Below are 55,165 nucleotides of genomic sequence, written 5' to 3' on the forward strand. Positions count from 1 at the left end.
CTGGAACTGGAAACGATTCTTCACGGCAGCCTCCTCGGATGGAATGTGCCGTGATTATATGAACCACCTACGACGTAATATGTCGCGCTTGTCTTCCAGCGGAAGATTGGCGCTAATCAGGTTCCTTTTTGACAAAGAGTAAAAGGTGGGGCTATAATGCGCCCCAACGTTTGTTTGTCCAGAGGGGGTAGGATGTTCCGTTCGATACTGTTTTCCCTGTTGCTGATGATTACCCTGGCCGGATGCGGAGTCGACTGGTTCCCCGACACCACCAAGACCACCACCACGGGCTCTTCGAGCACGGTGCAGCCCTTCTCCTTCACCAACGCGACCAACGTGGCGCTCAATACCGTCACGGTCTCCGACCCGGTCACCGTCGCCTTCTCCAACGGCTCCACTGCCGCCATCAGCGTCTCCAACGGCCAGTACTCGATCAACTCGACCACCTCCTTCACCTCAGTGACCGGCAAGGTGCACAAGAACGACCAGGTCCGTGTCCAGCACACCTCCTCCAGTACCGCCGGCGGCACGGTGACCACCACCCTGACCATCGGGAACCAGAGCGCCACCTTCTCCAGCACCACCTCCACGGCCACCGTGTCTCCCTTCTTTTTCACCCCGGCCGGGTACGCGGGGGTGACGACTTCTGGTACCACAAAGACCTCCAACCTGATCACGGTCAACCTCACCTCGGGTACCGTGGCTCCCATCACCATCACCGGGGGGGAATATGTATCCACTTCGTCGGGAGGGTATACCTCCAGTCCGGGGACCGTCCAAAACGGCGACCAGGTGGTGGTCCAGAACACCTCCTCGAACGCGGCGGTGACCACGGTCCTTACCATCGGCGACCAGAGCGCGACCTTCTCCACCACCCCCGGCAACGTGGCTCCCCAGACGGTGTATCTTACCGGGACGGCGGGTGGGGTCATCACCGGGTCGGCCGTGCTGGCCCTCGTCCCCGGGAGCTATACGGTCCATTTCGTCAGCAGTTCCACCGGTTCCGGCGGCTACGCCCTGACCGCAGCGGACGTCTCCAGCGGCACCTATACCGGTGCCGGCTCCGCCGACGAAACCCATACCTTCGCCAACGGTGACTCCCTCTTCTTCACCGATCTGGTACCGGACACCGCCGGGCAGGTGGCGACCACCATCGTCAACATCGACGGGGTGCCGATAACGTTCAAGGTGACCGCCCAGTAATTCGCGGAGATTTATACCAATCCTCACCCGCTCCCTCCCCTTGACGGGGAGGGAGAGCAGGGGGCCGGGCGCGCGCGGGCAAATTTTTGTTGCGGCGTGTAGTGTCATGTCATGGAGATCCTTGTAATGCCAGCTATGGCAAGCCCGCGCCATTCCTCTTCCGCTGAAGGAGCCCCCGCCCGGCCGCGCCGCTGGTCGCTCACCCGCAGGCTCGCCTTCAGCAACGCCATTTCCTTCTTCGTCCTGATGGCCCTCGTTTCAGCCCTTCTGTACGCGGGGCTCGCTTCCCAGCTCGCCAAGCAAAACCACACCTACCTCCACGACGAGGTCACCTCGCTGGGCAACATGATCCAGGCCCAGAAGGAGACCTCGGTCATCTTCAGGGAACTGAACTTCGAGCACTCCGGGGACGAGTACGTCAAGCACTACATCCGGGTGATGGACGGCAACGGGGCGCTCCTCATGGAGTCGCCGGGGATGGAGCGGTTCCTCCCGAAAAGCCTCTTCCGGATCCCCTACCGTGACCGGCCTGCCAGCGACATCTCGCTCGTGGGGCCCGACGGCAGGGATTACCTCACCACTATGGTCTGGGTCGACGTAGATTCCCGCTTCAACCGCCGGGCCGTCCTGCAGGTTGCCCTCGACGTGACCAACGTCCGGGAGATCCTGGTGGGGTACCGCACCAAGATCGGTCTGGCCCTCGCCCTGGGCTTCGCGCTCTGCTGCGGGGTGAGCCTCATGATCGCCCGCCAGGGGACCCGCTCACTGGTCGCCCTGACCGATACCGTCCGCCGGATCACGGTTACCAACCTCGAGGAAAGGGTAGGGGGGGAGGGGTGGCCTGCCGAGATCGGCGTGGTCGCCGACGCCATCAATCACATGCTCGACCGCCTGGAGGAGTCCTTCGCCCGGCTCTACCGCTCCGCGTCCAACCTCTCCCACAAGATGCGCACCCCGCTCACCATTCTGAAGGGGGAGGCCGAGGTGGCGCTCTCCCGCCCGAGGAGCGCGGAGGAGCTGGAAGCGGTCATCGCCTCAAGCCTCGACGAGGTGACCAGGCTCACCCGGCTGGCCGACAACATCCTCTTCCTGGGCAACGCCGAGCTCGGGAAGTTCAGCCTGACCCTCAGCGACCTGACGGCGCGCGAGGAGGCGGAGGAGGTGATCGACTTCTACTCTCCGGTGGCCGAGGAGAAGGGGATCACCCTGGAGTGCCGGGGGGACGCCAGGCTGGTGGCCGACCGGGTGCTGTTCAGAAAGTCGCTGGCGGCACTCATCTCCAACGCGATCACCTACAACAGCTCCCGGGGAAGCGTGCTGCTCTCGGTGCGCCAGGGGGCGGGGCGCGCCTGCGAGATCTCGGTCGCCGACGCCGGCTGCGGCATGGCCGCCGACCAGCTCGGCAAGATCTTCGACCGTTTCTACCGGATCTACGCCACCAGGCACATGGATCCCCACGGCACCGGGCTGGGGCTTCCCATCGCCAAGGCGATCATGGACCTGCACCAGGGGGACATCACCGTCCGCAGCGAACCGGGCAAGGGGACCACCGTCACCCTGAGCTATCCCGATCCTGAGTCGCTTCCCGCCGAGACGGCGCCCCAGGGATAGGGGAGGGGGCGCCGGACGGGTAGGGGGAATTCGCTATCCTCCTCCGGCAACCGCCATAATTTTCTTGCCTTGGATGGTCTGCTACGGATAGTATGCCGTTTTAATGTGAGAGGGAGACCGGTCGGTCCCCCGTAAAAGAAACTTCAAGAAGGGGTTGGGCGCCGATGCATATCCTGATCGTAGAGGACGAGAAGAAGACCGCAGCATTCATCAGCCGTGGGCTCACCGAGGACAACTTTACGACCGACGTGGTGGACAACGGACAGGACGGCCTGGATCTGGCCCTCAAGAGGGAGTACGACCTGATCATCCTCGACGTGATGCTCCCCGCCATGGAAGGTTGGGAGGTCCTGAAGAGGCTTAGGGAGCGCGGGAGTCACACACCGGTGCTGATCCTCACCGCCCTGGACGGGGTTGAGGACCGGGTGAAGGGGCTGCAGCTGGGCGCCGACGACTACCTGACCAAGCCGTTCGCCTTCTCGGAGCTTTTGGCCCGGGTCCAGACCATCCTCAGGCGCGGCCCGATCCGGGTCCCCGAGGTGCTGACGGTGGGCGATCTGGAGATCGACTTCCCGGCCCATCGCGTATCGCGGCAGGGGAAGAGGATCGACCTCACCCCCAAGGAATTCTCGCTCTTATCGCTTCTGGCCAGGCGCCGGGGGGAGGTGCTCTCCCGGACCAGGATCGCCGAGCAGATCTGGTCCATCGACTTCGAGAGCGACACCAACGTGGTGGACGTGCACATGCGGAGGCTGCGGATGAAGGTGGACGACCCCTTCGAGGCCAAGCTGATCAGGACCGTGCGCGGGGTAGGGTACGTCCTCGACGAGGTGTGAAAGGGGGGAACCGCCCGGTTGGCGAAGATAACCGATGAAACGGAAATAGAAAAGGGCCGGGGAGGCGATTCCCCGGCCCTTTCTTTATGCGGCTGGCGGTCGGGCTACTTGGAGACCGGCCCGTTGGAGAAGATGATCTTTTCGAAGGTGCGGTTGAGCCCCTTGCTGACGAAGTTGCTCATCACCATCCCCGGGGCAAGGGCTACTTCCTCGCCGACCGCGATCTTGGCCTGGGGAATGGCCACCCACTTCTTCACCCCGTCCTTCTCGACGTTCAGGTAGGTGTACCCGCCGGCGTCGAGGGACTCGACCACCTTGCCGGTGAGCGGGGTGACGGCCGGGGCCGGTTCCGGGGCGCGCGGGGGCTCGGCGGGAGCCTTGGCTGCGTCGATCTTCGGGTGGCCGGAGGGGAGGCCGGCAGGAGCCGCCGCAGGGGCCGCTTCCTTGGCGGCCTCGGGGGCGGAGCCCGGGGTCTTGATCCCGCTGGAGAAGTAGATCGCGTTGAAGGTCCGCTTCAGCATCTTGCTGGTGAACTTGCCCATCGGGGTGCCGGGGAGGACCTCGATCTCGTCACCGACCTTGACCGGGGTGGCGGGTACGGCGATCCAGCTGTGCTTGCCGTCCTTCTCGACGTTGATGTAGGTGTACTGGGCGGCGTCCATGGTCTCGATGACCTTGCCGGCCAGGATCGGGGTAGCCGACTCGTTGGGGTCGACCGCCTCTTTGCCCGGTTCGGCCGGAGCCGGAGCGGCGGCGGCTGCGGCTGCGGGGGCCGCGGGGGCGGTGGCTATCCCGCCGGAGAACACGATCGATTCGAAGGTGCGGTTGAGGGACTTGCTGGTGAAGTTGCTCATGGTGGCACCGGGGAGCAGGTTGAGCTCGTCTCCCACCTTGACCTGGGATACCGGGATGGCCACCCAGCTCTTCTTGCCGTCCTTTTCGATGTTGAGGTAGGTGTAGCCACCGGCGTCCATGGTCTCGACGACCTTCCCGGACAGCCCGGCGGGTGCGGCGGCGGTCGCGGATGCCGGCGCCGCGGTGGTTTTGGCGGTCTGGCCGGGGCCGGCGCAGCCGGCCATCGCAACGGCACCCAGGGCCAGGGTAATCCCTGCCAGAGGCAGTTTCCTGTGTTTCATCATGTTGGTCTCCTCATGTTGTTATTAAGGAACGGCCCTTAGGGGTCGGTCCGCTGCATCAATCGGTCAGTGGGGGGGCGGCGTGGCGTCTTTACGCTGGACCACCAGGGTCAGGATCTCGGCCCTGCGGTTCGCCTGCCTCCCCTTGGCGCTGCGGTTGCTCGCCTTGGGTTTGTTGAAGCCGAAGCCCTTGGTGGAGATGCGGTCGGCGCTGACGCCGCGGGCCACCAGTTCCCGGGCTACGACCTGGGCCCTCGCCTCGGAGAGCCTGAGGTTGGGCTCGTTGCGGCCGACGCTGTCGGTATGCCCCTCGATCCGCACTGTGACGTCAGGCGAATTCTTGAGCATGGCGGCCAGCGCGTTGATCTTGGCGGTGTACTCGGCCCGCACCACGGTCTTGTTGAAGTCGAACTCCACGGTCAGGTAACCGAGCGTGCGCCGCACGACCCCGGTCTCGTCCCGCTCGGCGACCGCCGCCTGTTCCGGCTCCACCGGCTCGAGCACGAGCTCCTCCTGGGGAGCCTGGGCGGGGTGGCGTACCGCCTGGGCGGAGGCGGCGGGACGGGCGGGTACTCCCGCGACCGGTACCCCTGCCGCCGCCGGCTGGCCCGGCTGACTCGGCTGCCCCGCAGGGGGAGCGGCACCCTTGGCCGCAGCCCGGGGGGCGGGCACCGCCGGCATCTGCGGGGGAACCTCGGAAAGCACCACCGGTCCCAGCACGATTTCCGGCGCGCTCCCCTGTTCGGCGGCCGGGCTTCCCGCCATGCCGGCCGGGGCACCCTTGATGGCCGGGGCTGGCGAGGGCGCAGTACCGGGGGCGGTTGCCGGTGCTGCCGGTGCCGGCGCCCCCGGTGTTGCGGGCGACGTTGCGGCGGGGGGGTGCGCTTCGCCGGTGGTGGCGGTACCCGGTTCCGGTTCCGGCACGTAGGCGGCCGGTTCCTGCTCCTCCGACTTCCCTTCGTCCTTGAGCTCCGGGACGGCCAGGGCGGGGAGCGCCTTCTTCGGCTTGGGAGGCGCCGGCGGGATGATACGCATCAGGTCGGTGAAGGTGTAGGACACCCCGGCGAGGATCTCGTAGTTGGTCCTGGTGGAAACGTTGTCGTATACAAAGAGCTGGTGGGCGTCGAACCTGAGGGCCAGGTGGTTGGTCAGGAAGTGTTTGACACCCAGCCCCCAGTTGAAGATGAAGTTGCCGGTGGTGCGGGGGCCCTTGTCGACGGACATGCCGCCGATGCCGACCGAGAAGAAGGGGACGGTCACCTTCCTCGGGGTCAGCGAGTAGACCGCGTCGGCTCCGTAGAGGTAGCCGGTGGCCTTGGAGCCTGAGCTGGTGCTGGTAGAGAAGTAGTTGACGTTCGCCTCGACCCCGATTGAGTCGGCGACGTTGGCTCCCACTATATGGTAGCCGGCCCTGACACCGTACAGCGGGGTCGGATCCAGTGCCTGGCCGGAGGCAAAGAAGTAACCTCCGATGATGGGAGCCACTTCGAACTCTGTCACGGGCTTTACAACCTTGGGGATCTCGGTGAGAGCCAGACCCGGGAGGGAAAGCGCGAGGGTAAAGAGAACGACCAGTGATAATATGCGAACGATGCGCGGCAAATTCCTCTCCAGATACTGCTGGCTTCGCGCATCTTATACTAAACCGCTCCCCACTTCAAGGATAAACGTTTGTTAATGACAGTACGGGGGCAACCATACTCTATACGCTCTTTTTTTATTTACATCTGGACAAACGTGAACCTGCTGTCGTAGTATGATTCGCCTCTCTCTTCGAGAGGTTAGCGCTCATTAGAAGAGCGCAGGGGCGTCCGCTGGCCCGTCCTTTCGGCACCGGCCACCCCTCCCGGAATGCTCCTCGCAGGCGCCGGACCCGGTCCGTTTTCGCCTCCCGGGGTGCCTCTCCGTCAAAACACGGCACGGCCAAGGTTATTTGCCGTACCTCTCCAGGGATCGGCGGTAAAAATTAGCGAAATATAAAGCTTTTTCTGCTCCGGGTAGGCGAGATTTCCCGGCCGCCGTCGATCGGTGCCGCGATCTCGCAATCTGGGAGCGCTTGTTGCAGGTGTGGATCTCCGACCCCCGTCGCCTTACGCGAGGCGCCGGCTGGCAAGACAAGTACCCCGAAGGACCGACCGGCCTGCGGCGACCATCGCCACCAGGCGGGCAAAAAAGGAGGGAGAATGTTGAAAGAGTTTGTCAGGCAATTCTTCAGACAAGGCACGCGGCTTGCCACAGTGGCTGCCGGGCTGCTGGCCTTGATGGGGTTCTTCGGCGGTTCCGCACTGGCCGCTACCGGGACACCGTCGGTCACCACCACCCACTGGAAAAGCGGTAGCACCCAAGGGTACTCTCTCACCGGCAAGGTGGTGATCCCCGACACCGTCGGCCTCGCCACCGTCACCATGACCGGCCCCGGGATCTCTTCCACCAGCCTGGTCGGCGACGTGGCGGGCACCACCTACACGGCCACCGTCGATCTCACCGCCCGCCCGACGGCCGGGACCACCTACAGCTTCGCGGTCGTCTACGCCGATAATACCTCTCTCAACGAGACCATTACCGCGCAGATCACCGCCGTGGCTGACAATTTCCCGGTCCCGACCGCCCCGCTTGGTGCAGTCGGCTCCAGCGCCAACCCGGCCTTCACCTGGACGGCGCCCAGCACCGCGCCGGCGGGAGGCTACGACATCGCCATCAACGGCAGCGACATCGTCTGGACCGACGACATCGCCCCCGGCGTCACCACCTACACCTACAACAACCCCACCCAGGTCGGCGGGTACGCCGCCGCTGCCACCCCGGGGGTCCTGTACAGCTGGAACGTCGCCTCGGTCGACGGCAACGGGAACCGGGCCGAGGTCCGCAACAACTCCTTCATGGTGGGGGCCAACTTCACCGGTAAGGTCACCGACCTGAGCGGCACGCCGATTGCCGGTGTCACCGTGACGGCCGTCGACTCCCAGGGGACGACCCAGGGGGTGCCGACCACCACCCTGGCTGATGGTACCTATACCTACGGGGGGCTCGCCACCGGGAACTACAACGTCCTCTTCAACAACAGCAACACCGACTTCGTCTACTACAACAACCAGTTGACGGCCCCGACTCAGCCCGCCCTCGCGGTGACCGCAGGAGCGGTGACGTCCAACGTCAACGCCAAGTTCGGTTCTTGGGGGATCATCAACGGGTTCTTCTACCTTTCCGGCAGCGGCCCCGCGCCGGTGGAGGTCACCGTCGGCCTCTACACCTCCGCGAAGGTAGCCGTCTCCGGCATCTCGCCGGTGAAGGTCACCCCCGCTTCCCGTTACGCGTCCTACCAGTTCACCCTGGTTCCCCCGGGGACCTACTACCTGAAGTTCAGCGCCCCGGGTTATTCAGATGTCTGGAGTGCGGCCACCGTGTCGGTCACCAGCGGGTTCGTGACCGACGACACGGTCAACCCCAACGTCGACGCGACTCTCGTTCCCGTCCCCGACACCACGGCGCCGACGGTGAATGCTTTCACCATCGCCTCCACCTCCACGACCCTGAACATCCCGATCAGCACCTTTACCGCGAGCGATAATGCTGGTGGTACCGGCGTGACCGGCTACCTGGTTACCGAGACCGCAACCGCCCCGACTTCCGGTTGGCTCGGCAGCGCGCCGTCGAACTACACCGTGACCCAGTCGGTGCCGGAAGGTGTCGCCACCAACGTCACCCTTTACGCCTGGGCCAAGGATGGCGCCGGCAACGTTTCCGCATACAAGAGCGCCGTCGTCAGGATCACCCTGAGCGGCCCGGCCCTGACCATCTCGGCGGCGACCCTCCCCGACGGCTCCGCCACCAAGGACCCGAACTTCACCCTGTCCGGCACCGCCACTCCGAACGCATCCGCCGTTACCGGCGTGAGCGTCGCGGTCAACGGCGGCACCGCCAAGGCCATCGCCTTCGATGCGACCACCGGCGCCTTCAGCACCGGCCTCGTGCTGGCGGTCGGCTCCAACACCATCGTCACCACCGCTGCCGATGCCCACGGCTCCACCACCGACCAGCGGGTGATCACCTACAACCCGGCACTGACCGATCTCACCATCTCGTCGCCGGCCGACGGCAGCTTCACCAAGAGCAACAACGTCACCCTGAACGGCACCTTCGCTGCCCAGGGGACCGCCACCATCACGGTGAAGGTCAACGGCGCCGCGGTCACCCCGGTGGTTTCCGGCTCCAGCTTCTCCGCTACCATCTTCCTCAGCCAGGGCGCCAACGCCATCGTGGTCAGCGCCACCGACAGCGCGACCGGCACCTACACCAAGGCCCTGAGCGTCACCTACGACGGTTCGGTACCCGACCTCACCGTCACCTCGCCGGCGGCGACCCAGGCGGTGCTGGCCGACCCGAGCACCCAGAACAGCAGCGTCACCCTGGCCGGCGTGATCGGCGACATGACCAACAACCCGACCCTGGCCTACACGGTCAACGGTGGGGCCTCCACCGCGGTCACCGTGGCCGGCAACGGAACCTTCAGCACCACCCTGACGCTGGCCAACGGCGGGAGCTACGTGATCAAGGTCACCGCGACCGATCCCAACTCCGGCAACACCACCACCGTCCAGCGTAACGTGGTCGTTACCTACCCGACCGGCTGCCTGACCAACGGCATCTCGCCGCCGTCCCTGGCCGATGCCCAGCAGATGGTCAAGTTCGCCCTCGGTGTCTCCAACGCGAGCACCCAGGACAAAGGGTACGCCGACGTGGCTCCGCTGGTAGGCGGCAAGCCGCAGCCCAACGGGACCATCGACGTGGGCGACGTCGTCCTGATCCTCGAGAGGATGGTCGGGCTCAAAACCTGGTAACGGCACTTCCAACATCACGGAGATGAAACGATGAAAATGATACGACTGATACTGGTTCTGGGAGCATTCCTTGCGTTAGCCGCCTGCGGCGGGGGAGGGGGGGGCGGCGGCGGTCCGGCGGCGCCCACCACCGCCTCGGTGAACGTCGCCCTTACCGGGACCGGCGTGCGTGGAGTACTGGGCGTTATTACCCTCCCCGCCGGGGTGACCCTTACCGCCGACTCCTCCGGAAAGGTTCCCGACTCAAGCTTCACCAGCACTGTGAGCGGTCTCAGTGCCACCGGATACTACACTGCTGCATCGGGTAACACCCCGGCCAAGCTCAGCTTTCTGATGACACGCCCGACGGCGGATATGCCGAACGGGGACTTGGTTAAGGTTACCTTCGACCTCGCATCAGGAACAGCGGTACCCGCTGCGAGCGCCTACGCACTGTCGAATACTGCCTTGTCCGACCAAAACGGCGCGGCAGTCAACGGGTCTCTCTCGCTCGACTGATACCCGCTTCCCGCTTAAAGAAAAACCCGCCCCCAAAAGGGCGGGTTTTTTTTTGCCCGCTCCCGTCCCTCCGCCCCGCCTCGCGACCCGTCCACGCTCCCGTCCACGCTTTTCAATTTGGTCACCCGCAGGATAGCTCGCTGTTTGATGTGCAAACAATGAACAGCGTCTAAGTGAAATGTAAAATCAATATCCGCAGAGATGGTAGCAAAAGGTATCTGTAAAAACAGCTTGTTGTAACTTTTATGCCCCCCCCCTTCAAAAGGGGTATCCCGTTTGTAATGCATAAGGCAAAGGCAAACGGGAGGTCGCCATGAAAACTCACAATTCGATCAAGGCTCTGGCGTTCACGGTGGCCGGCATATCCCTGATAGCGGCGGTGGGTGTATTCGGCCATCCCGAGCGGGTATCCGCCTTCGCTTCCCCCAATGGCGTTTCGCAGGCGACCGGGACCTGCCTTTTCTCCCAACAGTTGCAGAAATCGGTCAGCGCCCGCCGGCAGTACATGGTTCAGCTCGATAACGCCCTCGGCCGCGTGCAGGTGGCGAGCAATTCCGTCGAGGACATGTACGGCAGCATCCAGAAGGCCTCCTACTCTCCGCAGGAGAGCGATGGGGACGGCGAGGTCGAAGTGAGCTTTCTCGGCTACCGCAAATACAAGGGGCCCCGCGCCGAGGTCGACGCCTTCTCCGCCGACTGCCTCAGCTGCCACGACGGGGTCGGGGCGATGGGGATCACCGTGGTGCTCAAGAACAGCCCGTACGAACGCGGGCAGCATGTCGATTCCTTTACCAGCGATCACCCGATCGGGATGGTATACAACAGCTACGTGAACGCCCGCAAAGGCGGGTACAAGCCGATCTTCGCCACCAGCAAGATCACCCTCATCAACGGCCGCGTGGGATGCCTCTCCTGTCACGATCCGCTGAACCCTGAGAAGGGGCACCTGGTTATGAGCGACCGGGAGAGCGCCCTCTGCCAGAGCTGTCACGACAAATAAGGAAGTCCCGGCCACCGTTCAGGTAAGGACGGCGCGGCAATGGCGGAAAAGAAACGGCCCCACCGGTAATGGTTGGGGCCGTTTTTGTTTCCTGATGAGCGATAAGGAGAGGGGGAAGCCGTCTGCAGAGGAAGATAGTGGCTAATCTGGATTGTATGGGGGGAGGGGGCTCCGGCGGTTTGTGCGAGCGATTACTTGAGGTGCTTCTCCACCAGTTCCTCGATAATCTCGCCGATGGTCGTCCTGCGGTGGGCGGAGGCGATCTTGAGCTTGAGGTGCAGATCCTCGCGGATGTTGGCGGTCAGCCGCACGTCGCCGGCCGGGACCAGTCCGGAAACCTTCTTGGGCGCGTTCTGCTTCCTGGCCACCTTGGCGGCGCGGGGCGGCTGGGCGGCGGCCTTCTCGCGGACGGGAGCAGGGGAGGTTGCCTGGGGGGGCGCCGGGGCCGGTGTCTTGGCGACCGTCGGGGCCGGTGTTTTGCCAATCTCCGGGATTGGTGTTTTGGCAGCCGCAGCCGCCGGTGTCTTAGCAGCCTCCGGGGTGGGGGGGGATACCGGCTCGGCCGGCCGCGGCGGCAGCAACTCTCCGAACAGCCCCATCTGATTTTCCATGGTACCTCCGACTGGTGGGATCGATGCCGGAGTATACCCAATCCTAAAAAGCCGATCAACACTTTCCAGGCGGAAGTTGCATTGATCGCCCGGGCCACAGCGACGCCCCTTCTATCCCCCCTCACTCCTGCCCTCTCCATGAAGGAGAGGGGGCAGTTGTCTGTAGCGGAAAATAGCGCCTGATCTGGATGAAAAATGCCGCAAGCGCCCGGTGGCGACTTGCGGCATTTTTCTGTCCCGAGGCAGGGCCCGATTACTCGCCGTACACCTTGACCTTGTACTTGCCGATGATGCCGAGGATGTTCTTGACCTCCCAATCGACAGCCGAAACGCGGGTGATCCCGCCGTTTTTCTTGGCGGTTTCGATGCTGCAGTCGCCGGTGGCGACCAGGGAAAGGATGCTCTCGCACTCGGCGGTCCCTTCCTTCTTGCCGGGAGTCGAGGTGGCGGTGATCGGGAGCTTCAGTTCGGTGTAGAGAGCCCCGACCGGGACGCTCGAGGCACAACCCGAAAGCATCCCACCGATGACCAAAAGACCAACCAGATTCGTACGCTTCATGTGCTACCTCCTGGAATTTGTAGGTGCCCCTTGGTAGCACAATTCCTAATGCGAGTAAAGTTATCTTTTGTTTTGTCTAATGATTAGGGCGCTTGATCCCTGTCACCGGATCACTCAAGGCAGGTGAGCTTCTGGAGGCTTCTCTCCTCTATGAGGCCACCGATGGTGCCGAAGCAGTGCCGGTAGTGATCGCTCTCCTTGTGCCTGTCGAGATGGGCGGCACTCTCCCAGTTCTCGTAGAAGACAAAGAGTTCCGGGGTGTCATTGTCCTGGTGCAGGTTGTATTCGAGGCATCCCTCTTCCTTGCGGGTGGGAGCGACCAGCTTGGTCAGCTCGCTTTTGACCTGTTCCACCGCCTCCGGTTTCACTTTGAGCCGTGCGACAATCGACAGCTTTGACATGGCGATCTCCTTATTTAGTGGATGAAGCTGAAAAAGGTCTTCGGTTCCCGCTCGGGAGGGGTGATGGCTCCCTTGCCGTGCTCGACCAGTTTCATGAGCCAGGCCATGTTCTTTCCGAGTACCCGCATGATCTGCACCCCTTCGCTGTCCTCGCTCACCTCGCCGGGCGCGCGGCCGTGGATGACGTTCCAGTAGTTGGAAGTGGGCATGAGCATCTCGGCGTAGAGCATGAAGTTGTTCAGCTGGTTGAAGGTGGGAAGCCCGCCGGAGCGGCGTACCGCGACCACGGAGGCGCCGACCTTGTGGCGGAGCAGGCCGTCGTTGACCCCGGCCACGTAGAAGGCGCGGTCGAGAAAGGATTTCATGGTCCCCGCCATCGCTGCGTAATGCACCGGCGAGCCGAGGAGGATGCCGTCGGCCTCCTTCATCTTCTGCACCCAGCCGTTGACCTCGTCATCGATCACGCACCGCTCGTTTTTGTTTCTGGCGCAGCCGCCGCAGGCGAGGCATCCCCTGATGACCTTGTTCCCTACCTGGACGATCTCCGTCTCGATCCCCTCTTTCTCCAGTTCCGCCGTCACCATCTTCAGGGCGTGCCAGGTATTCCCCTCGCTGTTGGGGCTGCCGTTGAACGCTACCACTCTCATCGCTACTCCTCCATTTCTCGGTTTGATCGGAACTCGCTTCCCAATGGCAAATCAGTGTGCTAACTTTACTCCTACGCTCCCAAAGATCAACTACGTACTTTACTGGAACGTAGTTACCTTTAGGGGACGTAGTACCCGACAGGTAACCTATGCCAACGAGGTGGCAAAGATGAACGAGAACCAGTCGTCCGGCGAACCGATGGTCTACCGGGAGAAGGAATACAGGTGCGGCATTGATCTCACCCTGGCGGTGGTGGGGGGGAAGTGGAAGGCCTCGATCCTGTGGCACCTGGCCCAGGAGACCATGCGCTTTTCAGACCTGCAACGGCAGTTTGCCGACACCACCCGGAAGATGCTGACCCAGCAGTTGCGGGAGTTGGAGGCGGACGGGCTGGTACACCGGGAGGTTTACCCGCAGGTTCCGCCGAAGGTGGAATATTCTCTTACCGAAAAAGGGAGGAGCATCTATCCCGTGCTCGAAATGATGTGCAACTGGGCGAAGAACTACCTGGGCGATTGAGAGGCCGGCTGCTAGGGGAGCCGGAGAGCCGCCAGCTGCGGCGCGGTCATGGAGGGGACGAACTCGATGATCTCGTACTCGGCGATGTTCTCGCGGTGGAAAGGGTCGTTGAGGATGATGCTTTCGATCTCCTCGCGGGTCTTGGCCGTGGAGATGATGACCCCGCCGGTGCGCGGCTCCCTGCGCCCCGACATGAGGAAATCCTCCGAGGCGTAGTACTTCTCCAGGAATTGGCGGTGCTCGCCGACGAAGCGGTCCACCTCGGTGAGGGGCTTCAAGTAGTTGAGAAGAACGATGAACACGTCATCTCCTTATTCTTTCGGTGCCGGCTGCCGGTGCATGGGGCGGCAGGGGCCATACCTCCGGGGGCACACTCTGTGTCACAGCGGCCGGAGTCGTGGGAGATATTACAATATTATAAAAAATAATCAATAAAATTATTGGTGTTATCCGCCGCCGGCCCTCTCCTTCCGGCCGCTTTGACAATCTCAGGAACAAAAATCCCAATCCGCCCCCGCTCTCTTTCAGTCTCCCTCGCCATGACTCTTTTCAAGGAGGTCACTTCACCGAAACGGGCTCCGGTCTGAGAGTGGAGGTCGGTGGCCAGGTAGTGATGCCGGGGGAAGGGCACGTGCCGGCTGTCGTCACTCTGGGCCCTCGTGGCCGGGGAAGCGGTCCCGGTAGTCGGCGAGCACGGCGGCGATGGAGGGGTAGAAGGCGCTCTCGCCGAAGAGCTGGGTGAGCCCGGAGCGGTCGAACTCGTTTCTCACGTGTTCGACCAGGTCGCAGAAGACCACCTTGACCCCTTCCCCCTCCACCATCCGGTGCAGGTGCCGCAGCGCCTCGGCGGCGGTGAAGTCGACGTCGTTGACCGCGGCGGCGTCGATGCAGAACCAGGTGAGGTGAGGGGAGCTCTCCCGCACGAGCCTCCCTACCTCCTCGTACAGGAGGTGGGCGTTGGCGTAGTAGAGGTTGTGCATGAAGCGGTACATCATCAGCCCGGGGAGGATCTGCTCCGGTTTCTCCACCTTCTGCTGCCTCCAGCTTCCCCGGCCGTCGGAGACCAGCAGCATGTTGTTAACCAGGTAGCCGTGCCGGGTGTGCACCACGAGCGACATGACGATGGCCAGCAGGATGCTCTGCTCGACCCCCACCACGATCACGGTCACCGCGGTAATGAGCGCCACCCAGAATTCCCAGGGGCGCTCGAGGTAGATCCGCCTGAGTCCCCCCAGGTCGATGAGCTCCATCCCGATCAGGAAGACCACCGTGGAGAGGGCGGCGGTGGGGAGGTAGGCGAGGGGGGCGGTGAGGAACAGGAGCACCGCCAGCACGCAGAAGCTCGCGGTCAGCTGGGAGAGCTGGCTCCTCCCTCCCGCGCTCTCCACCATCTGGGTCTTGGTCGGGCTGCCGTTGACCACGAAGGTCCCGGTGAGTCCCGCCCCGATGTTGGCCAGCGAAAGCCCCACCAGGTCGAGGTTGTCGTCCAGCTCCTCGTGGTAGCGGGCCGCGTAGGCGCGCGAGGTGGCGGCGCTCTGGGCGAGGATGACGACGAACATGGCGAAGGCGGTGGGGGCCAGGGTGCGGATCACCCCCCACTGCCAGGTCTGCGGCGGGATGGCGAAGGTGGGGAGCCCACCCGGGACGGTCCCGAGGAGCCGGACCCCGTAGCGCTCCAGGTCGAGTCCCCAGCCGGCCGCGACGGATCCGGCGATGGCCAAAAGCGGCCCCGGGATGCTGGAGGAGAGCCGGCGGCCGCCCAGCACCACGACCAGCATGGCGCCGGAGAGGGCCACGGTGGCCGGGTTGGCTTCCCCGAAGTGGCGGATGACGGCAATCACCTTGGCCACCCCGTTCCCCCCCCCGGCGGAGATCCCGAGCATCCCGGGAAGCTCGCCCGCGGCGACCTGCACACCCACGCCGCTGAGAAAGCCGACCAGCACCGTGCGGGAGAGGAAGTCGGCCAGAAAACCGAGCCGGGCCAGCCGGGCCAGCAGGAGCATGCCGGCCGCCATCAGCGCCAGTACCCCGGCGAGCGAGAGCCACTGCGGCGAGCCGGGGACCGCCATGGTGGCGAGCCCCCCCGCCAGGATGGCGGCGGTGGCGGAGTCGGCCCCGACCACCAGGTGGCGCGAGGCCCCGAAGAAGGCGAAGAGGATCATCGGGACGAGGAGGGTGTAGAGTCCGGTCACCACCGGGGTCCCGGAAATCCTCGTGTATCCCATCACCTCCGGGATGGCGAGCGCCGCCAGGGTCACCCCGGCGAAGAGTTCTCCCCCCAGCCGCGAGCGATCCAGGGGGAGCACCCCCTTGAGCAGGGGAAGGCGCCTGATGCCACCCTTTCCCCACCGGCCGCTGTTTACCTTTTGCTCCCTCACCTGCCATATCCTCCCATCGATCGGTCGGCGATAGCGCCGGCTCCCCACTGGACCACCTTTCGGCTATCTATGTACACCGAATTCGTCTGCTTGCCAACCTGGATGGAGCGATGGGTGTACACTGAATTGGTCTGCCTGCCGACCCGGATGGAGCGAAGGCCTAGCCGCTCCCGGCAAGGGTGTCGCCAATTATTGCGTGCTCTTTTTTCGACAAGGATGGCTTTCCCCTTGTAAATCGGGATCTTGCAGGCAGGGCAACCCGTGGCTGTCGCATTTTTCGCACCCCTTTCGCGTCCGGACTTTCCTCCTTTTCCGGGATAAACCGCGCGGAATCGAGCCCTTACCCGCCTCGCGGCCGGCTGGCACGCTTCCTGCCTCTAAGTAAACTGCTGTGCAACGATAATCACGCCACATCACTGATAAAAATACCCCTTCGGGGGGCGGAGGCCGGTCATGACATGCCCTAAATGCAAAGGCAGGATGTTTGCCGAGAAATACTACGATTTCGTCAGGTCGTTCGAGGCCTGGAAGTGCGTCTGCTGCGGCGAGATGGTCGATTCCACCATCGTGGCCAACCGGAAAAAATCCTTCAACAACCCGCTCGCCTAACCGGGCACGGGCCTGGGAGATGCAGTATGGATAGCTGTGCGCTTTTGGAAGAACGGGACCCGTTCCTCGATCCCGAGCCGGAGTTGGACGAGATGGAGGCCGAGGAGGCGGACGAAATGGAAGAGACGGACGAGGGCGAGGCCGAGGAGGAACGCCGGGCGGCGGTCGAGGAGCATTTCGACGACGCCATCAAGCTCTATCTGAAGGAGATCCAGAGGACCCGTCTCTTGTCGGCCGAGGAGGAGCGGGAGCTCGCGGCCAAGATTGCCAAGGGAGACAAGGCGGCCCGTGACCGGATGATCGTCTGCAACCTCCGGCTGGTGGTCAAGATCGCCAAAAGGTACATGAACCGGGGGCTCCCCTTCCTCGACCTCATCGAAGAGGGGAACCTGGGGCTCATCAAGGCGGTCGAGCGCTTCAAGCTCTCCAAGGAGTGCCGGTTCTCCACCTACGCCACCTGGTGGATCAGGCAGTCGATCGAACGGGCGCTGGTCAACCAGTCGCGCACCATCCGGCTCCCGGTGCATATCTCGGACGACATCAACAAGATGATGCGGGTCACCCGCCAGCTCGTGCAGCAGATGAACCGCGAGCCGTCCACCAAGGAGATCGCCGACGCCATGGGGACCGACCCGGCCCAGGTCCGCCGCCTGATGGTGTTCCTGAAGAAGACCTACTCCATCGAGCGGCCGCTGGGCGACAGCAACGACTATTTCCTGATCGACACCATCGAGGACACCTCCACCATCTCGCCGGCGGTGCTCCTGGAGGACCTCGACCGCTACGACCTGGTCGCCCGCTGCTTCGAGACCCTCTCCGAAGGTGAGAAGAAGATCCTCACCATGCGCTTCGGGCTGGACGACGGGGAGCCGCAGACCCTGGACAACATCGGGAGAAACTTCGGGGTGACCCGCGAGCGGATCCGCCAGATCGAGTCCAAGGCGCTGGAGAAGCTCCGCTGCTTCGTCGAGCTCCCCGAGCCCTCGCCTTTCCACTCCGCCCATAGCTAGGAGCGGCCATGGAGGGGAGGGGGATGACCACCGCGGGGATGCGCGGCCACGGCTTTACGGTGCTGATCGTCGAGGACGATCACCAGGCGGGGCGGACCATGACCCTCCTCATCTCCTGGGAGTTTCCCCAGGCCACCGTGGTGAGCTCCGACAACGGCGAGGAGGGGGTCCGCATCTTCAGGGAGAAATCCCCCGACCTGGTGATCGCCGACCTGGACCTCCCGGTGCTCGGGGGGCTGGAGATGATCGGGCGGATGCGGGCGGTCAAAAAGGAGACCCCGGTCCTCGTGGTCAGCGCCGGGGGGGATCCCTGGTGGCGGGAAAAGGTGGCGCTCCTCGGGGTGACGGCCGCCATCGGCAAACCGTACCGGGTGCAGGAGCTCTTCACCGCCATGGAGGCGGCCCTGGGGGAGACGGTCCCCGGAGCCATCCACCGCAGCTACCGAATCAGCGGATGACCGGACCTAGGTCCGGTTTTCGCTTTATGCGGGCCGGCTGATGTGCTATGTAAGGTGACCGTGTCGACCCTGCTCTTCCGGCCTGCAGGCGGCCATGACCAGTGAAATGCGGATCGCCGTCGGCGGTCCGGGAAGCGCCCCCCGATAGGAAGCACGATGCCGTCCCCGCGACGGTGGCTCCACCGTCGGTTACCTCCTCCCCGGAGTGGCCGCGGGCTTCCACCCCCGATCCCGGTGGAAGGTCGTGGACCGTCCGGCGAACGATCGCCTTCCCGCCCCGCCGACTATCGTCTCCTCCGCACGTCACCGGTTTAGCCGATTCACCCCGCGCCTGCATCACCCGGCGGCCCCCCAGCCGCCGGCGGCGCTCATCCCCGGAAGTAACCAATTCCCCCCCGGTTCCGCCGGCGGGCGATTTCAGCACGAGGTCAACCATTTTCATGAAGCACCCGATTCACGACAGGGCCGGCATCCTGCTGGTCGAGGACGATCCGGCCGCGCGGGAAACCATGGGGCGCATGCTGGGGATGAAGTTCCCCGGGGTCGCCATCCATGCGGCCGAGAACGGCCAAGAGGGGCTGGAGCTCTTCCGGCGCCACCGGCCGGTGCTGGTCATCACCGACATCAACATGCCGGTGTTGAACGGCATCGAGATGACCCGGGCCATCCGCGCCGAGGCCCCCGGGACGGTCGTCATCGCCATCTCCGCCCACTCGGAAACCACCTGCCGCCGGGACGCCGAGCAGTGCGGCGTCAGCGAGTACATAATCAAGCCGGTCGACCGGCACCAGCTCTTCGACGTGGTGGGGCGCGCCTTCCCCCCCACCTTGCCGGTCACCCCACACTAGGAGGGAGATCACGACTTCCCATCTGCTCACCTTCACCCTGGCCGGACAGCGGTATGCCGTCCGGCTGGAGGCCGTCCAGCGGGTGCTGCCGGCGGCGGCGCTCACCCCCTTGCCGAGCGCGCCGGAGGTGGTGCTCGGCCTTTTGGACCTGCAGGGCGAGCCCCTGCCGGTCCTCGATCTCCGCAGGCGCTTCCGGCTGCCGCTGCGCGAAATCTCTTGCTCGGACCACTTCCTCGTGGTGCGGGCGGGGGCGCTCAGGCTCGGGCTCGCGGTGGATGCCGCCGGCGAGGTGATCGAGGGGGGGGCGCTGGCCGTCCATCCCCCCGAGCGGGTGATGGCGGGGCTGGGCCTTCTCGAGGGGGTGGGAAGCGGGGAAGAGGGGCTCGTGCTGATCCACGACCTGGAGACCCTCCTCTTTCGAAGCGAGGAACGCGAGATCCAGGAGGCTCTGGAGAGCCTCAGGTCATGACCCGGCCCGCCGGGGAGGAGACCCTCAAACTCTTCGCCTCCTTCGTTTCCCGCACGCTTGGGCTGCATTTCGGTCCCGAGCGGCTGGAGGAGCTGGAGAGCCGGGTCTCCCCGCTGGCGCGGGAGTCGGGCTTTCCCGCCTGCGAGCCGTACCTTTTGTGGCTTTTGACCGCCCGGCCCACCCCCCCGGGGGAGCTGGAGAAGCTCGCCGGCGTCCTCACCATCGGCGAGACCTACTTTCTGCGCGACCCCAAGAGTTTCCGCCTCTTCGAGGAGCGGCTCCTCCCCGAGCTGGTGGCGGCCCGCCGCCGGGAGGGGAGGCTCAGGCTCACCATCTGGAGCGCGGGGTGCTCGAGCGGCGAGGAGCCGTACACCATCGCCATCCTGCTGAGCCGGCTGATCCCGGACCTGCCGGCCTGGGAGATCCAGCTGGTGGGAAGCGACCTCAACGAGAACGCCCTCGCCCGGGCCCGCGCCGGGATCTACACCCCCTGGTCGTTCAGGAACGCGCCGCCGTGGCTTTGGGAGTACTTCACCCGGCTGGCCGACGGCCGCTTCGAGCTCTCGCCGCGGGTCAGGTCGATGGTCCGTTTTTGCCGGCTCAACCTGGCGGAGCCCTCCTCCTTCCGGCACGCTACCGGGCTCGACGAGGCGGACCTGATCTTCTGCCGCAACGTGATGCTCTACTTCACCCCGGCCCAGGCGCTTAAGACCCAGGCCGGGCTGCACGGGCTGCTGAGGGAGGGGGGATGGCTCTTCGTGGCCCCCACCGAGGTGGACCACCGAAACCTCGGCGGTTTCCGCTGCCTGCACGCGGGTGGCACCTTCGTGCTGGAGAAGTCCGGCCCGCTCGCCCCCTCCCACCCCGCGGGGGGAGCGCCCCGGCCTTTTCCCCCCGGGCCGGCCGAAGGGCACCGCCGCCTCCGCCCGCCCCCGCGGCCCGAGCCTGCCGCCGTACCGCCCCCCGCCCCGCCGCAGGCTCCCCCTGCCGCGGCCGCCCCGCCCCCCCCTTCCGGGCTCCCCGAGGGCGAGGGGGAGGCGCGGTACCGGGAGGCGCTGGATCTGTACCGGGAGGGGCGCTACCGGGAGGCGGCGGAGCGCTGCCGCCCCATCCCCCCCGAGGGGGAGCTCGGGGCCCGGTCCCTCGCCCTCTCGGCCCGGGCGCTCGCCAACCTGGGTCTTTGCGAGGAGGCGGCCGGGCTCTGCCGTAAGGCGATCGACTGCGACCGGCTGAGTGCCGCCAGCCACTACCTCCTCTCGCTGATCCTCGAGCAGCAGGGGGACGACGGGGGGGCGGCCCGCGCCCTGAGAACGGCCCTCTTCATCGACCACGACCATCTCATGGCCTACCTGGCGCTGGGAAACCTCAAAAGGCGGTGCGGCGAGCCGGGGGAGTCCCGCCGCTGCTTCATGAACGCCCTGAGGCTTTTGGAGCGAAGGCTCCCCCACGAGGTGCTCCCCGAGGCCGAGGGACTGACCGCCGGACGGCTGGCCGAGATGGTCCGGGGACTTTTGGGCTCCACCCCTGCCGAGGGGGGAGCGAGAAGGAAAAAAGGTTCCCCCCTTGCCGAGGGGGGAGCGGAGGGATGCTAGATGGCTGGTGAACGGGAAGAGGTGAACGCTGACGAGGGGGTCGGGGAGGAGCTCCCCGGCGAACTCGAGCTCGACCACGAGCGGGAGCGGGAGATCCTCCTTGCCCGCGCCCGCCGGCTGGCGGTGCGCCCGGAACAGGAGGAGGACGCGGGGCCGAGGTTCGACTGCCTCGAGTTCCGGCTCTCCGGGGAGAAGTGGGGGGTGGAGCTCTCCTTCGTCAAGGAGACCCTGGCGGTCACCGAGTTCACGCCGCTTTTCTGCACCCCTCCCTTCGTGCTCGGCATCGTCCAGGTGCGGGGAAGGATCGTCTCCATCGTCGATCTCCGTCGCTTCCTCGAAATCCCCGCCCCCGGCCTCTCCGACCTGAACCGCCTGATCGTGGTCGGCGACGGGGCGCTGGAGTTCGGCATCCTGGCCGACGCCGTGGTGGGAGTGAGGTCGCTTTCCCGGGGGGCGCTCCAGCCTCCCCCCATCACCCTCTCCGGCACCGGGGGGGATTTCCTCACCGGGGTCACCGCCGACCGGCTGGCGGTCTTGGACCTCGCCAAGGTGCTGGCCGACCCGCGCCTGGTGGTGCACGAGGAGGTAAGCTGATATGTCATGCCAATCGCTATCCTGCAGACAGGGGGTGTCATGCTGAAAAATCTGAAGATCCGGACCCGGCTGGTGGCCGGTTTCGGCCTGCTGGTCCTTTTCCTGGTCCTGGTCGGGATCCTCTCCCTGAGGAACCTTTCCGCCCAGTCCCACCTGGTGACCAACTTCTACCAGCACCCCTTCACGGTGGTTAAGGCCATCGGCGAGGTCGACCAGCACGTGATCATGATGCACCGGAGCATGAAGGACCTGGTGCTCTACGGGAGCGACCCCCTGGAGCGTGAGACCGCCATCCGCGACGTCGACGCCAACGAGAAGGTGGTCTACGAACAGCTCGCCCTGGCCAGGGAGCACTTCTTAGGCGACCCCGTCATGATCGACCGGGTGCGCCAGTCCATGGACGCCTGGAAGCCGGTCCGGGCCCGCACCATCGACCTCGTGAGCCACGGCAAGCTGGCCGAGGCCGCCCAGTTCCACAAGACCTTCGCCCGCGACACGGTCTCCCGCATCGACGGCCAGATCGACGAGGTGCTCAAGTTCTCCACCAACAAGGCCCGCACCTTCGAGCAGGAGGCCCGCGACAACGAGCGCTCCACCTGGATGCTGACCGCCTTCCTGGTGGTGGCGGCCGGACTCACCGCCCTCTTCATCGCGGCGGTCATCACCGCCTCCATCACCGGTCCCCTCTCGAACGCGGTGGCGGCGGCCCAGAGGCTCGCCCAGGGCGACCTCTCGGTGGAGATCGGCTCCGGCTCAGGCGACGAGCTCGGGACCCTGCTGGCCGCCATGGGGCAGATGGTGGAGTCGCTGCGCCGGATGGGGGAGAGCGCCAACCGGATCGCGCTGGGGGACCTGGAGGTGGAGGTGGTCCCCGCCTCCGAGCGGGACGTCTTCGGCCTGGCCATGCAGAACATGGTCGCCTCGCTTAAGAGGCTCGCCGCCAATGCCGACCGGCTGGCCGCCGGCGATCTCACCGTCCAGGTGGTACCCGCCTCGCCTCGGGACCAGCTGGGAACCTCCTTCGCCGCCATGGCGAGGAGCCTGCGCGAGCTCAACCTGGAGATCCGGGAGACCGTCAACGTCTTGGCCCGCTCGGCCGGCGAGATCATGACCACCGTCTCCGAGCTCGCCTCCAGCTCGGCCCAGACCGCCGCCTCGGTCTCCGAGACCAACGCCACCGTCCAGGAGGTCCGCCAGACCACCGACCTCGCCTCCCAGAAGTCCCGCCAGGTCTACGACCGCTCGCACGAGGCGGTCCAGGTGGCCAAGACCGGGAGGGAGTCGGTGGAGAGCGCCATCGAGGGGATGCGGGGGATCGACGAGCGGATGGCCTTCATCGCCGAGCGGATCGTCAACCTCTCCGAGCAGAGCCAGGCGATCGGCGAGATCATCGCCACCGTCAACGACCTCGCCGAACAGTCCAACCTCTTGGCGGTCAATGCCGCCATCGAGGCGGCCAAGGCCGGGGAGCACGGCAAGGGTTTCGCGGTGGTGGCCCAGGAGGTCAAGAACCTCGCCACCCAGTCCAAGCAGGCGACCGCCCAGGTCAGGAACATCCTCGGCTACATCCAGAAGGCGACCACCTCCGCGGTCCTCGCCACCGAGCAGGGGAGTAAGGCGGTCGAGAGCGGGGTGAAGCAGTCCGGCGAGGCGGGGGAGGCCATCCGCCAGCTCTCCCAGGCCATCGAGGAGTCCTCCAACGCCACCTTGCAGATCGTGACCTCCACCCAGGAGCAGGCGATCGGCATGGACCAGATCGCCATCGCCGTGCAGAGCATCAACCAGGCCTCCAGCCAGAACCTCGACGGCTCGCGCCAGATTGAGGCGGCGGCCCGCGACCTCTACCAGCTGAACCAGAAGCTCCAGCAGCTGGTGAGCCGCTACCTGGTGGCATGACGAAGGGGGCCGGGATACCGCGCGGCCTCGGGGGGGAGGGGCGCCATGCCTGAAGTGGAGAACCTCCTGAGGGAGCTTCTGGAGACCTTCCGCGCCGAGGCCCAGGAACAGCTGGCCGGGCTCGGCGAGCTGCTCCTGGAGCTGGAGCGGGGGGAGCCGGCCGGGCACGGCCGGCTGCTGGAGGCCCTCTTTCGCCGCATGCACACCCTGAAGGGGGCCGCTCACGCGGTCAACCTGGTGGAGGTGGCCAAGGAGTGCCAGGAGCTCGAGCATCTCGTGGCCTGTGCGAAGCGCGGCGAGCTCGCCCTGGGGGCCGAGCTCCTCGACCGGCTCCATGCCGGGGTGAACCTCCTCACCCGGATTATCGCCGGGGAGGCCGCCCCGCCGCTGCCGCCGCCCAAGGCCGCCGGCGAACCCGGGGGAGGGACCCTCTCCCCCCCGGGCCGCCCGCTTCCCTCCCCCCCGGCCCCCCAGCCGGAGACGGTGCGGGTCTCCGCCCATCTGCTGGAATCGCTCCTCTTGCAGGCCGAGGAGCTCGCCACCGCCAAGCTCGACGCCCTTCTCCTTCGCGAGGAGGTGGGGGCGCTGGCCGCCGAACTGGCCGGCCGGGCCGGGGAGCGGGGACGGGCCCTGGACCTGGCCCGGGAGGCGATCCGGCGCGGCCGGCCCGGCGGTGAGTCGTCGCAGCTAGCCCCGCTCCTCGCACAGTTCGCCGCCGGCGAGCGGGTGACCGAGGGGGTGGTGAGGCAGCTCGAGGGACGGGCCGAGCGGCACCTCTGGGGGCTGGAGGGGGCGGTCGATCCGCTCCTGGCCGAGCTCAAGAAGCTGCAGCTCCTCCCCTTCTCCTGGCTGACCTCCCCGCTGGGGAAGCTGGTCCGCGACCTGGGGCGCGAGCTGGGGAAGGAGGCCGAGCTCGTCACCCCCGACGCCCTCCTCGAGGTGGACCGCCGCATCCTGGCCGAGCTCAGGGAGCCGCTTCTGCACCTTTTGCGCAACGTGATGGACCACGGCATCGAGCCGGCCGCCGAGCGGCGCGGGGCGGGGAAAGGGGACCGGGGCACGATCGAGATCCGCCCCCTCTTCCCGGACGCCAACCGGCTCCAGGTGGTGGTGAGCGACGACGGCCGCGGGATCGACCTCGACGCGGTCCGGGGCGCGGCCCTCAAGGCGGGGACGGTGACCGCCGAGGCGCTCGAGCGGCTCTCCGGCGCCGAGGTCATGCGCCTCATCTTCGAGTCCGGGGTCTCCACCTCCCCCCTGGTCACCAACCTCTCCGGCCGCGGGGTGGGGCTCGCCATCGTGCGGGAGTCGGTGGAGAAGCTCGGAGGGGGGGTGGCGGTGGCGAGCGAGCCGGGGAAGGGGACCTCCTTCACCATCACCCTGCCGCTCAGCTTTTCGCGCATGGAGGGGCTTTTGGTGGAGGCGGGGGGGCGCCTCTGCCTGATCCCGGCCCAGGCGGTCGAGCTCGGGACCCGGGTCGGGGTGGAGGATATCAGGAGCGTGGAGAACCGGGAGACCGTGCTTTTGGCCGGCGAGGTGGTCCCCCTGGTGAGCCTCGCCCGGGTGCTGGAGCTCCCCGAGGGGCTCCCCCCGGCGGGCGGTTTCCAGCCGCTCGTGGTCCTCAACGCCGCCGGCAGGAGGCTCGCCTTCGCGGTGCAGCGGGTGATCGGGGTCCAGGAGATGCTGGTCAAGCCGCTCGGGAGCCAGCTGTCGCGGGTCCGCAACGTGGTGGGGGGGGCGGTGCTCGGGGACGGGAAGGTGGTCCCGGTGGCCAACCCCGCCGACCTCTTCCGCTCGGCGCTGTCCCGCGGCGACGCGGCCACCCGGCGCCGAAGCGCCGATGAGGCGCGCCAGCTCTCGGTGCTGGTGGCCGAGGACTCCATCACCTCGCGGACCCTCTTGAAGAACATCCTGGAGTCGAGCGGCTTCCGGGTCTCCACCGCGGTGGACGGCCAGGACGCCCTCGACCGTTTGAAGGGGGAGCGCTTCGACCTGGTGGTCTCCGACGTGGAGATGCCGCGGCTGGACGGCTTCGAGCTGACCGCCGCCATCAGGCGCGACAGCCGGTGGTCGGGGCTCCCGGTGGTGCTGGTGACCGGGCTTGAGTCCCGCGCCCAGCGCGAGCGGGGGATCGAGGTGGGGGCCGACGCCTACCTCGTCAAGAGCAGCTTCGACCAGAGCAGCCTCATCGAGGTGATCGGCAAACTGACCTGAAGGGGAGACGGGTGATCAGGGTACTGGTGGTGGAAGATAGCCGCACCGTGCAGCGGGCACTGGTGGCGGCCTTGGAGAGTGATCCGGCGATCACCGTGGTGGGGTGCGCCGAGACCGGCGAAGCCGCGGTCGAGGCGGCCGCCTCCCTCCGTCCCGACCTGGTGACCATGGACCTCCACCTCCCGGGGATGGACGGCTACGAGGCGACCCGCGCCATCATGTCCCTCTCCCCGGTCCCGGTGGTGATCGTCACCTCCAAGGTCGACCCCGCCGATTCCTCCACCCTCTTCCGGGTGATGGAGGCGGGCGCCCTCATGGTGCTCGCCAAGCCGGAGCCGCCGGGAACCCCGCGGCACGCCGCCTCGGTGGAGAAGCTGATCCGCCACGTGAAGCTCATGGCCGAGATCAAGGTGGTGCGGCGCACCTTCCCCCGCCCGCCGGCTGCCGCTCCCCCCCCCTCCGCTTCCCCCGAGGCGCTCCCCGACGGGCCGGTCCGGGTGGTGGCCATCGGTGCCTCCACCGGAGGCCCCCCGCTGCTGGGGGAGATCCTCTCCTCGCTGCCGGAGCGCTTCCCCCTCCCGGTCATGGTGGTGCAGCACATGGCCGACGGCTTCACCGGCAACTTCGTCCATTGGCTCAACCAGAACTCCCGTCTCCCGGTCGCGCTGGCCCAGCAGGGTGAGCCGCTGCTGGGGGGGAGGGTCTACGTGGCCCCCGAGGGGAGCCACCTGGAGGCGGGGCCGGGGGAGCGGGTGCAGCTCTCCACCGCGCCGCCGGTCAACGGCTTAAGGCCCGCGGTCTGCGCCCTCTTCCGTTCGGTGGCGCTCCGTTTCGGCCCCCGGGCCGCCGGGGTCCTCCTCTCCGGGATGGGGAGCGACGGCGCCCGTGGCCTTTTGGCCATCCGGGACAAGGGGGGGATCACCGTGGCCCAGGACCGGGAGAGCTCGGTGGTGTTCGGCATGCCGGGGGCCGCGGTGGCGCTGGGGGCCGCCCGCTACGTGCTCCCCCCGGACGGGATCGTCCGGCTCTTGATCCGCCTGGGCTCCCCCCACTCCCTCGCAACGCAGGAGGTACCATGACCACCGCCGGCGCCCCGCGCCTGATCCTCATCGTCGACGACAGTCCCACCCAGGCGAAGTTCCTGGAGCATCTTCTCCTGGCCAACGGCTACCGGGTGCGGAGCGCCAGAAACGGGGCGGACGCCCTGCCGCTCATCGAGGAGCACCGCCCCGACCTGGTGATCAGCGACATCATGATGCCCGAGATGGACGGCCTCGAGCTCTGCCGCCGGGTGCGCAGGGAGGGGAGCGCCCGGGGGACCCCCATCATCCTCCTCACCCACCTAAACGACCCGGCCGACGTCCTGAACTCCCTGGAGGCGGGCGCCGACTACTTCGTCTCCAAGCCGTACCGCAACACCCTGCTCCTGAACCGGATCGCCACCGTCTTCTCCGGCCACGGGGGGCGCTCCGGGTGGGAGCCCGGCGAGCCGGTGGAGATCCGCTACCGGGACCGCAGCTACCGGATCGACGCCGGCCGGGCCCAGATCGTCGAGCTCCTGCTCGCCACCTACGAGCTCGCCGCCGACAAGAACCAGGAGCTTTTGGCCACCCAGCACTCCCTCTCCCGGCTAAACCGGGAGCTCGAGCAGCGGGTGGCCGAGCGGACCGCCGCGCTCACCCGCGAGACCGCCGAAAGGCTGCAGGCCATGGAGGAGCTCAGGAAGAAGGACGAGGTGCTGATCCAGCAGTCGCGCCAGGCGGCCATGGGGGAGATGCTCGGCAACATCGCCCACCAGTGGCGCCAGCCCCTGAACGCGGTGGGGCTCCTGGTCCAGGACCTCACCCTGAGCCACGAGTACGGCACCTTCACCCCCGACCACCTCTACGCCTCGACCACCAAGATCATGCAGCTCGTCAGGCACATGTCCCAGACCATCGACGACTTCCGCAACTTCTTCGCCCCCGACCGCCAAAAGAGCGAGTTCGACCTGGCCCCGGTGGTGGAGCGGACGCTCGCCCTGGTCAACGGGAGCCTCAACGACAAGGGGATCGTGGTCGAGGTCCGCTCCGGCGAGGCCCCCCGGGTGGCCGGCTACCCCAACGAGTTCTCCCAGGTGCTTTTGAACATCTTCAGCAACTCCATGGACGCCTTCTCGACCGCCCGCTGCCGCGACCCCCGCATCGAGGTGAGGCTCTTCGGCGAGGGGGGGAAGGCGGTCCTGACCATCGCCGACAACGCGGGGGGGATCCCCGACGAGGTGATCGGCCGCATCTTCGAGCCCTACTTCACCACCAAGGAGCAGGGGAAGGGGACCGGCATCGGCCTGTTCATGGCCAAGAACATCGTGGAGAAGAGCATGAACGGCTCCATCACCGCCCGCAACGTGGCGGGGGGAGCCGAGTTCAGGATCGAGGTGTGAGATGAAAGACGAGCGGCCATGGGGGGAAGGGCTCAGGCTTTTGTACGTGGAGGACGAGGAGATCACCCGGCAGGCGGTGCTCACCATGCTGGGGAGGCGCTTCCCCGAGCTGACCCTCCTCTGGGCCGGGGACGGGGCCGGCGGGCTCGCGCGCTTCCGGGACGAGCGCCCCGACCTGGTGGTGACCGACATCAAGATGCCCGCCATGAACGGTATCGAGATGGCGAGACGGATCTTGGAGAGCGACCCCAAGGTCCCCATCGTGGTGACCACCGCCCACTCCGACCTCGATTACCTGATCAAGTCGATCGAGATCGGGGTGAGCCGCTACGTCCTGAAGCCGATCGAGAGCGCCAAGCTCTTCGCCGCCGTCGAGGAGTCGCTGCGCCTTCTCAGCCAGCAGCGCGAGCGCGAGCGGGCGGCCCGGGAGATCGAGGAGCTGAACCACCGGCTGGCCGCCCGCGCCCGCGACCTCGAGCTCGCCAACCGGGACCTGGAGGCCTTCGGCCACACCATCTCCCACGACCTCCGCTCGCCGCTCACCAAGATCAGCGGCTACTGCCAGCTGATCGCCGAAATCTACGGCCCCACCCTCGACGAGCAGTGCCGCCGCTTCATCGGCATCATCGAGGACGAGACGGTGGAGATGGGCGCCCTGATCCGCACCCTGCTCGACTTCTCGCGGGCCGGCCGCCACGAGCTGGCCAGGCGGGAGGCCGACCTGAGCGAGATGGCCCAGGTGATCTCCGTCGAGCTCGCCTGCCGCTATGCCGGCCGCGAGCTTAGCTTCGCGATCTCCCCCGGCCTGTCGGCCTCCTGCGATCCGGACCTCGTCCGGGTGGTCCTCTTCAATCTCCTCGACAACGCGTGCAAATACACGGGGGGGAAGGATAAGGGGGTCATCGAATTTGGACTTGACGTGATAGGTAGGGAAAGGGCATATTTCGTCCGTGACAACGGCGCCGGCTTCGACATGGCGCTTTGCGGCAAGCTTTTCCACCCCTTCCAAAGGCTCCACTCGGATCAGGAGTTCTCAGGAACCGGCATCGGGCTCGCCACCGTTCAGCGCATAGTGGAGCGCCACGGCGGCAGGGTCTGGGCCGAGGGGGAACCGGGCCTGGGAGCCGCCTTCTATTTCACCCTCCCCGCCTGACCGCTTCCCCTGCCGCCCCGGATGAGGAAGGTGGCGGGCACCGCTAGGAGTCAGAAACGTGATACGGGAAAACAAGCATCTGCAGCGCATCCTGCTGGTTGACGACGAGACCCAGATCCTGGAGAGCTGCAAAAGCTGCCTCATCACCAGCGGATACCGCGAGGTGCTCACCGAATCGGACAGCCGCAAGGTCCTCGACCTCCTCGCCCGCGAGGAGGTCTCCGTGATCGTCCTCGACCTGAGGATGCCGAACCTGACCGGCCAGGAGCTCCTCCCCCAGATCGTCTCCCGCCACCCCCAGATACCGGTCATCCTCGCCACCGCCAACAACGACGTGGAGCTGGTGGTCAACTGCATCAAGGAGGGGGCCTTCGACTACCTGGTCAAGCCGATCGAGGTGAAGAGGCTGGTGACCTCGGTGAGAAAGGCGCTGGAGATGCGCTCGCTCTCCAGCGAGCTCTCGGTGCTCAAGCAGTACCTGTTCACCGACCGGCTGGACCACCCGGAGGCCTTCCGCTCCATCGTGACCGGCAACAAGAACATGCGGGCCATCTTCCAGTACCTCGAGGTGATCGCCGGCACCCGCCAGCCGGTGATGATCACCGGCGAGACCGGGACCGGCAAGGAGCGGATCGCCCGGGTCATCCACGATCTGTCGGGATGCAGCGGGGAGTTCGTGGCCCTGAACGCCGCCGGGCTCGACGACAACATGTTCTCCGACACCCTGTTCGGGCACCGCAAGGGGGCCTTCACCGGCGCCGAGCAGAACCGCGACGGGCTCATCATGCGGGCCGCCGGCGGGACCCTCTTTCTGGACGAGATCGGGGATTTGAACGAGATGTCGCAGATCAAGCTCCTGCGCCTTCTCCAGGAGCAGGAGTACTACCCGGTGGGGAGCGACTTCGTCAAGAAGAGCGACGCCCGCATCGTGCTCGCCACCAACCGCGACCTGCAGGAGCTGATCAAGCAGGGGAAATTCAGAAACGACCTCTACTACCGCCTCTGCGGGCACCGCGTCCATCTCCCCCCCCTGAGGGAGCGGCTGGACGACATCCCGCTTCTTTTGGACCACTTCCTGGAGGCGGCGGCCACCTCCCTCAACAAGAAGAAGCCGACCCCTCCCCCCGAGCTCGCCGTCATGCTGGCGCTCTACCACTTCCCGGGCAACGTGCGGGAGCTCGAGGCGCTGGTCTTCGACGCGGTGCTCCGCCACAAGTCGGGGGTGCTCTCCACCGAGACCTTCAAGTCGGTGATCGGCGACGAGCGCCCGGTGCGGGTGGCGGCCAGCTCGGACCCCTCGGGCGAGGAGAACCCGCTCTGCGCCATCTTCGGGCATTTCCCGACCATCGACGAGGTCGAGGAGTACATGATCAGGGAGGCGATGAAGCTCGCCAAGGGGAACCAGGGGCTGGCGGGGAAGATCCTCGGCATGGGGAGGCAGACCCTCAACAAGCGGCTGAAGCTCCAGGGAAACGGCGGGTAGTCGCTACTCCTCGACGGCGGGCATCGGGACGGCTCCCCCTCCGGAGCGGGGGCGCCTGGTGTTACGGCTCCTCGGCAGCCGCCGCGGCGATTCGTCGCCGGTGCCGCCGCTGGCGGCCGTCGCCTCGGGGTTGCCTCCCGCCGGGGTGGGCGCCTGGCCGCTTATCGTGTCGGGGGCCGCGGAGGGGGTGGCGCCCGACGAAGGGGCGGCGTTCCGGCCGGGCGTCGCGTTGTCACCGGGATCCCCGCTGTACTCGACGATGATCTGGTCATCGGTCTCCTCAATGGTGCCGTGCCCGCCCCAGGCCGGCTGCCATCCGGCCGCCACCAGGAACATCGCCACGGCCGGTACCGCTGTCGCCAATCTCATCACACCGCTCCTCCCGCTGTAGACTCTCCCGCCCCAGGCGGGTCGAAACCGCTGCAGGTTACCCGAAATCGGTCCCCGCGGTAAAGGGGAAAATGGTGCGGGCGCTGCCGGAGGGGGAGGGTTTCCAAGGGAGTGACGCTTTGGTATATATATAGCAGAGCGAACCCTCACGAGGAGGACAGCGATATGAACCCCGAGACCGCCAAGCTGAGCCCAGCACAGAAGCTGATGAAGCAGGCGATCCACGAGATCGACGACTATTTCGGCGAGGGGATTGCCTTCAAGCACATCGAGTTTCTGGGAAGCTACCTGCAGACCCTGGCCCTTCTGGAACTCAAGGAGACCCTCAGGAACAAGCTGTGACCTGAGCGCCTCTCACTGGTTGGGATCTCTCCGGGGGAGGGTGAACCAGAAGGTGGCTCCCTCCTCCAGGTTTCCCTCCGCCCAGACCTTTCCCCCGTGCCGGGCGATGATCCGCTGCACGATGGCGAGCCCCACCCCGGTCCCCTCGAACTCCTCGTTTCTGTGCAGTCTCTGGAAGAGCCCGAAGAGTTTCCCCACGTAGGCCGCGTCGAATCCCACCCCGTTGTCGCGCACGAAGAACTGGTACTCCTCGGGGGTCTCGAGCGCCCCCACCTCGATCCTCGGGGCCGGGCGGTCCCGGGTGAACTTCACCGCGTTGGCGAGCAGGTTGTAGACCACCTGCCTCAGCATGGCGCTGTCGCCGGTGACGCTCGGGAGCGGCCCGACCGCCCAGGTGAAGCTCCTCTCCCTGGCCTGGCCGGCGAGCTCCCCCACGATATCCCGCACGAGATGCCCCATGTCCACCCGCGATTTCATCATCTCCGAGCGCCCCATCCGCGAGAAGGCCAGCAGGTCGTCGATCAGGTCCCCCATCTTCTTGGCCGCCTCGGTGATCACCTCGAGGTAGTGGCGGCTCTTGTCGTCCAGGCTCTCGTTTCCCCGGGTGACCAGCAGGTCGACGAAGCCGATCACGTGGCGAAGCGGCGCCCTGAGGTCATGGGAGACCGAGTAGCTGAAGGCCTCCAGCTCGCGGTTACTCGCCTCGAGCTTCTCGATCTGCCTCCTCAGTTCCCCGTTCAGCTCGCCTATCTTGGCCTCGCTCTTGCGCTGGCGGGTCATGTCCCTGATCACCGCGAAGGCCCAGGTCCCCTCCGGCATCTCGATGGGGGTGAGCATGATGTCCACCGGCACCTCGCGCCCGTCCCTGGTCATCCCGTACAGGTCGAGGCCGATCCCCATCTTGCGGGGGCGCGCCTCCCGGAAGTATCCCGCGCGGTCCTTGACGTGGCGGTCGTGGAAGCGGGGCGGGACCAGGCGCTCCACCAGCTCCCCGATCAGCTCCTCGCGCTGGTAGCCGAAGAGTACCTCGGTCTGCTGGTTCACCTTCCTGATCAGCCCCTTGCCGTCCACCACCACGATGGCGTCCGGTGAGGTCTCGAAGAGCCGCTCGAACATGCCGCGGCTTTTCAGCAGGGTCTCCTCGACCCCGTGGCGCCGGGTGCCGTCCCGGGCCACCAGGGAGAAGCCGGCCGGTGCGCCGCTTTCGTCCTTCAGCGCGGTGAGGGTCAGCTCGGCCCAGAAGCGGCTTCCGTCCTTGCGCGGGCGCCAGCCGACCAGCTCGAGGCTCCCGGCCTGGGCCGCCCTGGTCAGCTCGCGGTCCGCCTTATCCCTCCCCTCCTCGGGGGGGATGAGCAGCGACAGGGGGCGCCCGACCGCCTCTTCCGGGCGGTAGCCGTAGATCGCCTCGGCGCCCCCGTTCCAGGAGAGGATGGTCCCCTCGCCATCGAGGAGGACGACTGCGTACTCCCTGAGCTGCTGGATCATGAGGGCGTACCACTGGTCGGTGGGGAAAGAGGGTGCTTTCGCCGGAGGGCGGCGGTCGGTGGAGGTGCCGGAGGGATCGGAAACTGGGGGACGGTTCTTCATGTTCGTGCCGTTTGGTATGCTTTAGCTGCGCGGGGTGCCGCGCCATGATGGATAGTATAGATCCTCCGGGTGGTTTTTCACAGGGGGCGGGGGGGCGGCGACGGGGAGGCGGGGAGGCCGTCCAGGCGGCAGGCGGGAAGGGCGCGGCGGGCTAACCTGCCGGTATTTATATTGTAGTTTGGCCCGCAGACGTCGATAATTATGTCAAAGGGGATATCCGACCGCGGCGAAATGAATTGAAAATAATTTTCAAAACGGCGCGGTCCCGGGAGGCCCGGATGAAAGACCTTGGTTGGTACAAAATGTACGCCGACAGCGAGCCGATCGTCGAGAAGGAGCTCCTGAAGAAGGTCCTCTCCAACGGCACGGTGGCCACCTTCGCCCTGGTGAGGCACGGCGGCGAGTACAAGGCGATGCTCTACATCAACGGTAAACGGGTCAACGGGCCTCCGCTCCCCCAGCCGCTCGATGCCGCCAGGGACGACATCACCCACTGGATGGGAAACAAGCCCGGGGTGGGGCTCACCACCTCCGAGGCGGAGATGATCATCCAGGCGGTCAGCGAGCGGGTGGAGCGAAGTAGCGCTCCCTGAGCGCGCGGGCGGCGAAGACCATGTTGGCGAGGGCCGCGCGGGTCTCGTTCCACCCCCGCGTCTTCAGTCCGCAGTCCGGGTTCACCCAGAGCCTTTCCTTGGGGACGCATTCCAGCGCCCGTTCCAGTAGATCGAACATCTCCTCGCAGGACGGTATCCGTGGCGAATGGATGTCCCAGACCCCGGGTCCGATGTCGTTGGGATAGCTGAACTCCTTGAAGGCCTCCAGAAGCTCCATCTGCGAGCGGGATGCCTCGATGGTGATGACGTCGGCGTCCAGCGCCGCGATCCGGTCGATGATGTCGTTGAACTCCGAATAGCACATGTGGGTATGGATCTGGGTCGCGTCCTCCACCCCGGAGGTGGCCAGCCGGAAGCAGTCGGCGGCCCAGGCGAAGTAGGCGCCCCGGTCGGCGAGCTTGAGCGGCACCCCCTCCCGGAAGGCCGGCTCGTCGATCTGGATGACCCTGATACCACCCCGCTCCAGCTCGACCGCCTCGTCCCTGATGGCCAGGGCCAGCTGCCGGGCGGTATCGCTGCGCGGCTGGTCGTCCCGCACGAAGGACCACTGCAGGATGGTCACCGGCCCGGTCAGCATCCCCTTCACCGGGCGCTCGGTGAGCGACTGGGCGAAGACCGTCCAGCTCACCGTCATGGGACCCCTCCTCTCCACGTCGCCGAAGATGACCGGTGGCCTTACGCAGCGGGAGCCGAAGCTCTGCACCCATCCCCCCCTGGTGAAGCCGCACCCCTCCAACTGTTCCCCGAAGTACTGCACCATGTCGTTTCGCTCGTATTCGCCGTGCACGAGGACGTCCAGCCCGACCTCCTCCTGGAAGCGGACCGTCCGCTCGATCTCCCGCTCGATCTGCGCCCGGTACTCCTCGGCCGACAGCTTGCCGGAGGAGAGCCGGGAGCGGAGCCTCCGGACCTCGGCGGTCTGCGGGAAGGAGCCGATGGTGGTGGTCGGGAAGGAGGGGAGGGCGAGGGCCTCCTGCTGGCGGGCCCGGCGGGTGGCGAACGGGGTCGCGCGCCGCAGCTTTTCCGGGGTGATCCCCTTCACCCGCTCCTTGACCTCGGGGCGGTGGATCAGCGGGGAGTGCCGCCGCCGCTCCTGCGCCTCGGCGTTGGCCGTCACCCGCGGGTCCTCGAGGGCGGCGGCCCCCTTTAAGGCCAGCGAGGCGATGGTGGTCACCTCGTCGAGCTTTTGCCTGGCGAAGGAGATCCAGTCGACCACCTCGGGCGGGAGCACCCCCGCCTCCCGTTCCGGTGCGCAGTCGTAGGGGACGTGCAGCAGCGAGCAGGAAGGGGCCACCATCACCCGCTCCTCTCCCAGCGCCTCCACCGCCCTCTGGACGAGGGGGAGCGAACGCGCAAAGTCGTTCTTCCAGATGTTGCGCCCGTCGACCACCCCGAGCGAGAGGGTGAGCTCATGCGGAACGAGGGGGAGGATCTCCTCCAGCTGTGCCGGTGCCCGCACCAGGTCGAGGTGGAGGGCGGTGACCGGGAGTCGGGCCGCGAGCTCGGCGTTCTCCCCCAGCCCCGCGAAGTAGGTCGCCACCAGCAGTTTCGGTAGCGCCCCCCCGGCGGCGAGCCGGGCGTACGCCTCGCGGTAGGCGGCGGCCACCTCGGGGGAGAGGTCGAGGGCCAGGAACGGTTCGTCCAGCTGGACCCATTCCGCTCCCCCCCTTCTGAGCTCGGTCAGCAGCTCCCGATAGACCGGCAAAAGCCTCTTCAGAAGGTCGATCCGATGGAAGCCCGTTTCCTTCTCCTTGCCGAGGAGGAGGTAGCTGACCGGGCCGATCAGTACCGGCTTGGCCGCGAACCCCATCCCCCGCGCCTCCTTGAGCTCGGCGAGCGGCTTGCCGGGGGTGAGCGAGAAGCGCTGGTCGCGGGTGAATTCGGGGACCAGGTAGTGGTAGTTGGTGTCGAACCACTTGGTCATCTCCATGGCCACCACGTCCACCCCTTCCTTCTGGCATCCCCTGGCCATGGCGAAGGCGAGCTCGGGGAGGGGGGCTTGGGAGAGCCGGGAAAAACGGGGCGGTACCGCCCCCACCGTGAGGGAGAGGTCGAGCGTCTGGTCGTAGAAGGAGAAGTCGTTGCAGGGGATGAGATCGAGCCCCGCCTCCCGCTGCGCCTCCCAGTGGACCTTGCGGAGCTTCTTCCCGGTCTCCTCCAGTTCCTGGAGGTCGATCTCGTTGCTCCAGAAACGTTCGCAGGCCGTCTTCAGTTCACGATCCGCTCCGATGCGGGGGTAGCCTAGGTTGTGGGTAAGCATCCGCCGTCCTCCCTCAGGTGGTTTTTCAACACCGGTTGATTGTAGCCGATGACGGGGGTTTTACAACGAGAGGGGCGCGGGGAGCGGTGGTAAGGGCGCGGTGGACGGTTAAGGGGCGCTTAGCAGAGGTAAGGGAGTCAATGCGAGGGGGGGGGTGAGCCGGGCGCCGGAGCCGGGAGCCGGGGAGCGTGAGCCGGGGAGGGTGAGCCGGGCGCCGGAGCCGGGGAGCCGGGGAGCGTGAGCCGGGGAGGTGGCGGTCATCGGTACCGGCCGGAGAAAGAAGGCCCCGGGGGGCGACGCCCCTCGTGGTGAGGGGCGCGCCCGTGCGGGAGCATTGGTTACTGCACCGAGATCTCGATCCGGCGCGGCTTGGCGGCTGCGGCCTTGGGAAGCCGCAGGGTGAGGACGCCGTTATTGAACTCGGCACTCACGCCGTTTTGGTCGATGCTGTCGGGAATCTGGAACTGCCGGTAGTACGGCGCCCAGGAGAACTCGCTGTACACGGGGCGCCCCGGCACCTGGCGGTTCACCGGCGCGGTGATGGTGAGGACCCCTTTTTCGACACGGATGTCGAGATTTTCCTTGCCGGCTCCCGGCAGGTCCGCGGTCACCAGGAGTCCGGATTCCTCTTCAACTATATTAACGGCGGGACGCAGGAACCGTTCAGGAGCCCTGGTCTCCTCCCTTCCCTGGAGATTTTTTTCCTGGCTGGTGGTTACGTCACGGGTCGTCATGGTTTCTCTCCTCCTCTGATCCGTTTGGACTTTCGCTGCATTGGTTAGCTGACGATCTCGATCTTGCGCGGCTTGGCGTGCTCGGACTTGGTCATGGTGATCAGCATCACGCCGTCCTTGTACTCGGCCTTGGTGTTGTCGGGGTTGATGTCGGCCGGGAGGTCAATCGAGCGGGTGAACCGGCCGAAACCGAGCTCGGTCCGGTGCAATACACCCTTTTCGGTCGGGGCCTTCCGCTCGCCGGAGATGGTCAGCGTGCCGCGCAGAACGGAAAGTTCGATCTCCTTGGGGTCGACGCCAGGCAAAAGTGCCTCGATGTAGACCTTGTCCTCGTCCTCGGTCAGGTTCATGAGCGGGAAGCGTCTCGTCGAGTACGGGGAAAGGAAGGTGGTGGTCAGTGGGCGGGAAAGCCCGACGCCCCGGAAAGCCTCGTCGATCTCTCTTCTCAAGCTGTCCAACTCGTTGAAAATGCTCCAGCTTGCCATGTTGGTTTACCTCCTTTCGATGTCTTCCGATCTGGTCTTGCTCCATCTGCAGGTAAGATAATCATCGTTTTTACGCTGTCAAGGGAGGGCGCTCGCGGCAATTTTCCCTGCGAAAAACGGGGCCGTTAACCTCGGGAGGACTTAGGGACTAGGGCGGAAAGGTGCAGCGGGGAAAGAGCCGGGCGCGAAAGGTAAAGGGGCGCGAAATGAGCGGGATAGAGCCGGATGAAGCCGTCAGGAGTAAGCGACGGCACGCGAGGGTGGAGGACGAAGCGAGGGCCGGCGGGGGGCTTCCTCCCCCTCCCTCAGCCGGGAGGGGGAAAGACAGCGGAGTCAATGGAGGCTGTCCGACACCCGGGAGCTAATAAGGCACGTAGTCGGGAGGAACCGGCGGTGGCGTGCTCTCGCGGTACGTGGGCGGCGGGGGCGGAGGCGTCGTGGTCCGGCGGGGGCGGTAGGTGCTCCTCACGCCGGGAATCTGGTTCCCCTTGGCGTACATGCACTGCACGTAGCTGTTGTCATAGCGCCGCTGCGCCTGCTGCCCGTAGACCTGGGCGTTGTCGGAGCCGACCGCGGTACCGGCCAGCAGGCCGCCACCGGCGCCGATGGCGGCGCCCGCTCCTGCGTGACCCGAGGCGGCCCCGAGCAGGGCCCCCACCCCGGCTCCCAGTACGGTCCCGACCGCGGCACCCTGGGTGGCGTTTTGGTTGTAGGTCTGCTGAGCACCGCCGATCTGGCTGTCGGCCCAGTGACGGCAGACGAGGTCGTCGGCCTGGAACTCCTCGAACGTTTTCCCCTGCCCCGGAAGGACCATGACGCTCGGACCGGTCGGGAGCGTGGCGCATCCCGCGAGCACCAGCAAGGTCAGCAGGGCCGGAATCTTGTGCCGTGCATTCATGATGTTATTCCTCCTCGTCCGGCGGGGCCGGCGTCGGCGCCACCCTCATCCAACCCTTCGGGCACTTCTTCACGTAGGGGTAGTACCCCTTGGGGTCGGAGCAGTAGTACCAGTATTGCTGCGGTTCGGGCTGCGGTTGCTGCTGTATGTAAATCGGGGGCTCCTCGCGGATGATGACCGGTTCCTGCTGGACTACCACCGGTGGCCCCCACCACCATGGTCCCCACATCGGGCCGAAATAGACACCGCCGCGGATGTGGGCCTCGCTCGGATGGGCATGGGCCAGCAGGGCACCTGCAAAAAGACCTATGATGGCGAGCTTTTTCATCTATTCCCTCTCTTCAGCCGGTTGCCAGCGGCTTCCCCGTTTCTTAAAGCGTGTAGTCGGCTCACTTAATTTTAACAAAAAATCGGGTGGCCGTTACCTTTGACGAGGGCCCCACCTTTCAGACCGGCGGGAGCCCCCGTTCAAGCCACCGCTACCTGCTACATCATCGGGCCGTGCTCGTGAAACTCCTTGTTGTGGCGCTGGGCCATCTTGGCCAGGATGGCGTTCAGCTTGGTGTTCTGTTCCGGGGTGAGCAGCGCCCGAAGTTTGGTGACTTCCTGCGCCTTCTTCACCGCGAGGTCAGACTGTGCCTGGGCCACCTTTGCTGCCTGGGCCCTGATGGCCGCCTCGTCCGCATTACCCGACAGCACCAGGTCGCGCATCTTGCCTCTCTCGTCGATCATCGCCTTGAACAGCGGCTTGTTCTCCTCCCTGCTCGCCTGCATGATCGCCTTGGCCTGGCTCTTTTGCTGTTCGCTCAAACCGAGCTGTCTGGCGATGCGCTTGAAGAAGCGTTCCCTTTGGTGCCCCCCGCGCCGCCCCTGGTGGTGATGCTGGCCAGGGCCCGGCTGGGTGACCGCGGTGTCCGGGGTCTGGGCCGGAGTGGTTTCTGCGAGGGCGAGTTGGCCGCCGAAGGCGGTGGCTGCGGTAAGGAAGGTAAGCATGGCCAGAGGTCTCAGATGGTGTCTCATCGTGTTTCTCCTTTGGTTAGTGGTTGCCGTTTCCGGTGTTCTTTGCTGTTGATGGGAGAACCTTACCGCTCAATTGTGAATGGAATGTGAAAGAACTTAGGAAATAGGAGGCCATCGGCAATGCCTCTGTTTTAAAAATTATCTTGTTCCAATTGGCTGGCCGTAATGTATACTCTTTACGTTTGCCGTCTCGGGCGGTGTCAGTCATCTTCTGCATCACGAGGTCACAGATCATGGAAAACCACTCTATGCCCAAAATTCTCCTGGTGGATGACATCAAGATGTTCCTGGAAATCCAGAAGAACATGCTCCAGGCTCTCCCGGTGGAGGTCGCGACCGCCACCGACGGGGAGGAGGCGCTGGGAGTGGTGGACGAGTTCGCCCCCGACCTGATCGTCCTCGATGCCAACATGCCGAAGATGGACGGCGTCGACTGCTGCCGTCTCCTCAAGCAGCACGACCGCCACAGCCGGATCCCCGTGATCATGACGGTCCCCAACTGTTCCGACAATGCCGAGCTCTGCCGCGAGGCCGGCTGCGACGCCATCCTCCGCAAGCCCCTCGACAGCGGAATCTTCCTCGATGCCATCACCTGCTTCATCCCGGTGGTGGAGCGCCGGGACCGCCGGGTCGAACTGCTGACCCCGGTCCAGGTGACCGCCGGCCCGCGGGTAATTTCCGGGGCGCTGCTCGATATCAGCAGGTCCGGCGCCTGCTTCGAACCGGACGAGGTGATCGCGACCGGCACCACCGTCGAGCTGAGCTTCACCCTCCCTGCGGCCGACCGCCCGGTCATCAAGATGCGCGCCAAGGTGGTCCGCAACGGCACCACCGATCTCCCTGGCCAGCTTTCCGGGACCGGTGTCGCCTTCATTGCGGGGGACGGAGCTCCCACGCGGGTTCCCGTCGACTCCGCCATATCCCTCTTCGTCAAGAGCAGATCCCTCAAGATCCCGGCGTTTCCCAGCTGCTGACCGGGAGGCTCACCCCCGAGGCGGACCCCGCGACGATAAGGGGGAGGAAGGGGAGGGGAGGCAACGGACCAGTCCGAAGGCTGACCCCGGAGGGTATCCGGGCGACCCATGGGGAGACTGATCCGCTCTGGGCAGGTTCTCCTGATAGGTTGATGTTGAATCGTCGGAAGTTGAGGGAGGGTTTCCGGCGGGGTATACTTCAACCGAAAGGAGGATTCCCAATGAAGAGCTACCTGAAGGCATTCTTATCTTCTCTTGCAGTCCTCATCACCCTGGCGCCGCTCGTGGCCCAGGCCGGGAGCTGGCAGATCGACCCGGATCACTCCAGTGTCGGCTTCAAGGTCCGCCACATGATGGTCTCCAACGTCAAGGGAGACTTCGGCACCTTCAGCGGGGTGGTCGACATCAACGACCAGGACATCACCAGGTCCTCGGTGTCGGTATCCATCGATACCGCTTCCATCAATACCGGCGTGGCCAAGCGCGACGCCCACCTAAAGAGCGCCGATTTCCTCGATGTCGCCAAGTTCCCGGCCATGACCTTCGTCTCCAGCAAAGTGGTCAAGGCCGGGAAGGGCAAGCTCAAGGTCTACGGACTTTTGACCCTCCATGGCGTCACCCGGGAAGTGGTGCTCGACGTCGAGGGGCCCAGCGCCATCTCCCGCGACCCGTACGGGAACCTGAGGAGGGGAGCCTCGGCCACCGCCAAGATAAACCGCAAGGATTTCGGCCTGGTATGGAACGCCCTGTTGGAGACCGGCGGGGTGGCCGTGGGGGAAGAAGTCCAGATCAGCCTCGAGATCGAGATGATCGCCAAGAAGTAGCCGCCGGCGGCGGTTGCCATGCCCCCGGTTGCTGCTAGACTTTTGCAGTCGGCTATTGAAAGGAAAGGGGGATGCCATGAAAATTCCGGTAGTGTACAGCGACAACAGTCCGGGATGGGCAAGGCCGGAAGAGCTCCAGCAACTGATCGACGAGGCCGCCATCGTCTCCTTCCTGCGCAGCGATGGGGAGTCCGTCCAGGTCGGGGTCGATCCCGTCCGGGGGATGGGCGGGCGCATCTACATGGGGCCCGAACGAAGGGGCAAGGTTGGTTTCTGCTGAACCGAACGGAAACGGTTACCTACGGGCCGGCTCTCATCAAGGGGCCGGCCCGCCGCGTTTTCATGCCGCCCGAGGAGGCCAGCCATGAACGTGCGACCGTCCCTGCTTCTTGCCCCCCTCGTCCTGTCCCTCTTCGCGCCCGCCACGGCGGGGGCCATTTCCGACTGCGTCTTCGCCGGGGTCAACTTCTCCGACGGCGCGATCTCCTGCCAGTCCGGCCACCAGTTCCGCTGCAGCGACGGAGAGTGGGTCTCCCTTGACCTAGTCTGCGAAACTCCTCCCCCCGCCCCGGCCGTCGTCAACCCCGCCGAGTGTGTCTGCACCTCCCGGGAGATCGCCGACTGCGACCAAAACGGCTTCGCCTGCTGTGTCTCGCTGGTGGGTGGCGACTGCAGCAAGCACTGCTGTCCCACCCGGTAAAGGACATCCATCCCGCCGCCACCTGCCGGAGCGCCCCCGCATTTTCACATTTGCGAAAGCGGCCCAGGTCATTCGCACTTTTGCGAATGGCCGCCGCGCTCCCCCCCGCGATTCCGCAATTGGCTGATTTTGAAAAGGTTTGTTCCTCGCCCCCGGTCAAATAGCGGGCGATCATCTTTTGCAAGGTTGCGAAAATCCCCCGCCCCCCTTTACTCCCACCTCCATCCCGTCGTTCGCTAACTCGCCGTAAATAAAGATAAATTACACGAATACAGAAAACTATAACATTGGTATGCTCGTTGCTTTAGGTTTCCAGTGGCTGAGTTGCGCTCACGGTAGCAAGCAGGGCGCCGGCGACCCACGTACAGGCGTTGCAGTCGAAATCGACATCCACATAAAACGAGGAGGTAGTGAAATGAGTGACGTGAAATTGGGGAATCCTGCAGTTGTTGGTCTTGCTGGCTTCGGTATGACTACGTTGGTGCTGCAGTGCCATAATCTCGGGTGGTGTGGTATCGCCCCCGTTCTTTGGCTTGGCCTCTGCTTTGGCGGCAGCGCACAGCTCATCGCCGGCCTGATGGAGTTCAAAACCGGCAACAACTTCGGCTTCTGCGCATTCACCGGCTACGGGGCCTTCTGGATCTCCCTCTGCCTGATGATCATCTTCGGGAAGAACGCCGACCTCGTGAAGGCCTACCCGACCCTGGCCTTCTCGGCCAATGACCTCGGCTTCTTCCTGGTGGCCTGGACCATCTTCACCTTCATCCTCTTCATCGCCTCCATGAAGCACCACGCTACCCTGGCCTTCATCTTCCTGACCCTGCTCCTCGGCTTCATCGGTCTTGACCTGAAAGAGCTCGCCGGCAGCGCCCTGGCCGGGACCTTCGCCGCCTACGACCTGCTGATCTGCGCTTTCTCCGCCCTCTACCTGATGGCGGTGGCCGTCTACGCCGAGTCCGGCATCAAGCTTCCGGTCGGCGAAGCCTGGATCAAGGACAAGCAGGAGAAGGAAGTCATCGCTGCCAGCAAGGTAACCGCCTAACCGACTCCTCCGAAGCCGTTCAACGGCGCCGGAACGACCCAGCAAACGAAAGGGCCATGGCATCTCGCCATGGCCCTTTCTGTTTTTGTTTTCTGAAGGAGAGGGGGAAGTCGTCTGCTGGGCGGCTACCAAAGGTAGGGGGATTTGTTGTCGAAGTGGCGCCGGTTGAAGTAGAGGACCAGGTTCAGGATCAGGAACAGCACCGCCATGCAGAAGGCGTAGAGGCGGTACTCGTAGTCGGGGACCATGGTCCCGGTAGCGGTGGCCACCTGCTGGACGGGGAGGAGCACGAGGTTGGCGATCTCGCTCAGGCACTGGACGGAGTTGTAGGCGATCAGCAGCCAGAGGGTGAGCCGCTGCCGCTTGAGGATCCCGACCATGAGGTAGACCAGGGCGATGCTGGCGGCGAAGATCGACGATTCGCTGGCATCCCCCGAGTAGAGCTTGCCCATGAAGGGGAAGGGGTCGCCGAGGTGGGAAAGGGTGATGAGGAGGTAAAGGAGGTAGACCCCCACCAGCGGGGTGAGTACCAGGGAACCTCTCTTCTCGTCGGGAGCTACCATGGTCCTGTGATCCGTCTCTTTCAAGGAGTCTCTCCTTTGCCTGCCGGGCAGGCTCCACACGTCACCGAAAATGCGTAGCCGTCAACGGTTTTTCCTCCTCGTGCGGCGGAGGCCCCGTATCCGGGAAAATTCGCAGGAATAAACCTGCGTTATATTAACAGAAGGCCGGGTGGCGTGCAAGAGACATTCGGTATCTCCCTACGGGAACCGTCAGCAAAACGTTGGAAGGGGAGAGTTCGGGGGGGGCCGGAGAGGGGGCGGCGCAGGGAATCCGGCTCCTTTGCGCTCGATCGTTCGTTCGATTTCCCGCGAGATAAAGAGGCGTAACAGCGAAAGAAAAAGGCCGGCGGTGGTCGGGCGGGGCGGGGGGGCAACCGAAGGGGGCGGGGGCGGTTTTCCGATGTGCAAATGTGCGGGAGCCTTTTGCAATCGTGCGAAAGCTAGCGCTCTTTCCATTAGCCGACACCAAGATGCTGATTTTACAACGCTTACCGTCGACCCCCTCTCTCCGGCCTCTCCAAACATGTTTTGCACCCATGCGAAAACCGCACCCGTCCCAAAACGCGGGTTGAGACGCGCCCTTTTCCGTAACAACCGGAATCACTGGGATTTTTTCCCGAATCGAAAAAAGCTAGAACGTTGGTATGCAAGTTGCTAACGCTTTAGGTCAGGCGTCATCAAATTCATTGTGGAGGTATAAAGGCATGTCACAAACGTCATCTAGCAAGGGCTGGCAGGTAGTAATGGCCGGAACGGGAATCAACCTGGCGCTCGGGGTGCTGTATGCCTGGAGTATCTTCAAGGGAGCCATCCAGGCCTCCATCAAGGCTGGAGGACCTGACGCCTTCCAGTGGAGCGCGGCATCGGTGAACGATCCGTATGCGCTTTGCTGCCTCTTCTTCGCCTTCTCCATGATCATCGCCGGCAAGTGCCAGGACAAGATCGGCCCGGCCCGCACCGCCCTCATCGGCGGCCTGCTGGTGGGCGGTGGCTTCACCCTGATGGGCTCCTCCAACAGCTACGCCGCCTGGGTCACCGGCTTCGGCGTGCTGGCCGGTTCCGGCTTCGGCTTCGGCTACTCCGCCGCCACCCCGCCGGCCCTCAAGTGGTTCTCCTCCAAGAAAACCGGCCTCATCGCCGGTATCGTGGTGGCCGGTTTCGGTCTGGCCCCGGTCTACATCGCTCCGCTTTCCAGCTACCTCCTCGGCATCTACGGCATCCAGAAGTCGATGTACTTCCTGGGCGCCGGCTTCGCCGTGATCGTTTGCGGCCTCTCCTTCCTGCTCGCCAATCCTCCCAAAGGGTACGTGCCGGCCGAGCCGGCCGTGAAGGGGGACGCCGCTCCGGTCAAGAAGGCCTCCGGCCCCGACGCGGGGGTCGCCGAGATGCTCCGCTCCGGCAAGTTCTACCTCCTCTGGATCAACTTCTTCATCGGCGCCGGCGCGGGGCTCATGGTCATCGGCTCCGTGGCCGGCCTGGCCAAGCACTCCATGGGCTCCATGGCCTTCGTGGCCGTCGCCATCATGGCGGTCGGCAACGCCTCCGGCCGCGTGGTCGCCGGCGTGCTCTCCGACAAGATCGGCCGCCGCGCCACCCTGACCATCATGCTCTCCTTCCAGGCGATCCTGATGTTCGCCGCGATTCCCGTGGTGGCCTCCAACTCCGCCGTGCTGCTGGTGCTCCTTGCCTCCTTCATCGGCTTCAACTACGGCTCCAACCTGACCCTCTTCCCCTCCTTCGCGAAGGACTACTGGGGGTTCAAGAACTACGGCCTCAACTACGGCACCCTGTTCACCGCCTGGGGGGTCGGCGGCCTGGTCATGGGGCGCGTCTCCGAGATGCTCAACGCCCAGCCGGGCGGCCTGAACAAGTCCTTCATCCTGGCCGGCGCCTGCCTGGCCACCGGCACCATCCTCACCTTCTTCCTGCGTGAGAAGAAGGCCGTGGCCGTCGAGGCTGCCGATGTGGTCGGCGAGAAGGTTGCCGTCAAGGTCGGTACCTCTGCCTAAACCGCAGTGGTTCGGCAAATAAACAAAGAGGGTCATGCATTTATGCATGGCCCTTTTTTTAGTGTTGATGGTAGTATGTCGCACCCGCAAGAGATCCTTCCAGAGAGGAGAGGCAGTGGATAACGAATCCAGTTGGGATACCACGTACGTCAGCATCATGCTGGTGGTCTTCATCGTGGTGGCCGGCCTGGCCATCGACATCGGGTACATGTACGTGAGCGAGGAGGACCTGCAGGCCACCGCGGAGAACTCGGCGCTGGCCGGGGCCGAGGCCTTGAAGCATCGGATACTCGCCCAGGCGCAAAAGGCGCCGGAGCAGCTGCAGGCCGCCACCGGCGACCTCGTACAGTCCTCGGCCAGAAACGCCGTGGTGGAGACGGTCTCCGGCAAGAACAAGGCATCCGCGCTCATGGAAGTGGCCAACGCCAACACCAACGCGCTCACCGTCGACAACGACATCACGGTCGGCAACTACAACCAGCTCGGCCGCACCTATACCCCCGGCGTCGCGCCGGTCAACGCCGTCCAGGTGAGAACCAAGCGGACCGCCGAGAGCGCGTCGGTCGGGCTCGGCTCGCTCGGGACCTTCCTGGCCAAGGCGACCGGCACCGAGAGCTTCGGCTCCACCCCGGTGGCGGTGGCGGCCCTTCCCATCGGGACCCGCTCCAACCTGGCCTTCTGCGAGAAGGCCTGCGAGCCCGCCTGCAGCTGGCCGAAGATCTGCGACATCGCCGAGCGGCACATGACCCCCGCCTGGCCGGACACCAGCGCGCCGCAGGGTAACGACCGCTACCTCTTCACCTCGCTTCTGCGCCAGGTCGGCATCACCAACACCATCTCGGACCTCGTCTGCCAGGAATCGCCCCAGCAGGAAGTCTGCGGCTCCCCGATCTATGTCGCGGCCGGCTCGGGCACCGCGCAGGATATCCTGCGCGACATCAAGGCGAAGATGTACGACCCGAAGGCCGACAGCGGCAACAAGGAGTACGACAAAAGCGGGAAACTGGTGGGCTGGTGGATGGTGGCGCCGGTGACCGACTGCTCGGCGGTGAAGGCGGGGGACATCTTCGAGCCCCGCAGGGTGACCCGTTATGCGATGGTGAGGGTCAGCCGGATCTGCGTGAGCGGCCCCGCCGGCTGCGGCGACCAGGCGACCCAGTCGGTCGCCCCGGCGGTCGCCTGCCGCCCCGGGGAGCAGGGGCTCTACATCGACCGGATTTCGTGCGTCGGGTGCGCGGAGAAAGAAAAGGTCCTCTTCCCCGGCCTGCACCCGGTCTTGGTCGGACAGTGATCTAGCTATCTCACCCCTCGCCCCTTCAGGGGAGAGGGGCTGCCTTTCTGTATCCCCTCGCCCCTTTAGGGGAGAGGGGCAGGGGTGAGGGAGGTTTTAAAATCTACCATCACCCGGCCTTCGGCCACCCTCTCCCCCAGGGGGGGCGAGGGGATAAAAATACCGGCTTCACCACCCAAAACAGGGGGGACGAGGGTATAAACAGAGGCAGAATAGAAAAAGGGCGACCCGGTTGGGCCGCCCTTTTTTATGGGTGTTCGGGGAATTACTCGAGGATGGTGACCTTGCCGTCGTCGAGGTCGTACTTGGCGGCCACGATCTTGATCTTTCCTTCCTTGAGCTCGTGGGCGAGCACCTTGGAGCGCTTGGTGAGTGCTGCCTTCACCGCCTTGGCGTTCAGATCCACCGCACACTCCACGATCTCCTCGCTCGGCTTCCCTTTGCAGACCTTCTTCGCCTTCTTGGCGGAAGGCTGGATCTCCTTCACGATGGAGCCGAGGTTTCCTTCCGGCTTCCCTTTGGCGTTGACGGTGGCGGTCACCGCCCCGCAGCGCTCGTGGCCGAGCACCATGATGAGCGGCGAGCCGAGGTGCTCGGCCGCATACTCGATGCTCCCCAGGACGACCGGATCGGCGACGTTGCCGGCCACCCGGACCACGAAGACCTCACCCAGCGTCTGGTCGAAGATCAGCTCGGGGGGAACGCGGGAGTCGGAGCAGGAGAGGATGATGGCGTAGGGGTGCTGGCTGGTGGCGAGCTTGGCGCGGGCGGAGGCATCCGAGGCGCTGCAGGCGCCCATCTGGCTCGCCACGTAGCGGCCGTTGCCGTCCATCAGCTTTTGCAGCGCCTGGTCCGGTGTCAACCCGCCGCTGTCGGCCGCCAGCGCGATCCCCACCGTGGCGGCGATCCCCGCCGCCAGCATGGCCACTCTTCCCGCTAAGGTGCTTCTCTTCATGGTACGTCCTCCTTTGGATTGAAATTCCGGGAACTCCCCGGAAAAGGGGCCCGCGGCAGCATGATGCCGTCCGGCCCTGATAGCATCGAGACGGGGTATCTTTACATGAAAAATCAAATTATTCCAAGCTAATATGTTTGTCGGCCTGGCCGCCGCCGTATCCGCCCCGTCCCCGGCCTCCGGTGCCCTGCTTACTCCTAATAATCGTTGGATTTCCGGGAGACAATCTGGTAGTTTTGTCGGCGCGATTCAATCAGCCCCCGGGGAGAGTGTATGCGGACAGGATTCATGCGGAAGATCGATTATCATATCGGGATTCCCGTCTGTTCCTTTTTCTCCTTCCTTCACTCCCTCTCCCGCCGTTTCCTGCGCAAGGACCGCTCGGTTCACAATCCCGGGAAGATCCTCTTCATAAAACTCTTCGGGATGGGGACCGTCGTCCTGTCCACCCCCGCCCTGAAACGGTGCCGGGAGCAGTACCCCGACGCGGAACTCTTTTTCCTCTCCTTTACCGAGACCAGGGGGGTCTTCGATCTTCTTCCGCTGACCCGCTCCCTCAAGCTGCTCCTGATCCGGACCTCGAGCCTCGCGGCCTTCGCGGCGGACACCCTCCGGGTGCTGCTCCGGCTGCGCAAGGAGCGCTTCGACGTGGTGGTCGATCTCGAGTTCTTCTCCCGTTTCACCTCGGTGATCTCCTTCTTGAGCCGCGCCCGCAACCGGATCGGCTTCTACAACCATTACATCGAGGGGCTCTACCGGGGCGACTTCCTGACCCACAAGGTCTTCTACAACCACTACCAGCACACCGCGCTCTCCTATCTCGACATGGTGGACACCATGAGGCTCGGCGGGGTCCTGCCGTACAACAAGACCCAGAACCACGAGCTTCCCCGGCTGGCCGATCTCGGGATCGCCTTCGAGGCCTCCGCCGAGGAGAGGGCCGCGCTGGCCGCACGCTTCGGTCTGGGGGACGAGCCGCTGGTCCTCCTGAACCCCAACATCAGCGAGGGGTTCATCGACCTGAGGAGATGGCCGCTCGACCACTTCGCCGAGCTCGCCCGCACCGTCCTGCGCGAGATCCCCGGGGTACGGATCGGCATCATCGGCGCCCCGGGCGATCTCGCCGTCGCGAAGGATCTCGAAGGTAGGATCGGCGACGGCCGGGTGATCAACTTCGCGGGCGCCACTTCGCTCAGGGAGCTCTGTGTCCTTTTCGGCCTCTCGCGCTCCCTGGTCACCAACGACAGCGGCCCCGCCCACCTGGCCGCCCTCACCTCCACCCACGTCATCACCCTCTTCGGTCCCGACACCCCGATGCTCTTCGGCTCGCTCGCCAGCCGCTCCTCGAACATCTTCCTCGGGCTTGGCTGCAGCCCCTGCGGCTCCATCTACAACGGCAAGCGGACCGTCTGCCGCGACAACCAGTGCATGAAACAGATCACCCCGGAGATGGTCTTCGCCGAGTTGCGGAGGGGGTGGTAGATGCGGTGCCCCCTCTGCCTGACCGGCGATCCCCAGGAAATGTGGCCGGTCCGGGATAATCCGGACTACCGGGTCGAGCGCTGCGGCCACTGCGGCGGGAGGTTCCTCTTTCCCCAGCCGACCGACGAATTCCTCCGCGAGCTCTATTCCCGGAGCTACTACGACGCCTGGGGATTGCAGGAGGAGGACGGCCGGGTGCGGGAGATGAAGATCGCCACCTTCGGCCTGAGGCTTGAGCTCATCAAAAGGTACCAGCGGCAGGGGAAGGTCCTCGACGTCGGCTGCGCCACCGGCTTCTTCCTCGAAGAGGCCGCCCGCCAGGGTTTCACCCCCTTTGGCGTCGAGTTCTCCCCTTACTCCTCCCGTATCGCCGCCGAAAAGTTCGGCGAGCAGGCGGTCTTCCAGGGGGTGCTCGAGGATGCCCCCTTCGCCCCGGGAAGCTTCGACGTCATCGCCATGTCCGATCTCCTCGAGCACGTCCGCAACCCCGGCTCGGTGCTGGCGAAGAGCAGGGAACTCCTCAAGGATGACGGGGTGGTGATGGTGATGACCCCCGACACCTCCTCGCTCACCCACCGGGTGATGGGGAGCCGGTGGGTCCATTACAAGATCGAGCACCTCTTCTACTTCGACCCGCGGTCGCTGGAAATCCTGGCCAAGCGCCACGGTTTCCGGGTGCTCCACCGCGAGGCGGCCAGCAAGGCCCTCACCGTCGATTACTTCTACCACCAGTTCGAGCGCTACCCGCACTGGCTGCTGACCCCGGTCTGCCGGGTACTCCACCGCCTCCTCCCGAAGCGGATCCGCCAGGCCAACTTCCGGATCACCATCGGAGAGATGGTGGTCCTGCTCGAAAAGATTCCCCTCCCCGAAGGAGCTTCGCTGCCATGAACAACCCTAACTCCGGTCCCGATGGAAAACTGGTCCTGGGACACATCGCCTTGCTGGTTGCCGGTCTGCTGGCCGGCCTGCTGGCGGTCTATCTCTTCAACGGCATCAACTTCGATTTCTCCGCCGAGCTCTCCCGCGCGCGGCAGCTCGGGATCGTCAGCAAGACCATCCTCATGCAGTACGGGAAGGGGAGGGACGTCCTCAACTACCTCGCCATGGTCGGCTTCCCGATCTCCCTGGGCGTCCTCGCCTGGTACGCCTGGGCGCTCCTCGGCCACCGGCGGCAGGATCTTAGGGAAACCTTCGCCGCCGAGCCCGCGGGCCCCGGCGAGAAGGTGGCCTGGTGGGCCCTGGCGGTGGCGGCCCTCGCCTACCTCGTCCTCTCCTTCAACGTGAATCTCTTCCACGTCCAGGCCTACAACACCTACGTCGGCGCCTGGCCCTTCTTGGGCGAGGAGGGGGAGAACCTCGCCTGGGCCCAGGCGCTCATGAACGGCGCCACCTACGGCAAGGATTTCCACTGCCTCTACGGCCCGATGCTGATCTGTCCCCTCGCCTGGTTCATGCGCGCCTTCGGCACCACCGTGGTGGCGGCGCGTGAGTACGGCTACCTGCTGAACCTGGCCGCCTACGGCATCGTGCTCGCCTTTCTCTACCGCTCGCTCAAGAGCACGGCCGGCTTCCTGGTCGCCGCCGCCTGCTACATCCTGATCTTCAAGCCGGACACCCTCCTCGCCCCCAACGAGACCTACCTCCGGGTGGCGCTCGGGCTGGTGCCGATCCTCCTGGTGGCGCTCAGGAAAAAGCCGGCGCCGTGGCGGATGCTGATCGCAGGGGTGGTGCTTGGGCAATCGATCCTCTTCAGCCAGGAGGTCGGGATCTGCTCGCTCATCACCGTGCTGGTCCTCCTCGCCGTGCAGAGGAAGCCGGAGCAAAGCGGCGGGTTCGTGAAGGATGCCCTCCTGGCGGTGGGAGGGACCGTCCTCTCCATGCTTCCCCTTTTGAGCTACTTCGCCTCCCAGGGGGCGTTGAAGGCCTTCTTGGACAACCTGCTGGTGCACCCCCGCCTGCTCGGGCTGGGCTTCACCGCGCTGGTCTTCCCCGACTTCAGGACCTTTCTGGCGGCCCCCTTTTCGGGCGAGGTGATCTACCACTACTGGGTGATCTTCGTCTACATCGGGGCCGCCCTCTATCTCCTCCCGCTCCTTATGCTGGGGAGAAGGGACCGGGACACCCTGCTGAGGAGCGCGCTGCTCCTCTTCGGCGGGATCCTCTACCGTGCCGCGCTGGCGAGATCGGACGCCTACCACGTCCAGTTCGTCGCTCCCCCGGCGTTCCTGCTCGCCTTTCTCTTCGTTGAAGACGCCCTCAGGCCGCTGGCGAGGGAGAAGTCGGCCGCGCTCGTCAACGTCCGGCTGGCGATGGCGACCCTCATCATCGCCAGCATCTGCCTCCTGGCCGCCAACAGCGTCTACGTGAGCCCGGCGCGGGTGGCGCTCGGAGAGGTGAAGTCGCTGGCCGGCAAGCTGACCCGGCACTCCAACGGGGTGCCGGTGCCGGAGCTGCCGCGGGGAGGGATCGACTTCGACCCCCGCACCGCCGCCAGCGTGCGCACCATCGGAGCCTTCCTCGCCCGCACCACGCGTCCCGGGGAGGACGTCTTCTTCTTTCCCAACGAGGCCGCCTACTATTTCCTCTTCAACCGCAACAACCCGACCCGCTACGCGATCTCCTACTTCGCGGTGACCGCGGAGCAGCGCCGGGAGCTGATCGCCGACCTGGAGCGCAAGCGCCCCCAGTACGCGGTATTCAGCCGCAACACCTGGCGGGTCGACAACATCCCGGAAAACATCCAGGTCCCCGAGGTCTGCGACTACCTTACCGCGAACTATGTACCCGTCGCGGATGCCGGTGACGTCGTCTTCCTGAAGCGGAAGGAGAAGGTGACCCCATGACCAATATGCTCTGGTTGGCCCTGATGTTCTGCGGCGGCGTCGCCATCGCGGTGCAGCCATCCGTCAACGCGCGGCTCGCCCAGAAGGTGGGGGTGATCGAAAGCGCCTGCATCTCCTTTGCGGTGGGGACGCTGGTTCTCTTCCTGGTGCTGGTGGCGCAGGGGAAGGTGAGTGCGAAGGGGGTGGGGGATACCGTGTGGTGGGAGTGGACGGGGGGAGCGCTCGGCGCCTTCTTCGTCTCCATGGCGCTCTTCATGGTCCCCCGGATCGGCACCACCGCGGCCATGGCGGCCACCATCGCCGCCCAGCTCACCACCGGGATCATGCTGGACCATTTCGGCGCCTTCGGGCTGAGGCACATCCCGCTGGACCCGAAGCGGGTGATCGGTAGTCTTCTCCTCTTCGCCGGCGCCGCCCTGATCGCCCGCCGCTGACCGATGCCTCAAAAGCCTGGCGTAGGTTGCGTTGAACGGATTCATCGTGAAACGCAACGATTGCCGGCCTGCCGGAAAGCCGTCGCGTTTCGTACCTCAACGCGACCTACGGTACTTTTAACGTAGAACGTAGAACCTAGAACTGAAGTTGAGGGAGATACTATGTGGCTTAGACTGGTAGCGATCGTGGTGATCCTGCTGGCGGGGATCTACCTGATCGCCTTTCTGGAAGAAAAACTGGTGAGTGGTCCGCGCAGGCGGGAGCTGGAGAAAAAGGCGCGCGAGAAGCTCAAGGGAAACGATAAGAAGGAATAGGCGGCCGGGCTAACCGATCCGGCCGAGGATGATCCCCGCCGCCAGCGCGGCGAGCACCACCAGCGAAAAGAGGGCGTAGTGCCACTCCCGGTCCCTCAGGAAGATGACGAAGGCCGCGAGCACCCGCAGGATCGGGGTCCCGAGGAGGACCAAGAGGCCGGTGGTGATGAGCCTGGTGGCGAAAGACTCGTGGATAGCCATGGCGGCAATCCCCCCGGCCAGCAGGAAGGCCGCGATGATCGACCCCAGCCGCAACAGCCTCGCCAGCACCAGCTCGATCGCCTCGTGGCGGCTCACCTCTTCATGCCCGTGTTCGCTTACCACCATTTCACCCCCCGGTAGATCATTTCGATAGCGGTGTAGATTATCAGCGGAAGGAAGAGGACCCTCACCCGGGAAGCCTTCATCCGTACCATGAGCCGCGCCCCCAGTACCGCCCCCAGCAAGACCCCGAGCACCACCGGCCCGGCGATCAACGGCTTCACGTCGCCCCGGGCGAAGTAGACCACCGCTCCCGAGGCGGCGGTCACCCCGATCATGAAATTGGAGGTGGCCGTCGAGGCCTTGAACGGCATCTTCATCACCTGGTCCATGGCCGGAACCTTGAACATTCCCGCCCCGATCCCCAAGAGCCCGGCGGCGGCCCCGGAGAAGTACATGAGGATCAGTCCCGGCACCGTCCCGGTCACCTGGTAATCCACCCGGTGGCCGATCGCCTTGTCGAAGTACGAGCCGTGCAGCTTGAGCTTCGCCGAGATATTGTCGGGGGTGACTCCGATGGGGAGCTCGTGCTTTCTCGCCTTGAACATGTTGTAGGCCGAGTAGGAGAGGAGGACCCCGAAAAGGATGAACAGCATCCGCTGGTTGATGATTCCCGCGATGAGCGCCCCGGAGAGTGCCCCGAGCGAGGTCCCCATTTCCAGCCAGATGGCCACCCGCGTGTTGGTCAGCCGGTCCCGCAAGAAGGCCACCGCCGCTCCGGTCGAGGTGGCGATGATCGAAACGGTGGAAGCCGCCACCGCATCCCGCACGCCGATGCCGAACCCGAGGGTGAGGGCCGGCACGATGATGATCCCTCCTCCCAGCCCCAGGATGGCACCGATTACCCCCGCCCCAAGCCCCACCAGAAACATCTCGAAGACCTGCCAACTCGCCACTGATCCCGCCCGTCCTTACGAAGATTTTCCACCCGCGCCAATCTACGCGATGCCGGTGTTGCTTGCAAATTAAAAAAAATTATAATTATTCTGCCTAAGCCCCTGTTTCGCCGAAGGAAATCGGCACCCCATCCTGCACAAAGAATAGGCTTGGCTGCCTTTATTTTAGGTTTTCTAACCACGGCGATGTCGCGGCGCCTTCGGTAACTCCAGCAATGCCAACGGTTTTTGTGGTAGCCGGTTCGCTGGCACACCTTCTGCTAAGGTATGTCAAGTGATCTGAGAGCACGAGGCAGTGAGACAGGTCGAAGCGTGATAGTCACAGGCAAACTCTCCGCCGATGGAGAGATTGTCTCTTTTCAATCAAAGTCTTGAAAGGGGGGAAGTTCAGCCGGTGAAGGCTGTTTTGATGCAGGCAGTACTGATTGAACTTATCACTAAATTACAAAGGAGTAAGAAATGAAAAAGCTTTCCAAGGTTCTCACACTGGCAATGGCGCTGACTCTCGGAGCAACCGGCGTCGCGATGGCGACTCCCTCGACCCAGATCTGGATCCCGTCCACCGACATCCAGTCCTTCGGGACCTTCCACCTCGGCATCGACAACTACATCAGGACCGACCGCGGCCCCACCGGCCGCCAGGCAGGCTTCTACGACATCGGTCCCGAGGCGGGTTTCCTCCCGTTCGAAAAGCTCCAGGGTGAAGTCGGCTTCGACTTCGTGAGCACCAACTCCGATCCCAACGACAGCCATCCGCTGAGCGCGAACTTCAAGATCGGCACCCCCGAAGACGCCCTCTTCAAGAACTCCCCGGCCATCGCCGTCGGTATGTATAACCTCGGGCCCGCCCTGAGCTCCTCCATCGCCCCGGGCGTCGCCTCCGGTCAGAACCTCCTCTACGGCCTGGTCGCCAAGACGCTGCCGGCCTTCGGCTCCGTTCCCTCCCTGGGCAGGATCTCCGCCGGCGGCTACCACGGCAGCGCACGCGCCCTGATCGACGAGAACGGGAAGAAGGACAACAACGGCGTGCTGGTCTCCTGGGACCGCACCATGGCAGAGATCTCCGACAAGCTGTGGGTTGGCGTCGACTACATGAGCGGCGACAACGTCAACGGCGCGGTGAGCTTCGGCGCCTCCTGGAACTTCGCCAAGAACGTCTCCGTGATCTTCGGCTACGACATCTGGAACAAGAAGGCCGTGGCCGGCGAGAACACCTTCACCACCCAGCTCGACATCAACTTCCCGTAACCGGTCAGG

At 65.2% G+C, this 55,165-nt stretch carries 55 protein-coding genes; 35 read left to right on the forward strand and 20 right to left on the reverse strand.

The window, feature by feature from the left end:
- Positions 1–192 precede the first annotated feature (192 nt).
- The 3 genes from ACYVL5_RS18195 to ACYVL5_RS18205 all read left to right on the forward strand — a co-directional run bounded on the left by ACYVL5_RS18195 (position 193) and on the right by ACYVL5_RS18205 (position 3,650).
- Positions 193–1,203, forward strand: a complete 1,011-nt coding sequence (locus ACYVL5_RS18195) for a hypothetical protein (protein ID WP_460596995.1) — start codon at positions 193–195, stop codon at positions 1,201–1,203.
- 126 nt (positions 1,204–1,329) lie between these two features.
- On the forward strand, positions 1,330–2,814 hold the full coding sequence (locus ACYVL5_RS18200; RefSeq protein ID WP_460596996.1) for a sensor histidine kinase: 1,485 nt from the start codon (positions 1,330–1,332) through the stop codon (positions 2,812–2,814).
- Between the two features lie 164 nt (positions 2,815–2,978).
- The gene (locus ACYVL5_RS18205) at positions 2,979–3,650 is read left to right on the forward strand and encodes a response regulator transcription factor (RefSeq protein WP_460596997.1); all 672 of its coding nucleotides are present in this window, start codon (positions 2,979–2,981) and stop codon (positions 3,648–3,650) included.
- A gap of 104 nt (positions 3,651–3,754) precedes the next feature.
- On the opposite strand, the gene ACYVL5_RS18210 is transcribed toward ACYVL5_RS18205, so the two are convergent.
- Entirely contained in the window at positions 3,755–4,789 is a 1,035-nt protein-coding gene (locus tag ACYVL5_RS18210) for a GW dipeptide domain-containing protein (RefSeq protein ID WP_460596998.1), read from the reverse strand.
- A 63-nt stretch (positions 4,790–4,852) separates the two neighbouring features.
- Entirely contained in the window at positions 4,853–6,286 is a 1,434-nt protein-coding gene (locus ACYVL5_RS18215; protein WP_460596999.1) for an OmpA family protein, read from the reverse strand.
- A 683-nt stretch (positions 6,287–6,969) separates the two neighbouring features.
- Here ACYVL5_RS18215 and ACYVL5_RS18220 point away from each other — a divergent pair.
- From ACYVL5_RS18220 to ACYVL5_RS18230, 3 genes are all read left to right on the forward strand, one after another.
- On the forward strand, positions 6,970–9,624 hold the full coding sequence (locus ACYVL5_RS18220) for a beta strand repeat-containing protein (protein WP_460597000.1): 2,655 nt from the start codon (positions 6,970–6,972) through the stop codon (positions 9,622–9,624).
- A gap of 30 nt (positions 9,625–9,654) precedes the next feature.
- Complete coding sequence (locus ACYVL5_RS18225; protein WP_460597001.1) at positions 9,655–10,122, forward strand: hypothetical protein; 468 nt, start codon at positions 9,655–9,657, stop codon at positions 10,120–10,122.
- Positions 10,123–10,435: 313 nt separating this feature from the next.
- Positions 10,436–11,122 carry a cytochrome c3 family protein gene (locus ACYVL5_RS18230; protein ID WP_460597002.1) on the forward strand — a complete coding sequence of 229 codons (687 nt, stop codon included), beginning with the start codon at positions 10,436–10,438 and terminating at the stop codon, positions 11,120–11,122.
- A gap of 191 nt (positions 11,123–11,313) precedes the next feature.
- Here ACYVL5_RS18230 and ACYVL5_RS18235 read toward each other — a convergent pair whose 3' ends face one another.
- The 4 genes from ACYVL5_RS18235 to ACYVL5_RS18250 all read right to left on the reverse strand — a co-directional run bounded on the left by ACYVL5_RS18235 (position 11,314) and on the right by ACYVL5_RS18250 (position 13,340).
- Positions 11,314–11,733: a plasmid partition protein ParG gene (locus tag ACYVL5_RS18235; protein WP_460597003.1), complete on the reverse strand. Its 420-nt coding sequence runs from the start codon at positions 11,731–11,733 to the stop codon at positions 11,314–11,316.
- A gap of 253 nt (positions 11,734–11,986) precedes the next feature.
- Positions 11,987–12,292, reverse strand: coding sequence for a TRL-like family protein (locus tag ACYVL5_RS18240; protein WP_460597004.1), 306 nt, complete (start codon positions 12,290–12,292; stop codon positions 11,987–11,989).
- Positions 12,293–12,402: 110 nt separating this feature from the next.
- On the reverse strand, positions 12,403–12,693 hold the full coding sequence (locus ACYVL5_RS18245) for a putative quinol monooxygenase (protein ID WP_460597005.1): 291 nt from the start codon (positions 12,691–12,693) through the stop codon (positions 12,403–12,405).
- 14 nt (positions 12,694–12,707) lie between these two features.
- Positions 12,708–13,340: a flavodoxin family protein gene (locus ACYVL5_RS18250; RefSeq protein ID WP_460597006.1), complete on the reverse strand. Its 633-nt coding sequence runs from the start codon at positions 13,338–13,340 to the stop codon at positions 12,708–12,710.
- A gap of 169 nt (positions 13,341–13,509) precedes the next feature.
- On the opposite strand from ACYVL5_RS18250, the gene ACYVL5_RS18255 reads away from it, so the two are divergent.
- Positions 13,510–13,860, forward strand: a complete 351-nt coding sequence (locus ACYVL5_RS18255) for a winged helix-turn-helix transcriptional regulator (protein WP_460597007.1) — start codon at positions 13,510–13,512, stop codon at positions 13,858–13,860.
- A gap of 11 nt (positions 13,861–13,871) precedes the next feature.
- On the opposite strand, the gene ACYVL5_RS18260 is transcribed toward ACYVL5_RS18255, so the two are convergent.
- Both ACYVL5_RS18260 and ACYVL5_RS18265 read right to left on the reverse strand, forming a co-directional pair.
- A complete protein-coding gene (locus ACYVL5_RS18260; RefSeq protein ID WP_460597008.1) occupies positions 13,872–14,162 on the reverse strand; it encodes a YciI family protein in 291 nt (96 codons plus the stop codon).
- 342 nt (positions 14,163–14,504) lie between these two features.
- Entirely contained in the window at positions 14,505–16,238 is a 1,734-nt protein-coding gene (locus ACYVL5_RS18265; RefSeq protein WP_460597009.1) for a SulP family inorganic anion transporter, read from the reverse strand.
- A 453-nt stretch (positions 16,239–16,691) separates the two neighbouring features.
- On the opposite strand from ACYVL5_RS18265, the gene ACYVL5_RS18270 reads away from it, so the two are divergent.
- From ACYVL5_RS18270 to ACYVL5_RS18330, 13 genes are all read left to right on the forward strand, one after another.
- Positions 16,692–16,847 carry a hypothetical protein gene (locus ACYVL5_RS18270; protein ID WP_460597010.1) on the forward strand — a complete coding sequence of 52 codons (156 nt, stop codon included), beginning with the start codon at positions 16,692–16,694 and terminating at the stop codon, positions 16,845–16,847.
- A 26-nt stretch (positions 16,848–16,873) separates the two neighbouring features.
- The gene (locus tag ACYVL5_RS18275; RefSeq protein ID WP_460597011.1) at positions 16,874–17,857 is read left to right on the forward strand and encodes a sigma-70 family RNA polymerase sigma factor; all 984 of its coding nucleotides are present in this window, start codon (positions 16,874–16,876) and stop codon (positions 17,855–17,857) included.
- 8 nt (positions 17,858–17,865) lie between these two features.
- Positions 17,866–18,315: a response regulator transcription factor gene (locus tag ACYVL5_RS18280; RefSeq protein WP_460597012.1), complete on the forward strand. Its 450-nt coding sequence runs from the start codon at positions 17,866–17,868 to the stop codon at positions 18,313–18,315.
- 440 nt (positions 18,316–18,755) lie between these two features.
- On the forward strand, positions 18,756–19,163 hold the full coding sequence (locus ACYVL5_RS18285) for a response regulator (protein ID WP_460597013.1): 408 nt from the start codon (positions 18,756–18,758) through the stop codon (positions 19,161–19,163).
- A gap of 22 nt (positions 19,164–19,185) precedes the next feature.
- A complete protein-coding gene (locus ACYVL5_RS18290; RefSeq protein ID WP_460597051.1) occupies positions 19,186–19,632 on the forward strand; it encodes a chemotaxis protein CheW in 447 nt (148 codons plus the stop codon).
- Complete coding sequence (locus tag ACYVL5_RS18295) at positions 19,629–21,224, forward strand: CheR family methyltransferase (RefSeq protein WP_460597014.1); 1,596 nt, start codon at positions 19,629–19,631, stop codon at positions 21,222–21,224. Before ACYVL5_RS18290 ends, ACYVL5_RS18295 begins: the two co-directional genes overlap by 4 nt.
- Positions 21,225–21,818 (forward strand): chemotaxis protein CheW, encoded by a 594-nt coding sequence (locus ACYVL5_RS18300; protein WP_460597015.1) that lies wholly within the window; start codon positions 21,225–21,227, stop codon positions 21,816–21,818. It abuts the gene before it with no gap.
- Between the two features lie 39 nt (positions 21,819–21,857).
- Positions 21,858–23,714, forward strand: coding sequence for a HAMP domain-containing methyl-accepting chemotaxis protein (locus tag ACYVL5_RS18305; protein ID WP_460597016.1), 1,857 nt, complete (start codon positions 21,858–21,860; stop codon positions 23,712–23,714).
- Between the two features lie 45 nt (positions 23,715–23,759).
- A complete protein-coding gene (locus ACYVL5_RS18310) occupies positions 23,760–25,928 on the forward strand; it encodes a hybrid sensor histidine kinase/response regulator (protein ID WP_460597017.1) in 2,169 nt (722 codons plus the stop codon).
- 11 nt (positions 25,929–25,939) lie between these two features.
- Positions 25,940–27,007 carry a chemotaxis-specific protein-glutamate methyltransferase CheB gene (gene cheB / locus ACYVL5_RS18315; RefSeq protein ID WP_460597018.1) on the forward strand — a complete coding sequence of 356 codons (1,068 nt, stop codon included), beginning with the start codon at positions 25,940–25,942 and terminating at the stop codon, positions 27,005–27,007.
- A complete protein-coding gene (locus ACYVL5_RS18320; protein WP_460597019.1) occupies positions 27,004–28,350 on the forward strand; it encodes a hybrid sensor histidine kinase/response regulator in 1,347 nt (448 codons plus the stop codon). Before cheB ends, ACYVL5_RS18320 begins: the two co-directional genes overlap by 4 nt.
- A 1-nt stretch (position 28,351) precedes the next feature.
- A complete protein-coding gene (locus ACYVL5_RS18325) occupies positions 28,352–29,503 on the forward strand; it encodes a sensor histidine kinase (protein ID WP_460597020.1) in 1,152 nt (383 codons plus the stop codon).
- A 58-nt stretch (positions 29,504–29,561) separates the two neighbouring features.
- Positions 29,562–30,986, forward strand: a complete 1,425-nt coding sequence (locus ACYVL5_RS18330; RefSeq protein WP_460597021.1) for a sigma-54-dependent transcriptional regulator — start codon at positions 29,562–29,564, stop codon at positions 30,984–30,986.
- Between the two features lie 3 nt (positions 30,987–30,989).
- Here the strand turns inward: ACYVL5_RS18330 and ACYVL5_RS18335 are convergent, their stop codons facing one another.
- A complete protein-coding gene (locus tag ACYVL5_RS18335) occupies positions 30,990–31,355 on the reverse strand; it encodes a hypothetical protein (protein ID WP_460597022.1) in 366 nt (121 codons plus the stop codon).
- Positions 31,356–31,541: 186 nt separating this feature from the next.
- On the opposite strand from ACYVL5_RS18335, the gene ACYVL5_RS18340 reads away from it, so the two are divergent.
- Positions 31,542–31,718 (forward strand): hypothetical protein, encoded by a 177-nt coding sequence (locus ACYVL5_RS18340; protein ID WP_460597023.1) that lies wholly within the window; start codon positions 31,542–31,544, stop codon positions 31,716–31,718.
- Between the two features lie 12 nt (positions 31,719–31,730).
- On the opposite strand, the gene ACYVL5_RS18345 is transcribed toward ACYVL5_RS18340, so the two are convergent.
- Positions 31,731–33,305, reverse strand: coding sequence for a sensor histidine kinase (locus ACYVL5_RS18345; protein ID WP_460597024.1), 1,575 nt, complete (start codon positions 33,303–33,305; stop codon positions 31,731–31,733).
- A gap of 278 nt (positions 33,306–33,583) precedes the next feature.
- On the opposite strand from ACYVL5_RS18345, the gene ACYVL5_RS18350 reads away from it, so the two are divergent.
- The gene (locus tag ACYVL5_RS18350; RefSeq protein ID WP_460597025.1) at positions 33,584–33,898 is read left to right on the forward strand and encodes a hypothetical protein; all 315 of its coding nucleotides are present in this window, start codon (positions 33,584–33,586) and stop codon (positions 33,896–33,898) included.
- Here the strand turns inward: ACYVL5_RS18350 and metE are convergent.
- The 6 genes from metE to ACYVL5_RS18380 all read right to left on the reverse strand — a co-directional run bounded on the left by metE (position 33,864) and on the right by ACYVL5_RS18380 (position 39,316).
- Positions 33,864–36,179, reverse strand: coding sequence for a 5-methyltetrahydropteroyltriglutamate--homocysteine S-methyltransferase (gene metE / locus ACYVL5_RS18355; protein WP_460597026.1), 2,316 nt, complete (start codon positions 36,177–36,179; stop codon positions 33,864–33,866). The two genes, ACYVL5_RS18350 and metE, sit on opposite strands and share 35 nt — an antisense overlap.
- 338 nt (positions 36,180–36,517) lie before the next feature.
- Positions 36,518–36,913: an Hsp20/alpha crystallin family protein gene (locus tag ACYVL5_RS18360; RefSeq protein ID WP_460597027.1), complete on the reverse strand. Its 396-nt coding sequence runs from the start codon at positions 36,911–36,913 to the stop codon at positions 36,518–36,520.
- A 44-nt stretch (positions 36,914–36,957) separates the two neighbouring features.
- Positions 36,958–37,398, reverse strand: a complete 441-nt coding sequence (locus ACYVL5_RS18365) for an Hsp20/alpha crystallin family protein (protein ID WP_460597028.1) — start codon at positions 37,396–37,398, stop codon at positions 36,958–36,960.
- 361 nt (positions 37,399–37,759) lie between these two features.
- A complete protein-coding gene (locus ACYVL5_RS18370; protein ID WP_460597029.1) occupies positions 37,760–38,296 on the reverse strand; it encodes a glycine zipper family protein in 537 nt (178 codons plus the stop codon).
- Between the two features lie 4 nt (positions 38,297–38,300).
- Positions 38,301–38,624: a hypothetical protein gene (locus tag ACYVL5_RS18375; RefSeq protein ID WP_460597030.1), complete on the reverse strand. Its 324-nt coding sequence runs from the start codon at positions 38,622–38,624 to the stop codon at positions 38,301–38,303.
- A gap of 158 nt (positions 38,625–38,782) precedes the next feature.
- On the reverse strand, positions 38,783–39,316 hold the full coding sequence (locus ACYVL5_RS18380; protein WP_460597031.1) for a Spy/CpxP family protein refolding chaperone: 534 nt from the start codon (positions 39,314–39,316) through the stop codon (positions 38,783–38,785).
- Positions 39,317–39,564: 248 nt separating this feature from the next.
- Between ACYVL5_RS18380 and ACYVL5_RS18385 the strand changes: the two genes are divergently transcribed.
- From ACYVL5_RS18385 to ACYVL5_RS18405, 5 genes are all read left to right on the forward strand, one after another.
- Positions 39,565–40,290: a response regulator gene (locus tag ACYVL5_RS18385; protein WP_460597032.1), complete on the forward strand. Its 726-nt coding sequence runs from the start codon at positions 39,565–39,567 to the stop codon at positions 40,288–40,290.
- Positions 40,291–40,511: 221 nt separating this feature from the next.
- Positions 40,512–41,114, forward strand: a complete 603-nt coding sequence (locus ACYVL5_RS18390) for a YceI family protein (RefSeq protein WP_460597033.1) — start codon at positions 40,512–40,514, stop codon at positions 41,112–41,114.
- 76 nt (positions 41,115–41,190) lie between these two features.
- A complete protein-coding gene (locus ACYVL5_RS18395; protein ID WP_460597034.1) occupies positions 41,191–41,394 on the forward strand; it encodes a GSU3473 family protein in 204 nt (67 codons plus the stop codon).
- A gap of 84 nt (positions 41,395–41,478) precedes the next feature.
- A complete protein-coding gene (locus tag ACYVL5_RS18400; RefSeq protein WP_460597035.1) occupies positions 41,479–41,814 on the forward strand; it encodes a hypothetical protein in 336 nt (111 codons plus the stop codon).
- Between the two features lie 415 nt (positions 41,815–42,229).
- Positions 42,230–42,856 carry an acetate uptake transporter family protein gene (locus ACYVL5_RS18405; RefSeq protein ID WP_460597036.1) on the forward strand — a complete coding sequence of 209 codons (627 nt, stop codon included), beginning with the start codon at positions 42,230–42,232 and terminating at the stop codon, positions 42,854–42,856.
- Positions 42,857–42,981: 125 nt separating this feature from the next.
- On the opposite strand, the gene ACYVL5_RS18410 is transcribed toward ACYVL5_RS18405, so the two are convergent.
- Complete coding sequence (locus ACYVL5_RS18410) at positions 42,982–43,443, reverse strand: hypothetical protein (protein WP_460597037.1); 462 nt, start codon at positions 43,441–43,443, stop codon at positions 42,982–42,984.
- A 680-nt stretch (positions 43,444–44,123) separates the two neighbouring features.
- Between ACYVL5_RS18410 and ACYVL5_RS18415 the strand changes: the two genes are divergently transcribed.
- Together ACYVL5_RS18415 and ACYVL5_RS18420 are read left to right on the forward strand one after the other, a co-directional pair.
- Positions 44,124–45,428, forward strand: a complete 1,305-nt coding sequence (locus ACYVL5_RS18415; RefSeq protein WP_460597038.1) for an L-lactate MFS transporter — start codon at positions 44,124–44,126, stop codon at positions 45,426–45,428.
- A gap of 115 nt (positions 45,429–45,543) precedes the next feature.
- On the forward strand, positions 45,544–46,719 hold the full coding sequence (locus ACYVL5_RS18420) for a pilus assembly protein TadG-related protein (protein WP_460597039.1): 1,176 nt from the start codon (positions 45,544–45,546) through the stop codon (positions 46,717–46,719).
- 265 nt (positions 46,720–46,984) lie between these two features.
- Here the strand turns inward: ACYVL5_RS18420 and ACYVL5_RS18425 are convergent, their stop codons facing one another.
- Complete coding sequence (locus tag ACYVL5_RS18425) at positions 46,985–47,674, reverse strand: carbonic anhydrase (RefSeq protein ID WP_460597040.1); 690 nt, start codon at positions 47,672–47,674, stop codon at positions 46,985–46,987.
- A gap of 273 nt (positions 47,675–47,947) precedes the next feature.
- Between ACYVL5_RS18425 and ACYVL5_RS18430 the strand changes: the two genes are divergently transcribed.
- The 5 genes from ACYVL5_RS18430 to ACYVL5_RS18450 all read left to right on the forward strand — a co-directional run bounded on the left by ACYVL5_RS18430 (position 47,948) and on the right by ACYVL5_RS18450 (position 52,751).
- Complete coding sequence (locus ACYVL5_RS18430; protein WP_460597041.1) at positions 47,948–49,156, forward strand: glycosyltransferase family 9 protein; 1,209 nt, start codon at positions 47,948–47,950, stop codon at positions 49,154–49,156.
- Complete coding sequence (locus tag ACYVL5_RS18435) at positions 49,157–50,047, forward strand: class I SAM-dependent methyltransferase (protein WP_460597042.1); 891 nt, start codon at positions 49,157–49,159, stop codon at positions 50,045–50,047. It abuts the gene before it with no gap.
- Positions 50,044–52,002: a hypothetical protein gene (locus ACYVL5_RS18440; RefSeq protein ID WP_460597043.1), complete on the forward strand. Its 1,959-nt coding sequence runs from the start codon at positions 50,044–50,046 to the stop codon at positions 52,000–52,002. The genes ACYVL5_RS18435 and ACYVL5_RS18440 overlap by 4 nt, the downstream gene beginning before the upstream one ends.
- Positions 51,999–52,436 carry a DMT family transporter gene (locus ACYVL5_RS18445; protein WP_460597044.1) on the forward strand — a complete coding sequence of 146 codons (438 nt, stop codon included), beginning with the start codon at positions 51,999–52,001 and terminating at the stop codon, positions 52,434–52,436. Before ACYVL5_RS18440 ends, ACYVL5_RS18445 begins: the two co-directional genes overlap by 4 nt.
- A gap of 162 nt (positions 52,437–52,598) precedes the next feature.
- Complete coding sequence (locus tag ACYVL5_RS18450) at positions 52,599–52,751, forward strand: hypothetical protein (protein WP_460597045.1); 153 nt, start codon at positions 52,599–52,601, stop codon at positions 52,749–52,751.
- Between the two features lie 9 nt (positions 52,752–52,760).
- Here ACYVL5_RS18450 and ACYVL5_RS18455 read toward each other — a convergent pair whose 3' ends face one another.
- Both ACYVL5_RS18455 and ACYVL5_RS18460 read right to left on the reverse strand, forming a co-directional pair.
- Complete coding sequence (locus ACYVL5_RS18455) at positions 52,761–53,078, reverse strand: DUF1634 domain-containing protein (protein ID WP_460597046.1); 318 nt, start codon at positions 53,076–53,078, stop codon at positions 52,761–52,763.
- Positions 53,069–53,908 (reverse strand): sulfite exporter TauE/SafE family protein, encoded by an 840-nt coding sequence (locus ACYVL5_RS18460; RefSeq protein WP_460597047.1) that lies wholly within the window; start codon positions 53,906–53,908, stop codon positions 53,069–53,071. Before ACYVL5_RS18460 ends, ACYVL5_RS18455 begins: the two co-directional genes overlap by 10 nt.
- 459 nt (positions 53,909–54,367) lie before the next feature.
- Here ACYVL5_RS18460 and ACYVL5_RS18465 point away from each other — a divergent pair, with 459 nt between their 5' ends.
- Positions 54,368–55,156 carry a hypothetical protein gene (locus ACYVL5_RS18465; RefSeq protein WP_460597048.1) on the forward strand — a complete coding sequence of 263 codons (789 nt, stop codon included), beginning with the start codon at positions 54,368–54,370 and terminating at the stop codon, positions 55,154–55,156.
- Positions 55,157–55,165: the final 9 nt, after the last annotated feature.

It is taken from the genome of Geomonas sp. Red276 (assembly GCF_054784495.1).

What these genes read in the sequence shown, in the direction of transcription:
- ACYVL5_RS18195 (WP_460596995.1), top strand. Translation starts at nt 193, where the DNA reads ATGTTCCGTTCGATACTGTTTTCCCTGTTGCTGATGATTACCCTGGCC.
- ACYVL5_RS18200 (WP_460596996.1), top strand. Translation starts at nt 1,330, where the DNA reads ATGCCAGCTATGGCAAGCCCGCGCCATTCCTCTTCCGCTGAAGGAGCC.
- ACYVL5_RS18205 (WP_460596997.1), top strand. Translation starts at nt 2,979, where the DNA reads ATGCATATCCTGATCGTAGAGGACGAGAAGAAGACCGCAGCATTCATC.
- ACYVL5_RS18210 (WP_460596998.1), bottom strand. Translation starts at nt 4,789, where the DNA reads ATGATGAAACACAGGAAACTGCCTCTGGCAGGGATTACCCTGGCCCTG.
- ACYVL5_RS18220 (WP_460597000.1), top strand. Translation starts at nt 6,970, where the DNA reads ATGTTGAAAGAGTTTGTCAGGCAATTCTTCAGACAAGGCACGCGGCTT.
- ACYVL5_RS18225 (WP_460597001.1), top strand. Translation starts at nt 9,655, where the DNA reads ATGAAAATGATACGACTGATACTGGTTCTGGGAGCATTCCTTGCGTTA.
- ACYVL5_RS18230 (WP_460597002.1), top strand. Translation starts at nt 10,436, where the DNA reads ATGAAAACTCACAATTCGATCAAGGCTCTGGCGTTCACGGTGGCCGGC.
- ACYVL5_RS18235 (WP_460597003.1), bottom strand. Translation starts at nt 11,733, where the DNA reads ATGGAAAATCAGATGGGGCTGTTCGGAGAGTTGCTGCCGCCGCGGCCG.
- ACYVL5_RS18240 (WP_460597004.1), bottom strand. Translation starts at nt 12,292, where the DNA reads ATGAAGCGTACGAATCTGGTTGGTCTTTTGGTCATCGGTGGGATGCTT.
- ACYVL5_RS18245 (WP_460597005.1), bottom strand. Translation starts at nt 12,693, where the DNA reads ATGTCAAAGCTGTCGATTGTCGCACGGCTCAAAGTGAAACCGGAGGCG.
- ACYVL5_RS18250 (WP_460597006.1), bottom strand. Translation starts at nt 13,340, where the DNA reads ATGAGAGTGGTAGCGTTCAACGGCAGCCCCAACAGCGAGGGGAATACC.
- ACYVL5_RS18255 (WP_460597007.1), top strand. Translation starts at nt 13,510, where the DNA reads ATGAACGAGAACCAGTCGTCCGGCGAACCGATGGTCTACCGGGAGAAG.
- ACYVL5_RS18270 (WP_460597010.1), top strand. Translation starts at nt 16,692, where the DNA reads ATGACATGCCCTAAATGCAAAGGCAGGATGTTTGCCGAGAAATACTAC.
- ACYVL5_RS18275 (WP_460597011.1), top strand. Translation starts at nt 16,874, where the DNA reads ATGGATAGCTGTGCGCTTTTGGAAGAACGGGACCCGTTCCTCGATCCC.
- ACYVL5_RS18280 (WP_460597012.1), top strand. Translation starts at nt 17,866, where the DNA reads ATGGAGGGGAGGGGGATGACCACCGCGGGGATGCGCGGCCACGGCTTT.
- ACYVL5_RS18285 (WP_460597013.1), top strand. Translation starts at nt 18,756, where the DNA reads ATGAAGCACCCGATTCACGACAGGGCCGGCATCCTGCTGGTCGAGGAC.
- ACYVL5_RS18295 (WP_460597014.1), top strand. Translation starts at nt 19,629, where the DNA reads ATGACCCGGCCCGCCGGGGAGGAGACCCTCAAACTCTTCGCCTCCTTC.
- ACYVL5_RS18300 (WP_460597015.1), top strand. Translation starts at nt 21,225, where the DNA reads ATGGCTGGTGAACGGGAAGAGGTGAACGCTGACGAGGGGGTCGGGGAG.
- ACYVL5_RS18305 (WP_460597016.1), top strand. Translation starts at nt 21,858, where the DNA reads ATGCTGAAAAATCTGAAGATCCGGACCCGGCTGGTGGCCGGTTTCGGC.
- ACYVL5_RS18310 (WP_460597017.1), top strand. Translation starts at nt 23,760, where the DNA reads ATGCCTGAAGTGGAGAACCTCCTGAGGGAGCTTCTGGAGACCTTCCGC.
- ACYVL5_RS18320 (WP_460597019.1), top strand. Translation starts at nt 27,004, where the DNA reads ATGACCACCGCCGGCGCCCCGCGCCTGATCCTCATCGTCGACGACAGT.
- ACYVL5_RS18325 (WP_460597020.1), top strand. Translation starts at nt 28,352, where the DNA reads ATGAAAGACGAGCGGCCATGGGGGGAAGGGCTCAGGCTTTTGTACGTG.
- ACYVL5_RS18335 (WP_460597022.1), bottom strand. Translation starts at nt 31,355, where the DNA reads ATGAGATTGGCGACAGCGGTACCGGCCGTGGCGATGTTCCTGGTGGCG.
- ACYVL5_RS18340 (WP_460597023.1), top strand. Translation starts at nt 31,542, where the DNA reads ATGAACCCCGAGACCGCCAAGCTGAGCCCAGCACAGAAGCTGATGAAG.
- ACYVL5_RS18345 (WP_460597024.1), bottom strand. Translation starts at nt 33,305, where the DNA reads ATGAAGAACCGTCCCCCAGTTTCCGATCCCTCCGGCACCTCCACCGAC.
- ACYVL5_RS18350 (WP_460597025.1), top strand. Translation starts at nt 33,584, where the DNA reads ATGAAAGACCTTGGTTGGTACAAAATGTACGCCGACAGCGAGCCGATC.
- metE (WP_460597026.1), bottom strand. Translation starts at nt 36,179, where the DNA reads ATGCTTACCCACAACCTAGGCTACCCCCGCATCGGAGCGGATCGTGAA.
- ACYVL5_RS18360 (WP_460597027.1), bottom strand. Translation starts at nt 36,913, where the DNA reads ATGACGACCCGTGACGTAACCACCAGCCAGGAAAAAAATCTCCAGGGA.
- ACYVL5_RS18365 (WP_460597028.1), bottom strand. Translation starts at nt 37,398, where the DNA reads ATGGCAAGCTGGAGCATTTTCAACGAGTTGGACAGCTTGAGAAGAGAG.
- ACYVL5_RS18370 (WP_460597029.1), bottom strand. Translation starts at nt 38,296, where the DNA reads ATGAATGCACGGCACAAGATTCCGGCCCTGCTGACCTTGCTGGTGCTC.
- ACYVL5_RS18375 (WP_460597030.1), bottom strand. Translation starts at nt 38,624, where the DNA reads ATGAAAAAGCTCGCCATCATAGGTCTTTTTGCAGGTGCCCTGCTGGCC.
- ACYVL5_RS18380 (WP_460597031.1), bottom strand. Translation starts at nt 39,316, where the DNA reads ATGAGACACCATCTGAGACCTCTGGCCATGCTTACCTTCCTTACCGCA.
- ACYVL5_RS18385 (WP_460597032.1), top strand. Translation starts at nt 39,565, where the DNA reads ATGCCCAAAATTCTCCTGGTGGATGACATCAAGATGTTCCTGGAAATC.
- ACYVL5_RS18390 (WP_460597033.1), top strand. Translation starts at nt 40,512, where the DNA reads ATGAAGAGCTACCTGAAGGCATTCTTATCTTCTCTTGCAGTCCTCATC.
- ACYVL5_RS18395 (WP_460597034.1), top strand. Translation starts at nt 41,191, where the DNA reads ATGAAAATTCCGGTAGTGTACAGCGACAACAGTCCGGGATGGGCAAGG.
- ACYVL5_RS18400 (WP_460597035.1), top strand. Translation starts at nt 41,479, where the DNA reads ATGAACGTGCGACCGTCCCTGCTTCTTGCCCCCCTCGTCCTGTCCCTC.
- ACYVL5_RS18405 (WP_460597036.1), top strand. Translation starts at nt 42,230, where the DNA reads ATGAGTGACGTGAAATTGGGGAATCCTGCAGTTGTTGGTCTTGCTGGC.
- ACYVL5_RS18415 (WP_460597038.1), top strand. Translation starts at nt 44,124, where the DNA reads ATGTCACAAACGTCATCTAGCAAGGGCTGGCAGGTAGTAATGGCCGGA.
- ACYVL5_RS18425 (WP_460597040.1), bottom strand. Translation starts at nt 47,674, where the DNA reads ATGAAGAGAAGCACCTTAGCGGGAAGAGTGGCCATGCTGGCGGCGGGG.
- ACYVL5_RS18430 (WP_460597041.1), top strand. Translation starts at nt 47,948, where the DNA reads ATGCGGACAGGATTCATGCGGAAGATCGATTATCATATCGGGATTCCC.
- ACYVL5_RS18435 (WP_460597042.1), top strand. Translation starts at nt 49,157, where the DNA reads ATGCGGTGCCCCCTCTGCCTGACCGGCGATCCCCAGGAAATGTGGCCG.
- ACYVL5_RS18440 (WP_460597043.1), top strand. Translation starts at nt 50,044, where the DNA reads ATGAACAACCCTAACTCCGGTCCCGATGGAAAACTGGTCCTGGGACAC.
- ACYVL5_RS18445 (WP_460597044.1), top strand. Translation starts at nt 51,999, where the DNA reads ATGACCAATATGCTCTGGTTGGCCCTGATGTTCTGCGGCGGCGTCGCC.
- ACYVL5_RS18450 (WP_460597045.1), top strand. Translation starts at nt 52,599, where the DNA reads ATGTGGCTTAGACTGGTAGCGATCGTGGTGATCCTGCTGGCGGGGATC.
- ACYVL5_RS18455 (WP_460597046.1), bottom strand. Translation starts at nt 53,078, where the DNA reads ATGGTGGTAAGCGAACACGGGCATGAAGAGGTGAGCCGCCACGAGGCG.
- ACYVL5_RS18465 (WP_460597048.1), top strand. Translation starts at nt 54,368, where the DNA reads ATGAAAAAGCTTTCCAAGGTTCTCACACTGGCAATGGCGCTGACTCTC.